The sequence below is a fragment of the Microvirga rosea genome (assembly GCF_020595095.1).
Taxonomy (GTDB): Bacteria; Pseudomonadota; Alphaproteobacteria; order Rhizobiales; family Beijerinckiaceae; genus Microvirga; species Microvirga rosea.
In genome coordinates, this window is the sequence record NZ_JAJDOP010000010.1 from 1 (window position 1) to 56,375 (window position 56,375).

A 56,375-nucleotide genomic window follows, 5' to 3' on the forward strand; every position below is an offset into this window, starting at 1 on the left:
TGTCCTTCCAGGTTTCCGAGGTCGCAATCCGCAGGTTCACCACAGGCTCGCCCGAGTTCAACCGCCGAACCTCAGGGTCACGCCCCAGGTTCCCTACCAATATCACCTTGTTCACACTGCCTGCCATGGCAACGTCTCCGTTCATCTCTCCTGACTATCGTCAGGTCGGGTTCTACACTCCTGCCCGGGACTGAGCATCCCCTTTGTTCTACATTTGTTCTTAAATGGATGCAAGGAGATAAACAGGTCGGAGAGAATGGTGGGAGGTTGAAGAAGGTCGGGATGGTGGCCAGCCGCGAAACCGCGGCAGGCACGATTATTCGGCGGCCTGAAGATAGACGACGTTGGACTGGGCGCTTCCCACGTCACGGAGGGTTTTCGCCATGTAGTTCAGCCGCTCGATCACCTTTTCAAGGTCAGCCTTAGTGCCGTCGCTCAGATCATAGGCGTTTCGGCCCCGATAGAGTCGGTTGATCTGGCTTTCCATTTCGACGGCGTTCTCACGAATCCGATGCACCAGGTTATCCGCGATCACGTCGGCATTGCTGTCGACAACGCAGAAACCCACATCGCTGGCACGTTCTTTGGACATCAGTGACACCTCTTCTTGTCGTTCTTCTTTCGGTTCAGGCGGCGGCTCGCTGGTTGATCAGAAGGCCGAGACGGCGAGCCAGATTTCTTTTCGTGACAGGTCCGATCCATGGCAGGCTTGCCAGATAACCGAGCTTGTCGTTGCTCTCCCGGTAAGTGCGGAAGAAGCGTTCGCGCTCCTGCCAGATCTGATCGATCGCCTCGGCCTTGCCGGGATGGCGGAAGCTCATCCTCGCGGTGGCGCCGAGCTCAAGAGCGCGGACGCAATGCTCATACGTGCGACGTCCGACGGAAGCCGTCACGCTGGCATGGCAGATGGCGAAGATCACGTGACGGGCGAGGTCCTCCGCGTTCTGGGGCGGTGCGAGACCTTTGTCGGCAAGCTCTGCCTGCGCAGCGGACCAGCCGTCGAAACCGTGAAAAGCCGAAGAGCTTGGCAATAAGTTCACCGTATGTTCCAGGCCGCTTGAATCATTCGGACAAGCTTCGTTCCTGTTCTGCGAATCCGGTTCGGAGCGCGCCAACCAAAAGCCGACGCTCCCGACATGTCGAAGCGAGAAGAACGAAACCGCGCGTGGGCCGAGAAGGAGCGGAGGCCTTCGGGTTCGCGCATACGCAAACTTGCGCCGGAGAGCGAAAAAGCCGCGTCGTTATTGGACTTTTCGGCATCTCTCCGCTCAACAAAGATGGGCTTTGGAACCCCGTTTTGCAAGACCGCCGACAGTGTCGGAATGTCCTCTGCGGCGGCGTTCGGGGCATGGGGCCATCCGGCGATCTCCCGTCGTGCGATGGTGAAGGTTCGTGCCAGATCGATGTCGGCCTCGACGTGGTGAACGGCCACCGCGCAGGAAAACGCCTCGGCAAACGGGGCCATGGCGCACCAGGTCTTTTCAGCCATATGCAACGGCCAAGCCCAGAGCCCGTCTCCGCGTCTGGCGCCGAGACTCTCGCGCTCGATGAAATAGCCGTTTTCCTTATGCTCAAGCCCGCTTGGCGTTACGAGCCATTCCTCATTCTCGAACAGGGATTGTTCTTCCGCCACGGCTGCCATCCCGACATCCTCCCGGCCACGGTGCCCGACATCTCAACGGTGCCATTACCGAAGCCCATCTCTTGTGATAAGAACAAAAAGAGAACATACCGCGAGAAGATTCGGTGTCAAGCAATTGCGCTCGCTCGGACTGTAATCTCGGAGTATCCGATACTATGTGGTGGCTCGGGTGATAGGATTAAAGAGATCCCCTCACTTGCCTCTGCAACAGAAGCAAAGCTGTCGCGAGATTTTACGGCTCAGCTTGACTTCGAAAGCTTGGGCTGCGGCAAAAGGAAAGACCTGTAATGACGACCCTGAAAACCCCCGGAAACGACAGCCTCAAGCGTCTCGAAGACCTGCGCACGACGTTCGAGCGGCTTCGGGCGGAGCGTATCCGGACCGAGGGTGAAGTCGAACGGCTGGTGAGGGAGCTCGATCAGGCCCGCACGCAGGCACGGGATGAATTCGGAACCGACGACGAGGCAGAACTCCAGCGGCTGATTGAAGCAGCGGCGCGTGAAAACACCAAAAGGGTCGCCGATTTCGACGCGATTCTGCGCGATGTGGAGAACCGTCTCCGTCAGCTCGGGAGCGAGATCTGATGGAGCATGGCGACAGCAACCATCAGGTAATCCGTGCGGCGGCCGCGCTGGCACGCCTCGAGGGACGTCGCGACGCCCTCAAGGTCCGTGCCGGAGAACTGACCCGAGACATCGAACTCGCCAAGGGACGTCTCGCCGTAAAGGACGAGGTGGAAGGATTCATCGAAGCCGTTCACGGCAGCGCCAGCCGCCGCAATGTCGCGGCCTTCGAAACCCTGCTGACGGCGCTCGTGCAGGAGGTTCTTCCCGGCGAGAAGCCTGTGGCTCTGGATCTGTCGACGGAGCGTGGCTTGGCGGCCCTCGACATTTGCGTGAAACGCCCCGACGGCAGCATGGAAGACGTGCTGGAGGACAACGGCGGCGCCCTGACCAATGTGATCGGCATGGCCCTGCGCTTGATCGCCGTGGTGAAGGCGGATGTTGCGCGTTTTCTGGCCCTTGATGAGGCCGATTGCTGGATCGCGCCGGAGCGGGTTGCGGCGTTTTATCGCGTGCTTGAAGACGGGGCTGCGCGCCTTGGCGTTCAATGCTTGGCCGTGTCGCATCACGACTTGGCGCAGTTCTCCGGACAGTTCCATATCGCCCGCATTGCCGGCGAGCCGAGTGCCGGCGTGACGATCCAGTCCGCGGATTGCAGCGCGGCGTGGGATGATGCTGCGCCGGGACTGCGTTTCATTCGACTTGTGAACGTTCAGGCCTATGAAGACGCCACGCTTCCTTTGGGGCCCGGAGTCAACGCGCTGATCGGTCCGAACAACCGCGGCAAGTCGACCTTCATCCGCGCGCTGCGCGCCGTGTTTTACGGTGAAGCGCGCGACAGTCTGGTGCGGGCCGGAGCCAGAGCCGCAACGGTCGAGATCGGCGTCGCCGGCAAGCGGACCTTACGCTTCACGCGCCAGCCGCGCCGCACCCCGGTCAACATTTGGTCGCTGCATGAGCCGGACGGGTCCATCGTCGAAACGGCGTCCATGCGCTACGAGACAGGCGGACGATCCGTCCCGGATTGGGTCGGCGAACTGTTCCGCATCACCAAGGTCGAGGATCTCGACGTCCACATCGCCCACCAGAAATTCCCGGTTTTTCTCTTAGGGGAACCTGCTTCGCGCCGTTCCGCCGTTCTGTCCATCGGGCAGGAGGCGAGCTACATTCGCGACATGCTCGTCATCCATCGGGAGCGCTGCGCGCGGGACAATGCGCTCGTGCGAAACGGCGAGCGGGAGCTGATCGCTCTTCGGGAGGAGCTTGACGGTTTCGGAGTTCTCGCGGCGTTGAAGGATGACCTCGGAAGAGCGCACGAACGGGCGGCCGAAATAGCGGCTACCGAACGCCGCCTTCGATCGCTTCAAAATACTCATGACCTGCTGCAAAGCCTCGCGTCCAGGGTGCGGCGGGCACAAGCGCGAGCCGATGCAACGGCGGACCTGCCTGAGCCGCAGAGCTTCGTGGCACTTGCCGGTGCGTTGCAGCGTGTCCGGGAGCGTGAGCGCATCGGGCGGGGGCTTCTGGAGACATCCGCGAGGCTTCGCGATGCGCAGGCGCGGCTGGCCTCGTTGCGGTTGCTTCCCGAAACGACTCCGGCCCTTGAAAACCCCATGCCCGCGCAAAACATTCTGAAACGCATGATCGACATTCGAAATGCCAAAGCTCAGGCGGAAGAGCGCATGATGAAGATGGATGCGCAGGCCCGCGCCCTCCGCGACGAGATGGCCGATCTCGTCGCCTCCCATGGCGGGCTTTGCCCCACCTGCGGTTCGCCGGTGACCGCCGATACCCTTCTGGACCATCAGGCTCATGGCGCCATGGAGCGACTGACCGCATGATACTCTTCGGTGAACGTCTCGACACTCGCTCATGCAGTGGGCTTCTGGTCATCGGGGATCCGCATGTGGGCTCCCGCCGCCCGGGTCGCCGCAAGGACGTCCTGTGGCCTCAGCCCGTCCTGTCGAAGCTCGAACACTGCGTGGGGCTCGCCAACGCCCGCGACCTTGCCGTCGTGATCCTGGGTGATCTGTTCGATCGTCCGGTGGAAACCGACGAAGCGCTGAAGAACCAGCTGATCCGCATTTTGAAGAGCTTCAAGCATCGCCCTGTGGTGAATGTCGGCAATCACGACATTCAGCATATGACGCTGACGGACGGTGACACCCTGGCGCTGCTGGGTCTTTGCGATGTCGTCGATGTGGTGGCGACATCGGCTCCCGTTGCCGCCTATGACATCGGCGGACGGCGGATCGGCGTCGGCATGACGCCGTTCGGGCAGACGATTCCCTCGGACATCAGGGGCTCGTTCACGGACGTGGACTGGCAGGCTTGGTTCACCCATCACGACATCGCCTTCGATGGCGGTTATCCAGGGGCGGTGCCGCCTTTCGCCATCGAGGCCTGTGACCTTCTCGTGAACGGTCACATCCATAAGACACAAAAGGGCATCACAGCCGGTCGGACACGCTGGCTCAACCCCGGCAACATCACGCGTCAATCCGTCGATCTGGTCGATCATGTGCCCCGCGCGTGGATCCTGGATGCCGGAGGCAACCTGAGCCCAGAGGCGTTGCCGTTCGAGGCGGACGTATTCGATCTGACGGGGCGGCTGATCGAAGCCGCCGAGGGCGCCGTGGTGGCCGAGGCGGTGGAGAGCGCCTTCGTGACGCTCCTTCAGGCGGAATCGCCGACGGAGCTGCGTCGAAGCGGCGACGGTTCGATCCTGCGCGACGAAATCGAAACCCGCTTCCACGCGGAAGAAACATCGGAGGTCGTCCGCGCCATCGTCCGCTCGCTCCTGGGTGAAGCGGTGGAGCGGCACGCCCGCTCCTGAGCGCTCAGAACCCGAAGGGATCCGAATAGGGGAGGCGGCGGCGGCGCACGGGCGTCTCGGGCAGAATCGGGCGACTGATGTCCACGGCGATCAAGCCTTCGCAGGCAAGCGACAACACCGCCGCGACCCCATCCGCCGCGTTGGTGGCGCCCCCCGCGCAATCGACGAGCCGCATCGTTCCGCACTCGTCGAGCTGGTGCAGGATCCTCACCCGGTCACCTGCGGTGACGAGGGTACGCCTGCAGGCCATGATCAGACGAACTGTCGTGAAGCGCGGCTCGGCGCGGATGGTGGCGACGGTCTCGAACGCGAATGCACGCCCATCCTCCGCGGATAGGCCGCCGAAAGTTGCCGCGCGCAACGGGTGATTGGCAAGGTCCTCGTCGGTCACGATGTCGACGAGGCAGGGATGTCCATCGCGAACGATCTCGAAATCGGCCGCATGCTCCACGATCTCGTCGCCCACGTTGAAGTGGGCCATGGGCGCCGGCGCCTGCAAAGCTTCAATCTCAGGATCCAGCTCGCAGATGGCGAGGAAGTCCGCAACCAGCGACGGCCTCGTCGTCGGCGTACCGGAGGGTCTGCGGGCACGTCTGGAGCCGGCACGCACGGAGCGCCGTGGGGCGATATCGAGCAGAGCTTGTGCGGACAATGATTCCTCCCGTGCAAGGCAAGCCCTAAAGTAAGGCTAAGCTGAGCACTTAAAATTCATCAGGAACAAATATAGAACACATGGATGATCGTCAATTATCGACAATGTCGAAGCCGGTCATAGGGCCAAGGTTATTTCAGCCTTTGCTGCGCCTGTTTGGGACAAAACGCCGCTATCGAAAAAACAGAGTAAAAACAACCACATGATACATGGTCGTTACTGCCCCCGAATTGGACGGTACGTCAGGAATTTGCTATAGAACAAAAATAGAACAAACGGCTTCGAGAAACCATCCGGTAGGGCTGCGGCACAGCTGCAGCTTCCTCTTCGCAACGAGGATCGACAATGAACAGTACTGACAAGAAAATCGCCGAGGTCCTGGCAAAATTCGGCGAGCCGATGGCCGGCAACGTTTGGCGCGTCCAGGGAACCGCCGTGATCTATCACAAGGCGCTGGAGCGCATCGCCGCGCAGGCTGCCATTCAGTTCGAGCCGCCGACCATCGTGCGTGCAGAGCGCGACGAAGCCGTCATCCTGGTGACGGGCCGTATGGGCGAGCGCCTTGAATGGTCGATCGGCGAAGCTCTGGTCGGCACCAATTATCGCGTCTCCGGCAAGCAGGCCGCCTACGTCTACGCCATGGCGGAAAAGCGCGCGAAGGACCGCGTCATCCTCAAGCTGATCGAGCTTCATGGTCTCGTTTATTCCGAAGAAGAGGCGGATGAGTTCAAGAACAGCCGGCCGCTTCCGCCGGAGCAGCAGGTCGAGGGTGAGAAAACCGTCGTCGAGATCGTCGCGCCCGACAATCAGGTGGAAGCGGAGCTGAAGCAGAAAATCAGCAAGGCCAAGACCATCAACGCCGTGACCGACTTGATGCTGAACCCGGACACGCAGCGCGTGCTGAACGATCTGCCCGAGGGCATCCGTGACGAGGTGCGCGACTTCGCCAAGGCGCGTCTCGTGGAGCTCGGCTGGCCTTCGAAGAAGGCTGCGTAATCTTCCAGAAAGGGGGGCAGACCGCCCCCCTTTTTTATGAGAGCTGCGCCATCTATGATAGGTCTGCGCAGCAGCGGGATATCACGGCATGAGTCTCGAAACTCACATTCCCAGGTCTGATCGACAGGAGCGGTGGGTCGGCCGTGCCTTGATCGTCGGAGCCGCTGTCTGCCTCATCGGCACGGGCGGCCTCTTGTGGTGGCGTCAAGGCGCCGATGTCTTCAGCAATGTGGTGTCCGCCGCGCTGGCATGGTGCTTCTGAAGCAGTCCGCTCCGGGACGTCTTGGCAAAGCCATGATGGGTCTTGTTCCAGCGGAATGGTTCGCGCATGGCCTCCCATATGCTTCTCCACGCCGCCATGCTGACGAGCCCGTAGTAAAGCGGGAGCAGAAGAACCCACGGAAGCAGCCGCCAGAGCCGTCGGCGCTTGAGAGCCGCGCAGGCCGGAAGAAACATGGCCGCCATTCCCATCACGAAAAGAGTGCCGCTCCATGCGTGAAGCAGGCTGCCATGCCTTGAGACGGGTGGCGTGCCTGCCCATACGTAGACGAACAAACCCGTGAAGATGGGAAAGGCAAGGGCGCTCATGACCGTGCCGTAGGTCAGCACCATGGCGGCGAGCCAGCGCCATGGACCGAGCTGCGACATCGTCTTCCATGGCGCACGTGAATGGCTGATGGAGGTTTGCATGAAGCCCTTCATCCATCGCGTGCGCTGGTTCATCCAGGCGCGAAGCGTCAGGGGAGCTTCCTCAAGCGTGGACGAGGGCAGGTCGCGGACGCGATACCCGAAGCGTGCCAAGCGGATCCCGATATCTGCGTCTTCGGTGACGTTCCAGGCATCCCAGCCATGGATCGTCCGAAGCACGTCGGTCCGGAAATGATTGGAGGTTCCTCCGAGTGCGACGGGACTGCCGATTTCGGCGAGGCCTGGATTGAACACGTCGAAAAGGGCGGCGTATTCGATGGTGAAAAGCCGCGTGAGCCACGTATCGTCGGTATTGTCGATGGTCAGCCGCGCCTGAAGGCATGCCGTGTCCGGCGGGGCCGCCGCAAACCCCGCCACGGCCATGCGCAGCTGATCCGCGTCGGGAACGTCCTCCGCGTCATAGATCACGGTGTAGGATCCTCTGGCCAGAGGCAGCGCGATGTTGAGAGCTCGCGGTTTGGTGCGTGGATGTCCGGGCGGCGCGACGATCACGTCGATGCAGCCGGGCATGGCGATGGCTGCGAGAGCCGCGGGCGTTTCCTCGTCGTCGGCCTCGAGAACGAATTTGATGTCGAGCTTGGCTGCCGGGTAATCGATTTGGGAAAGGGCGGCGACAAGGCGTGTCGCGATCCTCCGTTCACGATAGAGCGGGGCAATGATCGTATAGATCGGCAGTGCGCTATCGGCCTCGCGCCGGACTGCCCGTGCGGGAGCCACCGGATTGTCCAAGAGGATCGTCGCCAGCCGCAGGACAACGGCCGCGAAGAAGAGCGGGCTCAGAGCGGCGGCCAGAACTGCCAGGGTCGTGGCCGGTGCGGCAACGCTCCAAAAGGCAAACAGGCCTGAGAGAACCGCAAGGCCGGCCACGTGCCGCCGGCTCAGCCCGTCCCTGATCGAAAGGTCCGCAGACCTGTCGCACAGGGCGTTCGCCCCGTGATAAGCGATGCTGCGATGCTTGGTCCGCATGACCTCCTGGCGAAGCCTGGTCGGCGTTGTCACCACCACTTGACGGTGGATCATCGTGCGGGCTCGGAGGAGCCGTGTCAGAATCTCTCCGGAGGGAGCCATCAAGAAGCCGGTCGCCGATTGGAGAGGAGCCAAGCCCGCCAGAATGCTCTCGGGATAGCGGCTGTGGCGCGAAAGGCGCGGAAACAGCGTAAAGGGGACGCCAAGCTCCTGCGCCAGAGCGCGATAGAACAGCGTCTCCTCGACCATTCCGGTTTTCAGAAGATAGATATCCGGCGCCACCCCTGCCGCTGCGGCAAGGGTAGCGGCTTGCAGGAGGATCGACGGCGAAAGGCCGAGGGTTGCAAGAAAGCCGATTTCCGGAGGAAGGATTGCATCCGGAAGAGTTGACTGTCGGTCTTCCTCCGCTAGACCCTGGTTTGCCGGGACGAGCGGTCTTCTCTGCAGGGATGGTGGAGAAGTTTGCAAAAGGGTGACGATTGCCAAAACGATACAAAGTTATGTTATTCGTCACCCGTGTTACCCGTAAGATCAAGGCCGTCTCGCTACGGCAGGTCTGCCTATTTCTGGGTTTGGCCCTTTCCGGCCTCATGCCCGCTCAGGCGCAGGAAGTGGCAATTCCGAACTTCTGGGATCCGCGTGCTCAGTTGGAGCGCCCGGACCTCACCGGTCTTCGGCCTATCCGTTTCCTGATCGACGACGACTTTCCGCCGTTGCATTTCAGCGGCGTCGACGGCAATCCGACCGGGTTTTCCGTGGAACTGGCAAGGGCCACGTGCGAACGCCTGGCCATCACCTGCACCGTGCAGGTTCGCCGGTTCGACACCCTCTTGGATGCCCTTGCGGATCGCCAGGGCGATGTGGTCGCGGCGGCGATCCCCATTACGCCGTCCTTAAGGCAACGGTTCGCCGTCACGGCCCCGTATTTCAAGATCCCGGCGCGCTTCGCGGCAAAGAAGGACCGCAACCAGCCGGTTCCCGACGTCAAATCCCTTGCGGGCAAGACCATCGGCGTCGTCGCGAACACGGCTCACGAGGCTTACGCCAAGGCCTTCATGGCGGGCAGCGCCCTCAAGGCGTTCCCGGAACTCTCCGAGGCGCAGACGGCCCTCAAGGAAGGGAAGATCGATTACCTTTTCGCCGACGGGCTCGGGCTTGCTCTCTGGATTGGCGGCGAGGCCTCGGCCGGATGCTGCGATTTCATCGGCGGGGCCTATCTTGAAAGCCGGTTTTTCGGTGAGGGCATCGGCTTCATCGTTCGCCAGGACGAGGAAAATCTTCGAAGAGCCTTCGACTATGCGCTCCAGCAGCTCTGGAAGGAAGGCAAGTACGCAGAGCTTTATCTGCGGTTCTTCCCGGTCAGCCCCTTTTAAGCCGCATTGACCCTGAGCGATTGGCTGCCTAAGCACTTTGGGGAGAAGTGAGCCGGTTTTCGGTCCGAAAGCGCGGCGTTACCTCTTTCCTGAAGTGGGTTTCGATTCCATCGAAGCGAAAACCACATTAGGGTGCCGCGTTTTTTCCATCAGCTTTTGGTCACATGTCACAACCTCTTTCTCTCGACCCCGCTCTGATCGATGCCGCTCAAACCGCGACGGCCTGGCCCTTCGAGGAGGCCCGCAAGCTCGTGGAGCGGCTCAAACGGACGGGCAAGAAAGAGGTTCTGTTCGAGACCGGATACGGACCCTCGGGCCTGCCCCACATCGGAACGTTCGGAGAGGTCGCGCGCACCAGCATGGTGCGTCATGCCTTCCGGGTCCTGACAAATGACGCGATCCCGACCCGTCTCTTCGCTTTTTCCGATGACATGGACGGCCTGCGCAAGGTGCCGGACAATATCCCGAACAAGGAACTGGTGGCGGCCGCCCTCGGCAAGCCGTTGACCCAGGTCCCGGACCCGTTCGGGACGCACGAGAGCTTTGCCCATCACAACAATGCGCGCCTGCGCGAATTCCTCGACGCGTTCGGCTTCGACTACGAATTCCTGTCGGCGACCGAGTGCTACAGGTCCGGCCGTTTCGACCAGACGCTCCTGACGGTGCTCGAACGCTACGATGCCGTGATGGCGATCATGCTGCCGTCTCTCCGCGAGGAGCGTCGGCAATCCTATTCGCCCTTCCTTCCGGTTCACCCGAAAACCGGAATCGTGATGCAGGTTCCAATCGACGAGCGGAAGCTCGATGCGGGCACGATCGTCTGGCGCGATCCCGAAACCGGCGAGCGTTTCGAGACGCCTGTCACCGGAGGGCATGCCAAGCTGCAATGGAAGCCCGATTGGGCCATGCGCTGGGTTGCGCTCGGCGTCGATTACGAGATGGCCGGTAAGGACCTGATCGACAGCGTGAAGCTGTCGGGCGAGATCGCCAAGGCGCTCGGCGGCACCCCGCCGGAGGGCTTCAACTATGAGCTCTTCCTCGATGAGAAGGGCCAGAAGATCTCCAAGTCCAAGGGCAACGGCCTGACCATCGACGAGTGGTTGACCTACGGGACGCCGGATAGCCTCGGTCTTTTCATGTTCAGCAAGCCGCGGGAAGCCAAGAAGCTCTATTTCGACGTGATCCCGCGGCAGGTCGATGATTATCTCACGTTCCTCGAGAAATATCCGGCGCAGGACGCGAAAGCACGCCTGATGAACCCGGTGTGGCATCTTCATGCCGGTCACCCGCCCGAGCCGGAACTGGTGTCCTCCGGGGGAGGCAACCAGCCGGGCACGACGATCTCGTTCTCCATGCTTCTGAACCTCGTCGCGGTGGCGAATTCCGAGGATCCGGGCGTGATCTGGGGCTTCATTCGGCGCTATGCGCCGAACGTGTCGCCGGAGACCCATCCCCGCCTCGACAGCCTCGTGAAGCGCGCCGCGCGCTATTTCGAGGATTTCGTGAAGCCGCAGAAGGCCTATCGCATCGCCGACGAGGTGGAGGCCGCGTCCCTGCGCAAGCTCCAGAATGCGCTGGCGCCGTTCGAAAACGGCGAGCGGCCAGTCACGGCCGAGGCGATCCAGGAAGAGATCTACAATGTCGGCCGGGCGGAACCACGCTACCAGGACTTCAAGGCCAAAGGCGCGACGCCCGAACGGCCCGGGGTGTCCATCGAGTGGTTCAACACGATCTATCAGGTGCTGCTGGGAGAACCGCGCGGTCCGCGCTTCGGTTCGTTCGTGGCCCTGTTCGGCGTCAGGGAAACGCGGGCGCTGATTCAGAAGGCTCTCGACGGAGAACTCGTGAGCGAGCACGAGGCTTTCGTCAAATCCCGCGCGGCGGAGCGGGCGGCCTGACGCCCGTTTATTGCCGCGCCCACATGATGCGAGCGACCCAGGCGACGTCCTCGGCTGGGATCACGTGGTCTTCCTGGCCGGTTTCGAACGGGGCAAGGTCGAGGGTTTTCGCCGAGCGGCGCCGGAGTTCCTTCGCAATGAGTTCGCCGCTCGTGAGCCGAACCACGACCCGATCACCTTTGCGTGTGCTGGCGGTCGGAGACACGATAAGAATGTCTCCGTCGCGATAAAGCGGTGCCATGGAATCGCCCGTCACCTCGAGGGCGAAGACCTTCTCCTGGCCGAAATCGGGAAAGTCGATCTCATCCCAACCGGGCCCCCCCGTGGGCAGGCCTTCGTCCGTGAACAGCTTACCGCCGGACGCCGCCTGCGTCAGGCTGATCAGCGGGATCGTCGAGCGGCGCAAGGACCCGGAAGGCTCCACGAGGCGCAGGAAATCTTCCAGCGTCGCGCCGGTTGCCCGAAGAATCTTCGCGATCGACTCGGTCGAGGGCCAGCGATCCCGACCCTCGGGACTTGTACGCTTCGACTTGTTGAAGCTGGTGGCATCCAGTCCGGCTTTGCGGGCGAGGCCCGACGCCGTCATGCCGTGGCGGGAAGCCAATGCATCGATAGCGGCCCAAACGCGATCATGGGACAACATATGATGAACCTTCGAGAGGTGCCAAAAACGCTACTGGAAACCGAACCTATGATTAGGAATTAAGGTTGTTCTATGGCTCGCACAATGGAGAACAAGGTCTAACAACAACGAGTGCAGGTCCCGGTTGCTCTGCGACGGACCGGGCGCTACTCAAAAGCGCTATGGCCATCATCTATAAAATCTGTTCGCAACCGCTCTGGAAGGCTGCTGAAGAGGCAAAAGTCTTCCACGGCGCTCCCATCGACGCTCAGGATGGGTACATCCACTTTTCCACCGCGTCTCAGGTGCGGGAAACTGCCGAAAAACATTTTTCCGGCCAGGAGGGTCTGCTCTTGATTGCCGTCGAGGGCAGTCGGCTCGGCGATGCGCTACGCTATGAGACATCCCGCGGAGGCGCCCTGTTTCCCCATCTTTATGCGCCGCTATCGCTTTCCGCCGTGTTATGGGTCAAGTCTCTGCCGCTCGGGCCCGACGGCCTTCACGTTTTCCCGGAACTTGCCGAATGATCAGTTCAATCTTCCCTCTCGCGAAGAAAGTGCTGCACGCTCTCGATGCGGAAACGGCGCATCAACTGACGATCCGAAGCTTGTCCCTGATGCCGGTCCGGCACCTTGCAGGCGATGACGAGCGCCTTTCCGTCGACGTGTTCGGACGGGAGTTCCCCAATCCGATCGGCCTTGCGGCCGGCTTCGACAAGCAGTGCGAGGTTCCCGATCAACTCCTGTCCCTCGGCTTCGGCTTCGTCGAGCTTGGCGGTGTGGTGCCCAAGCCTCAGGAAGGAAACCCGCGGCCACGGGTTTTCCGCCTTGCGAGAGACGAGGCCGTCATCAATCGCTTCGGCCTCAACAGCGAGGGCCTGGCGACGGCGCGCCGCCGTCTCGTTGCACGGCGCGATCGTCCGGGCATCGTCGGCGTCAATATCGGAGCGAACAAGGACGCGACCGATCGCGTCGCCGATTACGTGCAATGCATTCGCGAGCTGTCCGGACTTGTCGATTTCCTGACCATCAATGTGTCGTCTCCGAACACGCCCGGCCTGCGCGATCTGCAGGGAGAAGCATTTCTCGATGACCTTCTCGCCCGTTGCATCGAGGCGCGGGAAAAGGCCGATCAGGAACGGCGGAAAACCACCATTCTGCTGAAAATCGCTCCCGATATTTCTCTTGGGACCCTGGACGCCATCGTTGCGACGGCTCAGCGGCGCGGAGTGGATGGACTCACGGTCTCGAACACGACGGTCGAGCGCCCTGAGAGCCTGAAGGAAAAGAGCCTCTCCAAGGAAACCGGCGGCCTTTCCGGACGGCCGCTTTTCGAGCCGTCCACGCGATTGCTGGCGCAAGCCTATCTGCGCGTCGAGGGCCAACTGCCCTTGATCGGCGTCGGCGGCGTCGGATCTCCCGAAACCGCCTGGGCGAAGATCCGCGCCGGAGCGAGCCTCATCCAGCTCTATTCCGCCCTTGTTTACAAAGGTCCCGGTCTCATCGGCGAGATCAAGCAGGGACTTTTGCGAACCCTGGAGCAGCAGGAGACAACGCTGGATCGAGCCATCGGCCGCGACGCAAGCGCCATTGCCGAGGGCCGCTTTTGACGGCCGCCGCGGCCGTATTCCATCACCCGACCTTCGCGAAGGTCTTGCGCGTCAGGCGGGAGCAGAGCAGGGCCTGTCCCAATCCACGGGTCGCAAGGAAAACCAGCAGCGCCGTCCACAGGCCGGCATTTCCGAACGATCCCGCTGCGAAGAGGATGGCCCCATAGGCCGCAAGTGCGACAAGCATCAGGTCGCGCATGGCCTTCGTCCAGGTCGCGCCCGTATAGATCCCGTCAAACGCAAAGGCGGCGGCGCCCATGAGCGGCGTCAGTGCCGCATAAACGAGATAGTCGCGGGCATAGAGCCGCACATCCGGGCTCGTCGTGACGAAGTCGATGAACAGACTGCCGCCGAGCAGGAAGATTGCGGTCACCGCGAGGCCGAATCCGAAGCTCCAACCGAGGCTCAGCGTAACGGCGCGGCTAAAGCTGCGCTCGTCCCGGGCGCCGATGCATTGCCCGCACAAGGTTTCCGCAGCGGTAGCAAAGCCGTCGAGGAAATATCCGCCGATCAGGAACATGTTGTAGAGCACGGCATTGGCCGCGAGGGTCACGTCCCCCGAGCGCGCGCCGAGGGCGCTGAACACTGCGAATACCAGCATCAGCGCCATGTTGCGGATCAGGATGTCGCGATTCATGCTCAAGGTCTGCAACATCGCGGCGCGGTTGAGGATCTCGTGCCGCGCAATGGCGAAGGGGTTCGAGCCCAGCCGTCGCAGAACCATGATGCCGAGACCGACGCCCAGGACCTCGGCCGCCGTTGTTCCGATCGCAGCGCCCGCCACCCCCCAGTGGAACACCAGAACCAGAACGGATGTCAGCAGGATGTTGGCGACGTTGATGGCCACCTGCAGGAGAAGGCCGAGATCCGTGCGCGCGCGTCCCAGCGTCGAGCCGAGGATCACGTAATTCGCGAGGGTAAAAGGTGCGGACCAGATGCGGATGAAGAAGTAGGTCGACAGCGCTTCCTGCACGGCATCGCTCGCTCCCGTCAGCGGAAAGGCCACGAGAGCGATGGGCCATTGCAGGAGGATCAGGCACAGTCCCGTGATCCCCGCCACGAGAAGCGCGCGCGCCAGGACCCGGTCGATCTCCCGCCGGTCTCCGGCACCCGTCGCCTGGGCCGTCATGCCGGCCGTGGCCATGCGCAGCGACCCGAAGGTCCAGAACACGAAATCGAAGACGACCGCGCCGAGCGCGACGGCTCCCAGGAGATGAGCCTCGCCGAGCCGCCCGATCACCGTCGCATCGACGAGACCGAGAAGCGGTGTGGTCACATGCGACAGAGTCATGGGCAATGCCAGCGCAAGCATGCGCTTGTGCGTGACGGCGATCCGGCGTGTTGAGACGGAACCTTCCATGAGAGCGCTCAGTGCCGCCCGAACAGGCGGGCAATCACCCACAGGGGAACGACGATGATGGCCCCGTAGAGAATCCAGCGGCCGATTTCCATCACCGTGTCCATGCTCAGCCCGAGGAGGGAGCGCAGCCAATGGTAGATTCCCTCGATCAGGCCGAAGGGCGTAATATCCAGGAACGCCATGAACGCGCCGACGAGCAGCGACAGGAAGATCAGTTTCACCAGCACCGAGCCGGGCGAGCCGCCGAGAAACCGGTTCACATTGGACATTGTCCCATCCTTATTCCTTTGCCGTGCTGGACCGCGGCATTTGCGTGTGCTTCATCGCAAGGGAAGGCGACGAACGCAACCTCACTCGGGCCTAGTATGATCGATCCCGCTCTTTTCGACCCCGCGAGCATCAGCGACGAGATCAAGGCGCAGAACGCCGACATCATTGCCCGCCTCGGCGCCCTGCCGGACCCCTGGTCCGTGCCGCCGGCGGTGGTCCGGGAGCGGCGGCGCCAGGGTCTGGGGCCTTTCCCGCCCTTGCCCAAGAGCCCTCGCGCGACGACGATCACCATCGACGGCCCTGCCGGCCCGTTGCCGCTCCGGATCATCGCGCCCGAAGAGCCCAAGGGCGTTTATTTCCATATTCATGGCGGTGGGTGGACCTGGGGAACCGCCGACGAGCAGGACCCTTACCTCGACCGGATGGCCGATCATTGCGGCTTGGCCGTCGTATCGGTGGAATACCGGCTCGCCCCGGAACATCCCTATCCGGCCGCCCACGACGATTGCGAGGCTGCGGCCCTGTGGGTGGTGCGCGAGGCGAAGGCGCGCTTCGGCTCGGACAGGCTGTTCATCGGCGGCGAGTCGGCCGGCGCTCACCTTTCGGCCGTGACTCTCCTGCGCCTGCGGGACCGCCATGGGCTGACCCCGTTTCGCGGCGCGAACCTGTTCGCGGGCTGCTATGACCTGAGTCTCACGCCGAGCGTGGTGAACTGGGGTGAGGATAAACTGGTTCTCAATACCCGCGACGTCCGGATCTTCGCCGACAATCTCTGCGGTCCGCAGGTCAACCGGCGTGATCCCGATCTTTCTCCCCTTTATGCCGATCTCGACGGCATGCCCCCGGCGCTGTTCTCCGTCGGAACACGGGATCTCCTGCTCGACGACAGCCTGTTTATGGCTGCCCGATGGGCATCCTTCCGCAACCGGACCGATCTCGCGGTCTGGCCCGGCGGCTGCCATGTGTTCATCCGCTACGAGAGCGCGATGGCGGAGCAGGCCCTGTCGCGGATCGACGCCTTCGTCAGCAGTCTTTGAAGGGGTGGTCAGTCGGCGCTGGCCGGGGAGGGCCTTTGGGTCACGCCGATCTTCGAGGCGGCGATGACGGCTTGGGTGCGGCTGTCGACGCCAAGCTTGTCGAGGATGGCCGAGACGTGCGCCTTCACGGTCGCCTCGGAAACGGAGAGCTCATAGGCGATCTGCTTGTTGAGAAGCCCCTCGGACAGCATGGTCAGAACCCGGACCTGCTGCGGCGTAAGGGTCGCGAGACGGCGCACCAGGTCGGCGGTTTCCTTGTCCTCGGTGGCGGAAAGATCTACATCCGGAGGCGTCCAGACATCCCCCGCCAGAACCGCCTCGATGGCGCCGCCGATGCTGTCGATATCGATGGATTTCGGGATGAAGCCGGAGGCGCCGAACTCCATGGCCCGGCGAATGACGGTAGGCTCCTCCGTGGCGGACACGATCACCACCGGCAGTTCCGGATATTGAGCCCTCAAGGACAGGAGGCCCGAAAAGCCCTGGACGCCCGGCATCGTCAGATCGAGAAGGATCAGGTCGATGTCCCGCTCCTGGCCGAGGGCGGTGTTCAGGTCATCCATCCCGTTGGCTTCAACCACACGAGCTTTCGGCATGACGGAGCCGATCGCCTGTCGCAGCGCACCCCGAAAGAGCGGGTGATCGTCGGCGATGATGATCGTGGTATTTTGACCCTGCACTACGTCGTCTCCCACGCAACTCCTTGAGCCTTATCCGCATCCCCGCTCAAATGGCAAGGCGGGAAGGGAAAGGACGGCACCATTCTACCTGAAACTCGTTGGATTGGCGCGGAAAACAAAGCTTAGCCATATCGGGACCCGCTCAGGCGCCGATCAGGTGGAGCAGGATGTCGCGCCGGTGCGGACGGTCCCGATGCTCTGCCAGGAAGACCCCCTGCCACGTCCCGAGCGCCATCTGCCCTTCCGTCACCGGGATGGTGAGGCAGGTTCCGGTCAGCGCCGTCCGGATATGCGCCGGCATATCGTCCGGCCCTTCGGTCGCATGGACATAGCTGGCGTTTCGAGGCGCCAGCCGGTCGAGCGCCGTGAGCAGGTCCCGGCGGACATCCGGGTCGGCGTTTTCCTGGATCATGAGAGAGGCGGACGTGTGGCGGCAAAAGACCGTGAGAATCCCATGGAGGATGCCGGTTCCCAGGACCCAGCGGGCGACAGGCTCCGTCATTTCCACAAAGCCCTGGCCCTGGGTGTCCACCATCAAACGTCCCATGGCCTGCTGGGTGACGCTGCCTTCGGTGAGGGTTTCGACGGCCGAAACGGTCATGGAGCTTCGCCTCCGGTGTCCTGTTCGATCATAGGCCCTTTGAGCGGATGAATCTCCTTCTCGCCGCGCTCGAGGATCTTCTCCAGGGTTTCGATCCGGTCGGCTTCCGCCGCAGGCTTGTCCCAGCGGATGCGGTTGATCCGCGGAAACCGCATGGCAACCCCGGATTTGTGCCGGGTCGATCGCTGCAACCCCTCGAAGGCGACTTCCAGCACCAATCCGCGATCCTTGCCGTATTCCACCTCCCTGACAGGGCCGAAGCGGTTGACCGTATGGTTGCGGACATAGCGGTCGAGCTTGAGCAGCTCCTCGTCGGTAAAGCCATGATAGGCCTTTCCCACGGGCACCAGTTCCTCGCCATCCGGCCCGTCGCGCCAAACGCCGAAGGTGTAATCCGAGTAATAGGACGATCGTTTCCCGTGTCCCCGTTGGCCGTACATCATCACCGCGTCGACCAGGTAGGGATCCCGTTTCCACTTGTACCAGTAGCCCTTGGGACGTCCCGGCAGATAGGGGCTGTCGGCCCGCTTGATCATGCAGCCTTCGATGGCATCGGCGTCGGGCCCCGCCCCAACCGAGGCGGGATCGGACCGGGCGGCGGCGAGGATCTCCCACGAGGAGAATTCCACCAGGGGCGATAGGTCTATCCGAGGATCGTCGAGCCGGGCCACCAGGAGTTCGAGCCGCCGCCGCCGTTCCGAAAAGGGCAGGTGGCGCAGATCCTCGTCGCCCTCGGTCAGGATGTCGTAGACCCGCAGGTGGGCCGGGAATTCGGCCATGAGCTTGGGCGTGACGGCTTTTCGGTTCAGCCGCTGCTGGAGAACGTTGAAGCTCTGAACCCGCCCCTCGCGGACGATCAGCAGCTCCCCATCGATGGCACCCTCGAAGTCGAGAGCTTCCACGAGGTCAGGAAAGGCACCCGATACGTCCTCTCCCGTCCGGGAATAGATGCGGCGGACCAGACGCCCGTCGCCGGAGCGGCCGGACACCGCCTGGAGGCGGATGCCGTCCCACTTCCATTCACCCAGGAAATCGGCGGCATCGAGCTTGGGGAAATCCTCCTCTTCGAGAGGATGCGACAGCATCGGCGGGCGGAATGGAGCCGGGTTGCTGGTTTCAGGCTTGGGAGCACGGCCCTCGACCCAGGCGAACAGCGCCTCGTAGGGCGGCTCGAGCCCGTGCCAGATCAGCTCCACCTCGTCCGGCTCGACACCGCCGAGCTGGGCAACCGCCGTCTTGGCCAGGCGGGCCGACACGCCGACCCGCAGTTCCCGGGTGATCAGTTTGAGCAGGGCCCACCGTCCCGTTTCATCGAGGGCATCGAGCCAGCCGGCGACCCTCGCGGGCAGTTCGCTCTTCCCGGTGGTCGCAAGGGTCTCGACGACTTCGGAAATCGTCGGGACGTGAGGCGGCGGGTTGTTGTGGCCCGGCCCCGGCGTCTTGTCCTCTCCAGAAACCGGATGGGGCCAGATCAGGGCGGTGGTCTCCGCAAGATCACCCACATAGTGGTAGGACATGCGGAACAGCACCGGATCCGTCCGCTCCTCCACCAGGCCACGGATCAGGCCGGGCTTGGCCTCCTTGAACATGAGGGAGTTGGTCAGGGCCGCGAGCGCATAGCCCCGGTCGGGATCGGGCGTATGGCGAAAATAGTCCACGAGCAATCGTAGCTTGGCATTGCGGCGGGGCTCATAGGCCAGCCGGTCGAGGAGGGCGGCAAAGCGGTTCATGCATCTCCTCCGCCGGCGGCCGCGGACGGGTGACCAGGGTCCTCCGCCTCACCCTCGTCTCCGTATCCGAGCATGTGGAGGGGGCGCGCCCTGATGCCCTGCATGGTGCACCAGTGGACAAGAGCGTCTTCCTGACCATGGGTCACCCACACTTCGCCCGCGCCGGTTTCCCGGATTGTGCGGCAAAGATCGTCCCAGTCGGAATGGTCGGAGATGACGAGGGGCAGCTCGACGCCTTTCTGTCGCGCGCGGGCCCTCACGCGCATCCAGCCGGACGCGAAACAGGTCACCGGATCGGGAAAACGCCGCGACCAGAGGTCCTGGATCGAAGAGGGCGGACAGATCACGATCGCGCCCGCGAGCTTCGATCTCTCGGCCGCCACGACCTTCGGGGTTTCTCCCAAGGGAACGCCTTCGCTTTTGTAAAGCTCCGTCAGCCGTTCCATGGCGCCGTGCAGGTAGAGCGGCTTGTCATAGCCCTCCTCCCGCAGCAGGGCCATGACCCGCTGCGCCTTGCCGAGGGCATAGGCGCCCACGATATGAGCGCGCTCGGGAAACAGGTTGACGGAATCGAGGAGCTTGCGCACTTCGCCGCGCGTGTCCGGATGGCGGAACACCGGCAGGCCGAAGGTTGCCTCGGTGATGAAGACGTCGCAGGGAACGACCTCGTAGGGCAGGCAGGTCGGATCCTCGGCGCGCTTGTAATCCCCGGACACGACGATCCGCGTGCCGCCCGCCTCGATGGCGATCTGTGCCGAACCGAGCACGTGCCCGGCCGGCGTGAACCGCACCGTCACGTCCTTGATGCGGATGTCCTTACCGAGGGGCGCTTCCTGGGTCGCCCCCGCGAAGTCCTCGCCGTAGCGCACGCCCATGATGCGCAAGGTCTCCCGCGTCGCCAGGACCGCGCGGTGGCCCGAACGAGCGTGATCCGAATGACCGTGGGTGATCAGAGCCTGTTTCACAGGCCTGATCGGGTCGATGTGGAAGTCACCGAGCGGGCAGTAGAGCCCTTGCGAAGTCTGGGTCAGGATATCGATGGAACGCAGCGCCATGGTGCAGGCAATATAGGACGCCGCAGCCAAATTTCAGGGCGAGGTTCTTCAAGTCGATCTCCGCATTGACAGGCGCCCCGCGCTCCCTCATGGCAAACCTCATGTCTCCCGCTTCGACCTACCGTTCCTCAGGCGATCTTCTGGCCGACCGCCGCTACGAATATGCCCGCGCCGCCTTCGAGGAGCAGGATTTCGAAGCGGCGGCCGATCTCGCGCGCCAGGTCCTGGACCTCGTTCCCCATTTTGCCGCCGCCCATGCGCTGCTCGGGCGCGCGGCCGCGGAGCTGAGCCAGGGCGATGTGGCGGTGGCGGCGCTTCAACGGGCTTTGTCCCTGGAGCCCGACGATGCTCTGGGAGTCCGGCTCGATCTCGCCCGGTTTGGAGCGGTGACGCCCGAGGAGGCGATCACGGATGGCTATGTGCGGGCGCTTTTCGATGATTATGCGCCTCGGTTCGAGCGTCATCTGACGCAAAGCCTTGCCTATCGTGGACCTGAGCTTCTGGCCGATGCGCTCCGCCGGGCCTGCTCCAAGCGTCTGCGGACGGATCGTTTCGGCCTGACCCTCGATCTCGGCTGTGGAACCGGTCTGATGGCGAAGGCGCTCGAAGGGTGCTGCGCCCGCATCGAAGGCGTCGATCTTTCCCCTCGCATGATCGAGAAGGCCGCCAAGGAAAAGCTCTATGACGCCCTCCATGAGGGCGAGCTCGTCGGTTTTCTGTCCGGCCGTGCGGCCTGTGAGGCCGATCTCGTCATCGCCGCCGACGTTTTCGTCTACATGGCGGATCTCGGGGCGGCTTTCCGGGAAATCCGGCGCGTTCTCAAAAAGGGCGGCCTCCTCGCCTTCACGGTTCAGGTGCATGAGGGCGACGGGTTCATCCTTGGCGAAGACGCCCGTTACGCCCACGGCGAAGCTTATCTGTCGGCGCTTGCCGCCGATGTCGGTTTCAATCCCGTTCTGTTCGAGCGCGTCTCGACCCGCGAAGACCGGGGACGGCCGGTCCCCGGCTTTCTTCTCGTGCTGGAGCGATAGGGCGCCTCAGGCCGCCGCTGGCTTCGAGGGGTGCGGCGCATCCTCGTAGCAGCCGACGACCGACTGGTCGAAATCGATGATCGAGCCGGTCATCATGCCGGACTCCGCGCTCACCAGGAACGCGACGCTGCGCGCGACTTCGAAGGGATCGAGAAGACGCCCGAAGGGCTGGGCCTGAGCGGCCTTTTCCAGCCAGCCGTCCTGAGCGCCGTGGTAGGTGCGCATGATCCGGTCTTCGCCGGGCGTGTTCATCCAGCCGATGTTGAGGCCGTTCACGCGGATCCGCCAGGGCATGAGGCTGAAGGCGGCGTTCTTCGTGAGCGTCGCCAGGGCTCCCTTCGAGCCGCAATAAGCCGAGATGAAGGGCTGGCCGCCGTGAGCCGACATGGACAGGATGTTGACCATGGCACCCTCGATCGTCTCGCGCCGCATGATCTTGGCGGCCTCCTGCATGAGGAAGAACGGGGCGCGGACATTGACCGCGAACATGCGGTCGAAAAGTTCAGGAGTGGTGTCGAAGATCGTTCCGCGATCGGTGATGCCGGCCGCGTTCACCAGAACATTGACCTTCCCGAAGGTCTTGTCCGCCCGTGCCGCCACCGCGCGGGCCTGCTCGACATCGGCCAGGTCGGCCTGAACGAATTCGGTCCGGCACCCTTGCGCCGAGATGTCCTTTGCCACGGCCTCGCCGCGTTCGGCGTTGCGGCCGCAGATCACGAGCCCGGCGGCGCCGCGCTCCGCAAGCGTTCGGGCAATCGCCTCTCCGACACCTTGAGTGCCTCCGGTGACGATGGCGACCGCATTCGTGAACTGGGATGATGAGGACATGGCGTTGCTTGTTATGATGTTGTGGGATCAGAGGGGTAAATTGAACCGGCTAAGGAATGAGGGCAAGCGGGGGGCCGGGCGCTTCCACACGAAGCGCATGGCTTGTCCATGGCTAAATCCGTCGCTTCGCCTATCTTGAGGGACTGATGCCGAAATCTGCCGCTTCTCATCTCCCCCAGGTCTTTCGCGACTGGTTCCAATCCCGAGGCTGGGAGCCCCGCGCCCACCAGCTCGCCTTGCTGGCCAAGGCACAGGAGGGACGTTCCGTCCTGCTCGTCGCGCCCACGGGCGCGGGCAAGACCCTGGCAGGATTTCTGCCGAGCCTCGTGGATTTGTCGGGCGGCAAGCCTCTGGGCCGGGAGAAGCGCACGCTCCACACTCTTTACATCTCGCCCCTCAAGGCCTTGGCCACGGACGTCGCCCGCAACCTGGAAACGCCGGTTCAGGAGATGGGCCTTCCGATCCGCGTCGAGACCCGGACCGGAGATACGCCGGCCCACAAGCGGGCGCGGCAGATCGAGCGGCCGCCGGACATCCTGCTGACCACGCCGGAGCAGCTCGCCCTGCTTCTCGCCCACCGCGAGGCGGGGGACCTGTTCAAGGATCTGCGCCGGGTGGTCCTCGACGAGCTGCACTCCCTCGTCACGTCGAAACGCGGGGATCTGCTTTCCTTGGGCCTCGCCCGGCTCTTCTCCCTCGCACCCGACATGACGGCCGTAGGGCTGTCCGCGACGGTGCGTGAGCCCGACGAGTTGCGCAAGTTCCTGATGCCCCAGCGCCATGGCGATGCGTCGCGAGCGAATGATCTTGCCGATCTCGTGGTGGTCGAAGGGGGCGCCAAGCCGGATATCCGGATGCTCGACCTGAAGGAGCGCCTGCCGCTGGCGGGCCACACGGCGGGTTTGTCCATGCCGGCGATCTACCGGATGATCCGGGATCACAAGACGACCCTCGTGTTCGTCAACACCCGCATGCAGGCGGAATACACGTTCCAGGAACTCTGGAACCTCAACGATGACGGTCTGGCGATCGCCCTTCACCACGGCTCCCTCGACGTGTCCCAGCGTCGCCGGGTCGAGGAGGCGATGATCGCCGGAAAACTGCGGGCGGTTGTCTGCACCGCGACCCTGGATCTGGGGATCGACTGGGGCGATGTGGACCTGGTGGTCAATGTGGGCGCGCCGAAAGGGGCGTCCCGGATCATGCAGCGCATCGGGCGCTCCAACCACCGCATGGACGAGCCCTCGAAGGCCTTTCTGGTGCCGGCCAATCGCTTCGAGATTCTCGAATGCCGGGCCGCGCTCGATGCGGTTCACGAGGCGGCTCAGGACACGCCCGACGCGCGGGTCGGGGGCCTCGACGTGCTGTGTCAGCATATTCTCGGAATGGCCTGTGCCGATCCGTTCCGGCCCGAGGAACTCTATGAGGAAATCCGCTCCGCCGCCCCTTACGCGAACCTGTCCTGGGAGGATTTCGAGGCGTGCATCGCCTTCGTGGCCACCGGCGGCTATGCCCTTCGGGCCTATGAGCGCTTCGCCAAGATCGTGAAGGGCCAGGACGGGTTCTGGCGCGTGCGGGACGCGCGGGTGGCCCAGCAATACCGGATGAATGTCGGGACGATCGTGGAATCGACCATGATCAAGGTGCGCCTCGGCAAGACGAGCCGCTCCCGGCCCGGCACCGTGCTGCCGCGCGGCAAGATCCTGGGCGAGATCGAGGAGTACTTTGCCGAAACCCTGACACCCGGAGACACCTTCCTGTTCGCCGGGGAGGTGCTGAAATTCGAAGGCCTGGGAGAGGACGCGGCCCTCGTAACCCGGGCAAACCCCGGAACGGACCCGAAGATCCCTTCCTACGAGGGCGGCAAGTTTCCCCTGTCCACATTCCTGGCCGCGAGGGTACGGGAGATCCTCGCTGACCCGTTCGAGTGGGATCGCCTCCCGGCCCAGTTGACCGAGTATCTCCTGCAGCAGCGTCGGCGCTCCATCGTCCCAGGTCCGAGGGACCTTCTGGTGGAGACCTTCCCCAGGGGCGGCCGGTTCTACATGACCTGCTTCCCCTTCGAGGGCCGATTGGCGCATCAGACCCTGGGAATGCTGCTCACCCGGCGGCTCGAGCGGGCGCGCCTTAAGCCCCTCGGCTTCGTGGCCAACGATTATGGGCTCGCCGTGTGGGGGAACGGGGACATCGCCGCGAGGGTCGGGCGGGAGCCGGGCTTCCTCGATGAACTCTTTTCCGAGGATATGCTCGGCGACGACCTGGAGGACTGGCTCGCCGAAGCGGCCCTGATGAAGCGTACCTTCCGCCACTGCGCCGTGATCGCAGGCCTGATCGAGCGGCGGTTCCCGGGCCAGGAAAAGACCCAGCGTCAGGTGACGATTTCGACCGATCTCGTCTACGACGTCCTGCGCAAGCACGAGCCGGATCATGTGCTTCTGCGCGCCGCCCGTGCCGATGCGGCAACGGGACTCCTCGACGTCAGGCGCCTCGGCATGCTGCTACAGCGTATCCGGGGGCGAATCATCCACAAGGCGCTCGACCGGGTTTCTCCCTTAAGCGTGTCCGTCATGCTGGAGATCGGCCGCGAGCGCGTTTATAGCGACGATGCGGACGAGATTCTGGCCGAGGCGGAAGCAGCGCTTCTCGATGAGGCTTTGGCGTGACGGCTTTGCTCAAGAACAAACAGACAACAAGCGAAATCGGCCTGAGTGGACGAACGGCGGTCCTGGACCTGACCGGCGGCCTCTACCTGCCGGAGGACGATGCGCTGCTGGTGGCCGATCTTCATTTCGAGAAGGGCTCGTCCTTTGCCCGTCGTGGCATGATGCTGCCGCCCTACGATACGCGCGAGACCCTGAATGCCCTCAAGGAGGCCGTATTCCGCTTCGATCCCCGGCTCGTGGTCGCCCTCGGCGACAGCTTCCATGATGTGGGCGGACCGGAGCGGCTGGGCGACGAGGAGCGGGCGGCCCTGGCCGAGGTTCAAAAGGGGCGGGACTGGGTCTGGGTCACGGGAAATCACGATCACACCCTTCCGGCGAGCATCGGCGGGCGCGTCATGTCCGAGATGACTTTGGGCCCGTTGACCCTTCGCCACGAACCTGCCGAGGGGGCGGCATCGGAGGTCGCCGGTCATCTGCATCCGGTCGGCAAGGTCGTCATGCGCGGCCGGGCGACCCGCCGCCGCTGCTTCCTGACGGATGGATCCCGTTGCGTCATGCCGGCGCTCGGAGCCTATGCGGGTGGGCTCAATGCCTGTGACGCGGCCTTCAGGCCCTTGTTCCCCAAAGGCTTCACCGCACATCTGATCGGCACGGAACGCATCTTCGCCATTGCCAAGGCGATGCTCTGCCGGGACTGAGCCTTAGTCCCTGCGGAACACCACGTTCGCGGTCCAGCCGAAAAAGAGCGCCAGAAGCGCGGTGGCAAAGCCGTAGAGGGAACTCCAGTCCCGCGCGACCTCGCCGACCTGCTGTTCGAAGCCAGTCTTGACGAGTTCGAAATGGGTCAGGGTTCTGGCCAGGATGACGGTGTCGGCCAGAAGGGTCACCTCCACGTCGTAGTTTCCGGGCGGAGCGGTGGCCGGCAAAGGAATGCTGGCGTTGAAGATGCTGGGCGTCAGAAAGGTGACGCCGCGCTCGTTCTCGCGGTAGAGGTTTTCACGGCTTTTGAGGCGGTACAATGCGTCCCGGAACGCCTCGTCGACGCCACCGCGATCATTGGTGAAGTCCGGCGCATGGATGATGGCCTGGATTCCGATCTTCTGGCGGCGGCGCAGCTGGTCGCTCGTGATTTCGGCAATCGGCCTTGATGTCAGAACCGTCAGGTAGGCCGGAGCGGTGGGGAACTTCTGCTGGTCCTGATTGAGCCAGAAAGGCCCGAGCCGCTCCTTTTCCCGGACGACCAGGAATTGCTGCGGTCCCCGAACCGTCACGACCGCGTCGTAGGCCGTGGCGCGCGCGATCGTCTGCGCGTCCCGCTCGATCGCTCCAAACACCGTGATCGACGTGCCGGTATAGTTGGAATTGATCAGGACGCGGTGGTTGGACAGGGACGTCACGAGGTTTTCGGCGGATGCGGATCCGATCCAGGCCACGACAATCAGCAGGGCGATGATGATCCTCACGTGCGCGATTCCTGCACGGTGATGGAGAACGGCTCCTCCGGTTTGACGACGAGTTCCAAGGCAAAGCGAAGTCCGACCGCCAAAAGCAGGATCGCAAGAAGAAAGCGGAACAGTTCGGCCCGAAGATTGCGTCCTGCGCGCGCCCCGAACTGGGCCCCGAACACGCCGCCCAGGATCAGCAGGATGGCCAGGACGATGTCGACCGCCTGGTTGGCGATCGCATGAAGGACCAAGGCCACGAGGGTCGTGCAGACGATCTGGAACTGGGACGTGCCCACGACTACCCCGGTCGGCACCCGGAAGACGTAGAGCAGCGCCGGAACCACGATGAAGCCGCCGCCGATTCCGAGAAGCGCGCCGGCGAAGCCGACGAACAGGGCCAGCCCCAGAATGGGGATGACGCTGGCATAGAGCTTCGAGCGGTAGAACCGCATGCGCAGGGGCCATCCCAGGAAGGGGGGATGATTGCCGGCATTGCGCCGCGCCCGCGCCATGCTTCCCTTCCGCTTCAGGAGAAACTCCCGCACGCTTTCCTTCATCATGAGGCTGCCGACGACCGTGAAGAGGGTCACGTAGGAGACCACGATGACGAGGTCGAGAAGGCCGGCGCGGCGAGCGGCCGCGAAGAACCAGACGCCTAAGGCCGAGCCGACAAAGCCGCCGATGACCAGAATGCCGCCGAGCCTGAAATCGAGGGCGCCCCGTCGAAGGGCATTCAGCACGCTGGTGGTGGACGAGGCGACGATCTGGGCCGATTGCGTGGCCACCGCCACCGCCGGCGGAATGCCGAGGAAGATCAGGAGCGGCGTCATCAGAAAGCCGCCGCCGATTCCGAACAGACCTGAAATGAAGCCGACCGCCGCACCCAATCCCAGGATCAGGAGAACGCTCACAGGCATTTCAGCGATAGGCAAATAAATTTGCACCCCGGTCCCCCTATGGCCGGTGCAGCCACATCTAGTTCATCACATTCCTCCGCCGACTTTAGACGCTGTCGTGTGAACGGAAACTGACAGGGCCGAAATGTCGTCAGCTTCTGCTTGCAGCCTCCGCGCCGCGATCCGCCGTGCGATCGCCAGCGCGGGCGGGAACATCGTTGGCGAGAGGATCGGTCATTCGCGGGCGCCAGCTCTCCACGGTGGCGCGCGCCGCCGCGAGGTCCGTCGCCGAAAGGCGCTGGGCCAGTTCATCCCGCTTCTTGACCGCTTCCATGTCACCCTGCAGCGCCGCTAGGGCAAACCAGTGAAAGGCCTTGAGGGAATCCTTGCGGGTTCCCACGCCACGCGCATAAAGAACCCCGACGTTGAACTGGCTGTCCCGGACACCGGCTTCCGCGGCTTCCGTGTACCATTGCAAAGCTGAAGGATAATCCGGCCGTCCGGCGATGCCTGCCGCCAGAAGGGTCGCAAGATTGTGCATGGCCCGCACATTTCCGCCCCGTGCCGCTCTTTCGTACCAGGCGGCGGCGAGCTTCACGTCTCGGCTTGTCCCCAAGGCCTTGTCGTACATGATGGCGAGGCGCTCTTGAGCCGGCGCCAGGCCTGCCTGGGCCGCCCGTTCAAACAGCCGAAGCGCCAGAGCAAGATCGCGGGGGATGCCGCGGCCCTCGAACACGCGAACGGCGATTTCATAAACGGCCGTCGCATCGCCCGACAACGCAGCCTGCCGCAGGCCGCCAGGGATGCCGGACGGGATTTCGCCCAGGGTTTCGGGATTTACCGTGAACTTTGCCGTGGTAAAGCCCTCGGCGTTGGGAGCGCCCGCCAGCCGCGAGGGATCGAAGAGACCCCCTTCATCCGTCGTGGCTGCCGCCGGGACGATGCTTCCTGAAGCCTCCTCGACGGCCATGACCGGAGGAGGCGTATCCGGCGTCACCTCTGCCGAGGCCGATCCGGATGCCGCTGTAACGGGAGCATTCGAGAGAACCTGCGCCGTGCCGGCCCCGAGGACCAGAAGGGCCAGTCCGAACAGCAAGGTGCGGCGGTGGGCGTCGAGCGTCTTGCGGAGCCGTTCGAAAAGAGACTTGGCCGGACGAGGGGCCTCTTCAACGACATTGTCCGGTTGCAGGGATTGCGCGGAAATATCGATGCTGTCCTCTTCCGCCTGAAGGATCGTCTCGAACGGGGTGGAGGCCGGAGTCCGCGAGGCTCTGCGTGCGGCGGCGATAAAGGTGGCCCGGACGTCTCCGAGGGGTTCCGCCTGCACCGAAGGGGAGGTGATCGAACCTGAGCTCTCGGTCGGCATGGACCGCTCGGAAGCCGAGACTTTGGGAATGGCAGCGGCGATATCTTCGATCTGCGACAGGGCGGAGGCATGAAGACGGCGCACGGCCGCTTCCATGCGGTCCGACGGCAGATCCGGTGCCGATCGCGAGGAGTCGGGCTGGGACGAGGAAGAGGGCGGTGCGGAGCGGGACACGAGCGTTTCCAGCGCCTCGTGAACGGCGGCAAGGGTTTCCTGCGTCTTCCGGTCAGCGCGAAGCTGCAGCGCCTTCAACTCCACAAAGCCTGCTTTTAAAGCCTCGATCTCCGTTGCGGCCGGGGCGCCAGATGCTTTCTGAAGAGCACTCGCGGCCGCCCGTTCGGCGATCTCCGCCGTCTCGGTCCGCAGGTTCTTGAGGTGGGAGAGAGCCTCCTCGAACGTCTGGCGATAGGTCTCGGGCATGCGCGAGAGCTGTTCGGAGAAGCCGGCGACGCGCTCCTCCAGTCCATGAAGGGAAGGCGAGGGAGATTGCTCGAGCTTCTCCTGCAGGGATGCGAGCATCTGGCCCAGGGCCGACGTGTCGGCTTGGCGGAGTTCCTGCTCCAGGCGCTCGAACCGTTCGAGAAGCGGCGTGCCGATGGATGAGGTGGTTTCAGCCACTGCCTTGATCTGGAGAGACAGGCGATCGAAGAGGCCGTTGATCGTTTCAGCCTGCTCCGCGCGCCCGTCCGCCATGCGGCCCATGCGCTCGGTCAGGACGGCGAGCTGCTCGGCGATGGGATCGAGATTGGCCGGTTCCGGAACGGGTTTGTTTGCCAGGATATCGAGCCTCCGGCTCATATCCTGGAGCTGCTGCGGCACATCGCTTTGCTCCTGTGCCACCACCGAAAGCTTGAGGGCGGCGCAGACATCCTCGAGGGAGCTTTTCAGGGCGGTGAGGTCGCTCTGTCCCACCTGTTCGGTCCGCATCTCGGTAATCTGGCGGCCGAGGCCGGCAATCGCTTCCGAGAGGGTGCCGATCTGCTGCGGCTCGGCACGGTCCGAGAGGTCCTGTCGGAGATCGACGATCTGGCTGCTGAGAAAGTCGATGACGGAGCGGTCGACGCTGGTCTGGGACAGCTCCTCGACTTTGCCCTTGATGAAATCGATTTCACCGCCCAGGCGCCGAAGCACATTGTCCGCGACGGAACCGGACAGGGCCTCCACCTTGCGGTTCAGGCCCGCGACGGAGCCCGCGAGCGTGAGCAGGTCCTTGCTCGAAGGGCCACGTTCGAGATCGCGGGCGAGAACCCGGAAAGTGTCGTTGAGCGAGGCGAGTTCCGTGCGTGTCGCGAGGTTCTCGAGGTTCGTGCGCAGGCGGCCGATGTCCTGGCGGATCTCCTCCGTCACCGGCGCGACGGCATCGATCACCGCCTCAGGCGAAAACGCTCCTTGGGCTTTCTCCGGAGTCGTGGCGACACGATTCTCGACCGCTTCGAGCCGACCCTTGAGGGCTGAGAGCGACCGGCTCAGGGTCGTCGCGAGGCGATCCTGCTGGGTGGCGGAAATTTGCGCCACCTCGTTCAAACGCTCGTCGGCCTGTTCGATCCACAGGGCCATTGCTTCCAGGGCGACCGCATTTCGGGATGCCTGGTCCGGCCGGCGCTCCCTCTGGGCCGCTTCGGCGGCTGCCAGGATGGCCTCGAAATCGGCTCCGATACCGTCATGGACCCCGTCATGGGCCGGAGACTCGGATCGGCCAGGAATCGAAGGCTGCTCCGGCGCGGGAAGATCCGGCGCCTGATCTCCGTGCCGGGCCACGATGGTCGCGACCCAGTCTTCGAGACTGAGGCCTGCCCGACGCGCGGCCTTTTCGGCAGCCGCGCGGGTTTCGGGATCCAGGGAATCGAGAGGTGTGAGATCGGGTCGTCTCATGGCCGCGCTCGTGGGGACTCAAACCAACTGATCCGGAGCCGGGCTATGACCCCACGTCATGTCCTGTGCCGGCGGCGTTGGGCTGTGGCGGCCGAATCATATCCCGCCGTCAGCCTGTTCGACCGAGAGGCAGCTTTTCGCGATCATAGTAAAAAACCCGTTAAGCTGAGGGATTTAACGGTTTCGTAACGGCCTCCAGCAGGGGCGGGAGCAGGGTTTTTGGCGGGACACTTGCGGAAGGCATAGTTAATGTTCTATCATTGCATTACAAAAGCTTCGGGCGGTTTCCATGAAGTCGGCTCGGACCAGCACAAGGCAGAAGACGGGGCAGAACATGAGCAACGGCGTCGCAGTGAACTTCGCTGTCCTCTCGGAAACGAGGGTCGAGATGGACGATTCCAAGTATTATACGATCGGTGATCTGGCACGGGAGTTCGGCGTCACGCTTCGGACCCTGCGCTTCTACGAGGATCGCGGTCTCCTCTCGCCCCGGCGCGACGGAACGGCCCGGATCTACGATGCCCGGGATCGGGATCGCCTGTCGGTCATCCTCAAGGGAAAGCAGCTTGGCTTCACCCTCACCGAGATCCGCGCCATGCTGGCTGAGGAAAGGGGCGGGAGCGGTATCGCGGCGAACCTGAACCTGTCCCTTGCGCAGATCGAAGACCAGATCACCCATCTCGAACAGCAGCGTACCGAAATCGACGAAGCGCTGGTCGAGCTTCGCGCTTGCCGCGCGCGCCTCACCAGCGCAGCGTAACCGAGCGTATCGGCTTCTGTCCTCTCCCGGCACCCATTGCCGGGGAGGGGTGTCAGAGCCCGGGCCGGGTTGTCTAAAGTCGCTTTGCCCGCGCCGACTGCGGTTTGCCGGCCTCTGCCGGTTGCTGTCAGAACCGCAGATGCAGCCGCAATGGTTGCTTTAGGCCAGCTGTCTGACATTTCGGCATTTTGAATACGGCCCTAGGTGCTGAAGCCGGAAGTCTGTCGCATCGTCGTTCGGCCGCGGCTTAGCCGAGAAACCGGTGAGCGCTCCGCTCCCGCTTTGACCTACGCCGGAAATTTCATCGGAAAATGCCGAGCTTCGGCGTTCCGTAGGACAATTCACGCCCTACCTCTTCCCCAGCGCAAGTAGATAGTTTATATGTGAACTATCTCATCAGCCGGTCCCCAGGTCAAAAAACGGTCGGGGCTGCCGGTATCCGATCTGGGAGGAGCCCCCATGCCGGTCTATAAGGCCCCCGTCGAAGACGTGATGTTCCTGCTGAACGACGTTTTCCCCATCGAGCGCTACAACAATCTTCCTGGCTTTGCCGATGCCACGCCCGACACCGTCGAGGCGATCCTGGCCGAGGGAGCCAAACTCTGCGAGGAAGTGTTCGCCCCTTTGAACCGCGTCGGCGACGAGGAGGGCTGCGTTCGCCATCCCGATGGAACGGTGACGACGCCGAAAGGCTTCAAGGCCGCTTATGAGGCTTTCACGTCCGGCGGATGGATGGGGCTGTCCGCCCCCGAGGAATATGGCGGTCAGGGACTGCCGACAACGTTGAACTCCGTCATGCAGGAGTTCCTGTCCTCGGCCAATCTGGCGCTCGGCATGTATCCCGGGCTGACCCAGGGCGCGATTGCCGCCCTGGTGGTCCATGGATCCGATGCGATCAAGAAGACCTATCTGCCGAAGATGGTCGAGGGCACGTGGACCGGCACCATGAACCTCACCGAGTCCCATTGCGGCACGGATCTGGGCCTGCTCAAGACCAAGGCTGTTCCCAACGGCGACGGCTCCTACGCGATCACCGGAACGAAGATCTTCATCTCTGCCGGTGAACACCACATGGCCGAGAACATCGTGCACCTTGTCCTCGCGCGCATCGAGGGCGCACCGGCCGGCACAAAGGGAATTTCCCTTTTCGTGGTGCCCAAGTTCATCGTGAAGGAAGACGGTTCGCCGGGCGAGCACAACGGCGTGTCCTGCGGCTCGATCGAGCACAAGATGGGCATCCACGGCAACGCAACCTGCGTGATGAACTACGATGGCGCCAAAGGCTGGCTGATCGGCCAGGAGAACCGTGGCCTCAATGCGATGTTCGTCATGATGAACGAAGCCCGCCTTGCCGTCGGGATCCAGGGGTTGGCGCAGTCGGAAGTCGCCTACCAGAACGCCGTCGCCTATGCCAAGGACCGGCTCCAGGGCCGCTCGCTCACCGGTGCCAAGTTCCCCGACAAGCCCGCCGACCCGATCATCGTTCATCCGGATGTCCGGCGCACGCTCCTGTCCGTCAAGGCGTTCAACGAGGCCGCGCGAGCGCTCGTGATCTGGACCGCTTTGAAGAGCGACGTCGCGCATCGTTCCTCCGACGAAGCGGAACGCCAGTCGGCGGACGATCACATGGGCCTGCTCACGCCCGTGGTGAAGGGCGTGCTCACCGATCTCGGCTTCGATAACGCCGTCAGGGCGCAGCAGATGTTCGGCGGCCACGGCTATATCGAGGAATGGGGCATGTCGCAGTTCGTGCGCGATGCCCGCATCACCATGATCTACGAGGGTGCCAACGGCATTCAGGCCATGGATCTCGTGGGACGCAAGCTGGGCAAGGACGGCGGCCGCGCCATCATGTCCTTCTTCAACGAGGTCGGTGCTTTCTGTCAGGAGAACGCCGCCGACGAGAGCATGAAGCCCTTCGTCGCCCCGCTCCAGCAGGGATTGGGCCATCTCCAGCAGGCGACCATGTGGTTCATGCAGAACGCCATGGCGAAACCCGATAACGCGGGTGCGGGCGCAACGGACTACATGCACCTCTTCGGTCTTGTGGCCATGGGCTATATGTGGGCCAAGATGGCGAAGGCGGCCAATGCCAGGAAGGCTCAGGGCAACGGAGTCGCGCAGAAGATGGACGCCAAGCTTCTGACGGGGCGCTTCTTCATGGAGCGCATGATGCCCGAAACCGCAACGCGCCTTGCCGCCATCTCCACCGGCGCCGATGCCACCATGGCGATGCCGATCGAGATGTTCTAATGCCCGAACCTGTTGAGCTGTCTCCTGAAATCAAAGGAATGAGAGAGATGACTCAACAGGAAACCCTGCAACCTTCCGTGTCTTCTTCCAGGTCCGATCTTGAGGCGGCTCCTCCAAATCTCCTTGGGAAGATAGGATACTATATACGCAAAGCGGCGAGAGTTTTGGCCGAGGTCTTCGCAGAAGCTATCTTCGAAGGAGTCGTGAGAGTCTCGCTCTTTATCGTCACGCGGATCGTGGCAATGATTATCAAGGTCTTTGCTCATTGAGCAACATTCAGGAGGCCCCGATGGCCGATGCATTCATCTACGACGCAGTCCGCACACCGCGTGGACGCGGCAAGGCGGATGGTTCATTGCACGAGGTCCCGGCCGTCGATCTGGCCGTGACCGCGCTGGATGCGATCCGCCGGCGCAACGACCTCGATCCGATTCTGGTGGAGGACGTGGTGCTCGGCTGCGTCGATCCGGTGGGCGAGGCCGGCGGCGACATCGCCCGTGCTTCTGCCCTGAAGGCGGGTTTCGGCAAGGAAGTGCCTGGAATCCAGATCAACCGTTTCTGCGCGTCGGGCCTCGATGCGGTGAATCTCGCGGCCGCACAGGTCATGACCGGGATGAAGGACATCGCCATCGGCGGCGGCGTGGAATCCATGAGCCGCATCGGCATGGGCGCATCAGGCGGCGCGTGGCCGGCGGATCCCGGGATTGCCGTTCCGTACTACTTCCTGCCCCAGGGCATCTCGGCGGACCTGATCGCGACCAAATACGGCTTTTCCCGTGACGATGTGGACGCCTACGCCGTCGAGTCTCAAAAGCGCGCCGCCCGCGCCTGGGAGGAAGGCCGCTTCAAGAAGTCCGTTATTCCCGTCAAGGACATCAACGGACTGACGATCCTCGATCGTGACGAGCACATGCGGCCGCAAACCGACATGCAGTCCCTCGGCCAGCTCAAGGCGGCCTTCGAGCAGATCGGCGATATGGGCGGTTTCGATGCGGTCGCCATCGCGGCGCATCCGGATGTGGAGTTCATCAACCACGTGCACCATGCCGGCAACTCCTCGGGCATCGTCGATGGAGCCTCGGCCGTTCTCGTGGGCTCGGAAGAGGGCGGACGCAAGGCGGGTCTGAAGCCCCGCGCCAGGATCCGCTCCTTCGCGTCCATCGGTTCTGACCTCGCCCTCATGCTGACGGGTCCGATCGACGTGTCGGAACTCGCCTTGAAAAAAGCCGGTATGACGAAGGACGACATCGACCTCTTCGAGATCAACGAGGCGTTCTCGGCTGTCGTGCTCCGCTACATCCAGGCCCTTGATCTCGACCCTGCAAAGGTCAACGTGAATGGCGGAGCCATCGCGATGGGACATCCGCTCGGCGCAACCGGCGGGATGATCATCGGCACCGTCCTTGACGAGTTGGAACGGACCGGCAAGCAGACGGCGCTCATCACGCTTTGCGTTGCCGCCGGTATGGGGACCGCCACGGTCATCGAGCGGGTTTGAGGCTGAGAGGACGACATGACGAACTTCAACAATTTTCGCTTCGAAGTCGACGGTGACGGGATCGCGGTCGCGACTTGGGACATGCCCGGCCGTTCCATGAACGTCATCACCACCGAGGTGATGGGAGAGCTCTCCGCGATCATCGAAACGGTCGCCAATGATGCGGCCATCAAAGGCTGCGTCGTCACATCCGGCAAAGACAGCTTTTCCGGCGGTGCCGACCTGGGGATGCTCCAGGAGTCCAAGACCCAGTTCGAAAAGCTCGCCAAGGAGAAGGGCCCCGAAGAGGCGATGAAAGCCTTTTTCGAGGAGTCCCGACGCCTGTCGTTGCTCTACCGTCGCCTGGAGACCAGCGGAAAGCCCTTCGTGGCCGCCATTCATGGCGTCTGCCTCGGCGGAGCCTTCGAGCTGGCGCTCGCCTGTCATCATCGCGTGCTGTCCGATGTGGATGCGACCCGCGTGGGACTTCCCGAGATCAAGGTCGGTCTTTTCCCCGGCGCGGGCGGCACCCAGCGCGTGGCTCGCCTGATGCAGACGGGCGATGCCTTGCAGATGCTGCTGAAGGGCGACCAGATCCGCCCCCTCATGGCGCGCAACATGGGCCTCGTTCATCAGGTCGTGCCGCGCGATCAGCTCGTTCAGGCCGGCAAGGACTGGATCAAAGGCGGAGGATCCGCCGAGGCGCCGTGGGATCAGAAGGGTTTCAAGCTTCCCTCCAATAAGGTTTATACGCCGGCAGGCATGCAGATCTGGCCACCCGCGAACGCCATCTACCGCCGCGAAACCCAGGACAACTATCCGGCCGCCCGGGCAATCCTCGAAGCGGTCTATCAGGGGCTCCAGCTCCCGATGGATCAGGCTCTGAGGGTTGAATCGCGCTTCTTTGCCAAGATCCTGCGCTCGAAGGAGGCGGCGGCGATGATCCGCACCTTCTTCCTGTCGATGCAGGAGCTGAACAAGGGAGCGCGCCGTCCGAAGAATGTACCGCCGACAAGCCTGAAGAAGGTCGGCGTCGTGGGAGCCGGCTTCATGGGCGCCAGCATCGCCTATGTGACGGCCAATGCCGGCATGGAGGTTGTGCTGATCGACCGGGACACCGAGGCGGCCGAGAAGGGCAAGGCCCACTCTCACAAGCTGATGACCGATCAGATCATGAAGGGGCGCGCCAAGACGGCGGACCGGGATGCGCTTCTCGCACGCATCAAGGCGTCAGCGGATTACAACGATCTGAAGGATTGCGACCTCGTCGTCGAGGCCGTGTTCGAGGATCCCAAGGTGAAGGCGGACGTGATCCAGAAGGTCGAGGCGGTCATCCCTGCGGATTGCATCTTCGCCTCGAACACGTCGACCCTGCCGATCAGCAGCCTGGCCAAGACCTCGAAGCGGCCCGACGAGTTCATCGGCATCCACTTCTTCTCGCCCGTCGAGAAGATGATGCTGGTCGAGGTGATCCTCGGCAAGCAGACGGGCGACAAGGCGCTCGCGGCGGCGCTCGACTTCGTGCGGGCCATCAAGAAGACGCCGATCGCGGTCAACGATTCTCGCGGCTTCTTCGCCAATCGCTGCGTGCTCGGTTACATCCTTGAAGGACACCTGATGTTCCTCGAGGGCGTGCCGCCCGCGATGATCGAGAATGCGGGAAAGCAGGCCGGGATGCCGGTGGGGCCCCTTTCGCTGAACGACGAGGTGGGTGTCGATCTCGGCCTGAAGATCCTGCGGGCCACCAAGGAGCAGCTCGGCGAGGCCGCCATCGTGCCGGCGCAGGAGCAACTCCTGACGGAGCTCGTGGACAAGGGCGGCCGCCTGGGGCGCAAGAACCGGAAAGGCTTCTACGATTATCCGGAGAATGGCCCGAAGCGACTCTGGCCCGGCCTCAAGGAGCTACAGCCGAAGCACCTCGACGCCGAGACCCTGGATATGCAGGAGCTGAAGAAGCGCTTGCTCGTGACCCAGGCGCTCGAAGCGGCCCGCACGGTGGAGGAGGGCGTCATCACCGATCCCCGCGAGGCGGATGTCGGCTCCATCCTCGGATTCGGCTTCGCCCCGTACACGGGCGGCGTTCTCTCCTATATCGACTTCATGGGAGCCAAAGCCTTCGTGGATCTATGCCGGGACCTGCAGGCGAAGTACGGCGACCGCTTCGCTCCGCCGAAGATCCTGCTCGATATGGCGGCGTCCGGGGAAACATTCTACGGACAGGCCGAGGCCAGGAAGGCAGCCTGAATTTCCTCGCCGTTTGGAGAGGTTCGGTAAGGAATGGACATGGTAGGCTCCCAATGCCCGTGCATGTCCATTCCTGATCCGTCTTCACATCGATTGCGAGAGAATGTGCGATGAAACCGTACTTTGCCATGCTGGCTGCCTATAACGCATGGTGCAACCAGCGCCTCTATGATGTCGTCGCCGGCCTTTCCAGCGAAGAATACAAGGCCGATCGCGGCGCGTTCTTCAAATCGATCCATGGCACGTTCAACCATCTTCTCGTGGCGGATCGCATCTGGATGAAGCGTTTCACCGGGAAGGGGGAGGCGCCCTCCCGCCTGGACGAGATCCTGTTCGAGGAGTTCGGCTCTCTCAGGGACGCGCGTTGGAAAGAGGATGAGCGTATCCTGAGCTATGTGGACGGCCTGTCGGACGCCGATCTCACGGCACGGCTCCAATACAGCGCTCTCAGCAACCCGAAACTCATTGAGCAGCCGCTGGCGTCGGTCCTGCTTCATTTCTTCAATCATCAGACGCACCATCGCGGCCAAGCGCATGCGCTCGTCACGAGCCTGGGCCACGAAGCGCCATCGCTGGACCTTGCCCTCTTCCAGCGTATCAGCGGCATGGGAATGCAATGAATCTCTGGCTGCGTGTCCTGCACCTCATCATCGCCTCGTTCTTCCGCCCGAAGCTCGATCCGGTGCATGACGTGTCGCGCCTTTCCTTTCGGGTCTGGCCGCATGACCTCGATACCTCGCTCCATATGAACAACGGGCGTTACTGGACCCTGATGGATCTCGGGCGCACCGACATCATGATCCGTTCGGATCTGTGGCGGACCATCGCAAGGAACCGCTGGGTCCCGGTGGTCAGCGCCGGGAAGATCCGCTTTCGACGGGAACTGAGGCTGTTCCAGCCCTTCGCCCTTGAAACCCGCATTGTCACCTGGGCGGAAACCTGGGTGGTGATGGAGCATCGTCTCATCTCGAAATCCCGGGACGGCAGCCCGGTCATCAATGCCATCGCGCTCGTTCGCGCCGGGATTTATGACAGGCGGGCGAGGAGCTTCGTCCCGGTTGACCGGCTGTTCGAGGCCGTGGGCTTGCGGGCCGAGCCTCCCGAGCCCTCGCCGGAGGTCGCAGCCTTCCTGGCTGCCGAAGAGGCGTTGAAGAACGCGGCTTGATCCTGACCGTCGCCGTTGTAGCTTGCATATTCTTGCCGCAACCGTGAAGACGATTCGATGCCCCGTACCATCGACTACTATTTCTCCCTGATGAGCCCATGGGCCTATATCGGCCACAAGCCCTTCATGGAAATCGCTCGCCGTCACGGGATCGAGGTCAATTACAAGCCCGTTTTCTTGGGGAGGGTCTTCTCCGAGACCGGGGGCCTCCCGCTGGCCAAGCGACATCCAGCGCGGCAGCGCTATCGCCTCGTCGAGCTCCAGCGCTGGCGTGAGAAGCGGGGGCTGACCTTCAACATCAAGCCGAAATTCTGGCCCTTCGAGGTCAATCTCGCGGACCGGTTCGTGATCGCCGTGACGGTTTCCGGCAAGGATGCGGATCCCTTCCTCCGGCGGGCCTTCGCGGCCCTGTGGGAGGAGGAGCGGGATTTGGGCGATCCTCTGGTTCTCGCCGAGATCGCGGAGGCAGCCGGTCTCGATTCATCGTCTCTCATGGATATCGCGACAGGGAGCACCACCGAGGCAATCTATGCCCTCAACCTCGAGAATGCCGTGGGCGGCGATGTTTTCGGATCTCCCGCCTATGTGCTGGACGGCGAGGTGTTCTGGGGACAGGACCGGCTCGACCTGCTCGATGATGCGCTCACGAGCGGCCGGTCTCCCTACCGGCCCGAAGTGACAGGGTAGGAATGCGGCTCCACAAACCGCTGGCCGTCTTCGACGCAGGGCTCGGCAGCTATGCCGCCGTTTGCCTGCTGCGGGAGGCGTATCCCGAGCAGGATCTTCTTTATCTCGCGGACCGGGCGAGCTTTCCCTATGGCGGCAAGAGCCGCGCCGACTTGGCGGCTACGGTCGGAAAAGCCATTGCCTATCTGGAGACCTTCGACCCTTGCGCCGTCGTCCTGGCGTCGAACGCACCGACCGTCGTCGCGTTCGACCTGCTGCAGGCCGGGGCGACGAGACCGCTCTTCGGAGTATATCCGCCGGTCGCGGAGGCGCTGCGTGTCTCCACCTCGAAGCACATTGCTGTTCTGGGCGTCCGGTCGATGGTGGAGAGTCCCGAAATCCGCCGGTTCATCAGCGAGAGCGGAAAAGGGCAGGGCACAGTTCATGCTGTCGATGCATCGGATCTTGTCGCCCTTGTGGAGAGCGCGGTTTTCCTCAACGACAGAATGGGGACGCAAGACAAGGTTTCGCGCTTCGTGGAGCGCTTGAGGCGCGACCATTCCGCCATCGATGTGATGACGCTCTCCTCGACCCATCTTCCCTGGCTGTCCGATTATTTTCATACGGCCGCGCCGGACGTAACCTTCCTCGATCCCGCTGCTTCCCTCGTGGACGTCCTGAAGCCTCATGTCACGCCCGGGACCGGACGGATCGAAGGGCAGGTGACGGAGAACGAGCGTTATCCGTTCGAGGCTTTCGTTCGCATGCTGGACACCCTCGACATCCGTATCCCTGTGCGCCGCGTCAGTTTCTGACGCGGGCTCGCGGATTTACTCCGCGGCCACGCGGGTGGCGCGCCACTGGGTGAGGAGCGCCCGAAGGGCCGCGGGCTTCACCGGCTTGTTGAGGACATGGACATGCATGGCCGCCGCCGCATCCCGGACGACGGGCGTGCGATCCGCCGTCACGAGAACGGCGGGAGTATCGACCTGGGTTTTCCAGCGAAGAGCTTTGATCAGGTCGAGGCCGTCGCCCTCGTCCAGGTGATAATCGGCGATGATCACATCCGGGTTGGCTCGGTGGGCTTTGATGACGCTCTGCGCCGTGTCGAGGTCGGACGCGGTCCAAACATCGCAGCCCCAATTGGTCAGGAGCAGGCGCATTCCTTCCAGAATGGCGGGCTCATTGTCGATCACGAGTACGCTTAGCTTCGACAAAGCCGTGACCGGTGTCGCCGGGGCTTCAGGTGCCGCATGGGATGCCGGGAGAGCTGCCACGACCGGTACTTCGACGCGAAACACGGACCCGCGGCCCGCCTCGGATTTCAGCGTAACGGGATGGGACAGAACGCGTCCGAGCCGCTCGACGATCGAGAGGCCGAGCCCGAGGCCTCGGGCGACCTTGGCGCCCTGGTCGAGCCGCTGGAACTCCCGGAAGACGATCCTCTGCTTCGAGGGCGGTATGCCGAGCCCCGTATCCCAGATTTCGAGGATCAGATGCGTTCCGCGCCTGCGCCCGCCGACCAGAACGCGTCCGCCGGGCGTATATTTGATGGCGTTCGAGATCAGGTTCTGCAGCAGGCGCCGCAGGAGACGGCGATCCGACCGGACCGTCAGGGCGGACGGGACGAACGTGAGGGTCAGGCCCTTCTCGCGGGCGATGGGGTCGAATTCCCGCTGCAACTGACGGAAGAGCTCGTCGACCCGGAAGCTCGACCATTGCGGCTTCATGGCGCCGGTATCGAGGCGGGAAATATCGAGGAGGGCTGTCAGGATCTCCTCGACCGCGTCGAGCGATGCGTCGATGTTCTCGGCAAGAGTCGCATCTCCTGCCTCCTTATCCCGCTCGACCAGGGACGTTGCGTAGAGCCGCGCCGCATTGAGCGGTTGAAGGATGTCGTGGGAGGCTGCAGCGAGGAAGCGTGTCTTGGAAACGTTCGCCTCGTCGGCCTCCGCCTTTGCTTGAGTGAGGGCTTCGTTGAGGAGGGTCAATTCCTCGGTGCGTTCCCGGACTCTCTGTTCGAGAGTCTCGTTGGCGCGACGGCTTTCTTCTTCCACCGCCACCGTCTCGGTGACATCCGTGTAGGTGGTCACGAGACCTCCGTCCGGCAGTGGATTGGAGCGGATCTCGATCACCTTGCCCGACGGATAAAGCTTCAGGCGCACCGGTTCGAGATCGTGCAGGAAGGAATGGATGCGCGCCTCGACGAGATCGTCGAAGGTGCCTGGGCCATAGGATCCCCGCTCCGCATTGAACCGGATGATGCTGTCCATGCCGACGCCGATCCGCACCAGATTGGGAGGCAAGTCGTAGAGATCCACAAAGGCCTGGTTCCAGGCCAGGAGCCTCAAGTCGCGATCAAGAACCGTAATCCCCTGTTTGGCGTAGTTGATCGCGTGTTGAAGCAGGTCACGGCTGTGTTGGATCGCCGCGGATGCATCGTCGAGCAGCTTCAAGGCCGCCTTGGTCGAAACCGTTCTCCGGCGCAGAACGAGGGAAAGGGCCAGTCGTGACGAAGCAGTGCCGATGGCCGAAGCCAGCAGATGCTCCGCGTAACGCAGCAGGTGGATATCCGCTTCCGCCCGCAGGTCGAGCCTTTGGCCTCGGCTATGGGCGAAACCTTCAAAGGAACGGCTCGTGCGTTCCTCGCCGAGATACCGTGCTACGGCCGCACGCAACTCCTCGATCGTGATGCTGGGGCGAAACAGCCGAAAGCTCGGGGCCGCGGAATGATCGGCCTCGCCTACGAAGACGATGGCCTGAATGCGCTCCAGGGCCGTGACCGGACGCCAGAGCGAAAAAGCCACGTAAGTGATGATGTTGAGCGTCAGGCTCCAGACGACCCCGTGGGTCAGCTGGGGCAGATCCACGCCGAACAAAGCCGTCGGTTTGAGCGCGACAATTCCGAAGGGACCCGTCACCACCACGTCCGACCAGAAGACCCCGTCCCAGACCAGGCTCGGCAACAGGAGCGTATAGGCCCAGGTGAGAAAGCCCACGGTGAGGCCGACCGTGGCACCGAGCGCCGTTCCGCGGGACCAGATCAGGCCGCCGAGAAAGGCAGGAGCGATCTGTGCGATCGCCGCGAAGGACAAGAGGCCGATCGCCGCCAGGGCCGCGTCGCCGGAGGCTCGATAATAAGCATAGGCAAGCAGGATCACGACGACGATGGAGATGCGGCGTATGCCGAGCACGAAGCTGCCGAGATCCATCCCCGCGAAGGCACGCCGGCGCAGGACGATGGGCATGATGAGGTGGTTCGAGATCATCACCGCAACCGCAACCGAATCGACGATCACCATGGCGGTTGCGGCGGAGAAGCCACCCAGAAACGCGATGATCGCCGTCTTTCCGGCCCCGTCGAAGAGCGGCAGCGCCAGGACCGTCATGTCCCGGTCGACCGTGCCTTCCGGAAACACCGCGAGTCCGCCGAGAGCGATGGGAATGACGAAGATGTTGATGGCGATCAGGTAGACGGGAAAAAGCCATGCGGCCCGCTTCACGTCCTCGATGGCGCGGTTCTCGACCACCGTCATGTGAAACTGGCGCGGCAACAGGAGGGCTGCGCAGCTCGAAAGCAGGATCAGGGTGATATAGCTGCCAAAGCCCGAGGTGCGCCCAAGCATGCTGGCGCTGATGTCTTGCGCATGAAGCCTGCTGACGATGGCGTCATAGCCACCGAACATGAAGAAGGTCACATAGGCGCCGACCAGCAGAAAAGCCGCGAGCTTCACCACCGACTCGACCGAGATCGCCATCATCAGCCCGTCCTGGTGTTCCGTCGCGTCCGTGTGGCGCGTCCCGAAGGCCACCGCAAATCCAGCCAGAACCAGCGCGACCCCGAGGGCCAGATCGCCGAAGATCGGGACACTTTGCGGCGTGAAACCGCTCGCGGCCTTGAGAAAGACGTCCAGCGAGGAGGAGACGGCCTTGAGCTGCAGGGCGATGTAGGGAATCGAGCCGACGAGGGCGATAAGGCTTACCAGAGCCGCCACCCGTTCACTCTTGCCGTACCGGGCCGCGACGAAGTCGGCGATCGAGGAAATATTCTGCGTCTTCGCAATGCGCACGACCCGCGAAACGAGGAGGTGCCCGAAGCCGATCACAAGGATGGGGCCGATATAGATGGTCAGGAAGTCGAAGCCCGAATGGCTCGCAAGTCCCACCGAGCCGAAGAACGTCCAGGAGGTGCAATAAACGCCGAGAGACAGGGCCGCGATGGTGGAGCGCGCCCTGCCTTGGACGATCTTGCGCCCACCGTTGTCGCCCCAATAGGCGACAGCGAAGAGGAGGCAGAGATAGACCAGGGCCGATAGGATTACCGCCCAACTGGCGACCATGTGCGAGGATCCTCGTGAGAGCAGGAGCTAGGTTTACCGCCTTGCTCCAGGGATTGCCACTGCTTCACAAGGCTCAGAGGTCGCGGTCCCAGCGAGGCTCCGGGGCGAAGCGGTCAGCCAGGAAATCCACGATGGCACGGACCTTGGCGGGGATTTGCCGGCCCGAGGGGAAAACGGCATAAACCGAGGGTTCGTAAGTCGGATGATCCGGGAGAAGGTGCACCAGATCCCCGTTGCGCAGGCTGTCGCCGACCAGGAACGTCGGCTGGTACACGATTCCTTGACCGGCGATGGCGGCTGCCACCAGCGCGTCGCCGTTATTGGCCCGGAGGTTGCCTTTGACGGGCACCACGATGTCGGCGTCCTTTCCAAACGACCAGCGGTCGGCGCTGACCGTGCTCGAGAGCGTATAGCCAAGGCAATTGTGACGAGAGAGATCGTCTAGGGACTTCGGCGCCCCATGCTCCGCAAGGTAAGCAGGAGAGGCGCACAGGATGACCCGGCAGGGTGCAAGCCTCCGAACGACGAGGCTCGAATCCTTGAGTTTGCCGATACGGATCGCAAGATCCCACCCTTCTTCGATGAGCTCCACATAACGGTCGGCCAAGCCGAGATCGACGCTGACGGATGGATAAAGGCGGCCGAACTCGGCAAGCGCCGGCGCGATTTCGCGGAAGCCGAACGTCACCGGGACGTTGAGGCGAAGGGTCCCCCTCGGCTCGATCCGATCGAGACCTGCGGAGGCCTCGGCCTCCTCGATCTCGGTCAGGATGCGCTCGACGGCAGCCAGATAGTTGCGCCCGCCCTCGGTAAGGGTCAGCTTGCGGGTCGAACGATGGAGCAGCTTGACGCCTAAGCGCATCTCCAGAGCGGCAACATGCTTCGTGACCATGGTTTGCGAGAGCCCGAGCGCACGGGCCGCCGCCGAAAAGCTCCCGAGAGCCGCCACCTTCTGAAAGACCTGCATGCTGGTGACGCGGTCGAGCATCCTGGTCTCACTCTCTGGGTTGGAGCTGATATTCCATAGCCGATATTATCGTAACGCAGGTTTGAGATCATATGGAAGGGACCATTTCAGGAGATCACCATGATCGATACCCGAACCGCCCCCTACGCGGCTCTCATCCTCCGCGTCACCCTCGGCATCCTGTTTCTGGCGCATGCCGGTCTCAAGGTCTTTGTCTTCACACCGGCGGGCACCGCGCAATTCTTCGGCAGCCTCGGTCTTCCGCCCGCGCTCGCCTACCTGACCATCCTGGTTGAGGTTGTCGGCGGGGTCGCATTGATCGTCGGTTTTTATGCCCGCATCGCCGCATTGGTGCTGATCCCCGTTCTTCTGGGCGCGATCTTCACCGTCCATGGACCTGCGGGCTTTTTCTTCACCAACCCGAAAGGCGGCTGGGAATACCTGGCTCTTTGGATCGTCGGACTTCTCGCGCAGGCGCTCCTCGGCGATGGTGCGCTCGCCCTTAAGGCCACGCCCGCCAAGGCTTCCGGTGTGTTGACCGCCCGTTCGGCATGAGGGTCTCCACATGACCGCTTCCACCACTCCTCTTAAGGCTGCGGAGCCTTCGGCGACGCGACCCGTCCACCCCGGGACGCGGATCGGGCACATCCACCTGAAGGTGGCTGATCTTGACCGCGCCATCGGGTTTTACCGGGACGTCCTCGGGTTCGAGCTGATGCAGCGTTATGGTACGCAAGCTGCCTTCCTGTCCGCGGGTGGGTATCACCACCATATCGGTCTCAATACCTGGGAAAGCGCAGGCGGTTCGCCACCGCCTCCCGGTACCACGGGGCTCTACCATGTGGCGATCCTCTATCCGACGCGCGCAAGCCTGGCCGACGCCCTCCGCCGTCTCGTCGAGGCAGGCATTGCCCTCGACGGGGCGAGCGATCATGGGGTCAGCGAGGCGCTCTACCTGCGCGATCCAGATGGCAACGGCGTGGAACTCTATTGGGACAGGCCCGAGGAGCAATGGCCCAGAACCGAGGACGGAAAGCTCCAGATGGTGACGCGCCGGCTCGATCTGCACGGCCTTCTCGCCCAAGCCGCGGCTTGACGAACACGCCTAAATCTCCAGCTTAAGCTTATCGTGATAGCTGGAGATCTGGGATCATGTGGCAGGAATTCAAGCAATTCGCCTTGCGCGGCAACGTGGTCGATCTGGCCATCGGTGTCATCATCGGTGCCGCCTTCGGGCGGATCGTCGAGTCTCTCGTCGGAGACATCTTCATGCCGATCATCGGGGCCATCTCCGGCGGCCTCGACTTTTCCAACTATTTCGTACCGCTCTCGAAAAACGTCACCGCATTGTCTCTTCCCGAGGCGAAGGCGCAAGGTGCCGTTCTGGCCTGGGGCAACTTCATCACGGTCGCGATCAACTTCGCCATCATCGCCTTTATCCTGTTTCTGGTCGTAAAGGCGATCAACCGGATGAAGCGGGCGGCGGATGCCAAGGCCGAGGCCGCCAAGAAAGCACCCGAGCTTCCCGCGGACGTGAAGCTGTTGGGTGAAATCCGCGACCTTCTCAGGGACCGGCGATCCGTCTGACCGTAAAGCGTTCAGCCGGATCTGCGGCTTCTTGGGAGCGGGCGGCATTCGTGCTTGCCTTCCCGGATCCGGCAAGCCATGCCTGATCCGTCCGCCAGGGAGCTCTTCATGGATGTGTCTGCCGCCGCTTCGTCGCCGTTTTCTCTCCGTCCCGAAGCCGAGCAGGCCCCGGCGAGCGGAATTGTCGATGTCTTCAACCATGGCAGGAACCGGGAAGGCCTTATTCCTCTCTGGGTCGGCGAGGGCGATCTGCCGACGCCCTCTTTCATTTGCGATGCCGCAACCCGATCGCTTGCGGCGGGCGAGACCTTTTATACCTATCAGCGCGGCATTCCGGAGCTGCGCCAAGCCCTGTCGCGCTATCATGAACGCATCTACGGAAAGCCCGTCGATCCTGAGCGCTTCTTCATCACCTCCGGGGGAATGCCGGCGATGCAGATCGCCATGCGCATGGTTTCTGGGCCGGGCGACGAGGTCCTGATCCCGACGCCGGCGTGGCCGAACTTCGTCGGCGCCATCACGGTCGCCGGCGCTCGTGCGGTCGGTGTTCCGATGGTGTTCGGGCAAAACGGCTGGAACCTGGATTTCGACCGCCTGCAAAAGGCCGTGACATCGCGGACGCGTGCGATCACGGTGAATTCTCCTGCCAATCCTACGGGCTGGACGGCGACGCTTTCCGATCTGCGCATGCTTCTGGAGTTCGCTCGCCGGCACAATCTCTGGATCATCGCGGATGAGATCTATGGCCGCTTCGTGCACGATCCCGCTCTTGCGATCGACGGCCGAGCCCCCTCGTTCCGGGATGTGATGGCGCCCGAGGACAGGATCCTGTTCATTCAGACTTTCTCGAAGAATTGGGCCATGACCGGTTGGCGTCTGGGATGGCTCGAAGCGCCTCCCGACCTGGGGCAAATCATCGAAAACCTGATTCAGTACCAGACTTCCGGAACCCCCGTTTTCGTTCAGCGGGGCGGGCTGGCGGCTCTGGAGCAGGGCGAGGAGTTCGTGGCGCACCAGATTGCCCGCGCGCGGACCGGGCATGCCATCGTCGGCCGCCTGACCGAAACCGGCTTGGTGGATCTGCCCTCACCGAGCGGCGCCTTCTATGCCTTTCTCAAGGTCAAAAGCGCGCAGTCTTCCAAGGACATCGCCATCCGGCTCATCGAGGAGGCGAATGTGGGCCTCGCGCCCGGATCCGCTTTCGGCGAAACGGGAGAGGGGTATCTGCGGCTCTGTTATGCCCGGAAGTCGTCCGATCTCGAGGAGGCGGTTCGTCGGGTCAATGAGGCATTGCCGCGGATTGCCGAAGGTTAATGAACCAGACTGCATGCCCAGGCTGCAGGTGAGGAATTTGACCGGAGCGCGTTCCGCGTCCAATGAAGCAGGGCTTTCCCAGTCCTGTCTTTCATCATGCGCCTTTTCCTTGCCCATCTTGTTCAGATCCTGATCGCCGGCCTTGGCGGATTGACGCTGGATGCCCTCGGTGTTCCGGCCGCTTGGCTATCGGGGTCCGCCCTTGCCACAATGGCCTGGGGCTGGGCGGGACGTGCCAAGCCGATGCCGCGCCCGCTGGTTGACGCGGCGATGCTGGTATCCGGCGCATCCATGGGCGCGGCGGTGACGCCTGCCGCCATCGCCGCGGTGGGCCGCTATCCCTCAAGCCTTATTCTCCTTGTGATCGCCGTCCTGGCCATCTCGGGCGCCTCGGCGCTCTGGCTGACGCGGGTCTCGGGGTGGCGGAAAGATGACGCGGTGCTGGCGTCGGTGCCGGGAGCGCTGTCGACCGTGCTGGCAATCGCCGTTGACCGAAACGCATCGGTTGCTTCGATCGCCATCGTTCAGAACCTGCGGCTGTTCGTGCTGATCGCGCTTTTGCCCAGTGCCGTGGTTTTCAGCGGCGGAGGAGCCGCGAACGTCCTCATCGGCCAGGGCCTCCCCGTTCAAACCGTAGGCGGAATGGCATTCATCTTCCTGGGAGGCCTCCTGCTCGGCCTGATTTTGGCACGCCTCAATGTGGCGGCCCCGATCCTCCTCGGGGCCATGCTCGTGAGTACCGTCAGTCATGGTTCCGGGTGGGTCGCGGGCGTCATTCCCCCCGTCATCACCACCATCGGCTTGGTTCTGATCGGCATGTTCATTGCGGAGCGGTTTCGCGACGTTCGCCGCTCCACGATCCGTACGACTCTAGTTGCGGCGCTCGGCTCTTTTGCCATCGGCATGGTGGTCGCGACGGCGTTTGCGTGTCTTGCCGCCTGGGTTGCGGGTGTCAGTTTCGCCAACGGCCTTGTTGCATTCGCGCCAGGCGGGCTCGAGGCGATGACGATCCTGGCACTGGTTCTCGGGCTTGATCCGCTCTATGTCGGCATCCACCATCTGGTCAGGTTTCTCGGGATCGGCCTCGTGGTGCCTTTCGTTGTCGCTTGGCTCCAAAGAAGCGATCCGCCGGAAACGACATAGAAAGCCGCCTATTCCCCGTTTCGAAGGCGCTCGACAGCTTCCATGCGGGGCTTCGCCGTATCCCACAAGCGCCTCGTGACGGCGCCGACCAGGGCCTCTGCGATCAGCATGAGGCCGATGGAGGAATCCCAATTCGACGGCGCCACGATGGGGGCGGGCAGGACATGGCGGGCGACCCGCGCGATGGGCGAGAGCCAAGGATCCGTCAGTAGCACCACGGTCGCTCCCTGCCGCGCAGCCGTCTCGCTCAAGGCGATCACATCTTCCTGGTAGCGCCGGATGTCGAAGACGACCAGAACGTCCTTTCGGCCGATCTCGATCATCCGGTCGCGCCAGAGAGACGGTTGGCCGTCGATGTAGTCCACTTGGCTGCGCACGATCCGAAAATGGCTTTCGGCATAGCGCGCCAGGGCCCCCGTGAACCGACCGCCGGTGAAATGAATCTGCCGGCGCTGATCGCTCAGCAGCGCGACGACGGCCTCGAATTCGGCGGGAGCAATGTTCTCCACGGTCGCGTTCAGGTTCCCGATTACCGCATCGGCAAAGGATGCCAAGGCAGGAGCGCCTTGGCTGTTCCCCGAGGGACCGGCCTTGGCGAGCGGAGAGAGGAGGCGGGCCTCCAGCTCCTCTCGGAGATGCTTTTGGAACTCTGGAAAGCCATTGAACCCCAGGCGCGTCACGAAGCGCAGGACCGAAGGAGCGGAGATGCCCGCGCGGGTCGCAAATTCCGCAACGGTTTCAAGGCCCGCGAAGGGATAATGGCTCAGGAGGACATGAGCCGCTCGTTTTTCACTGGTCGTGAAAGTGTCGATCTCGTGCCGGATCCGATCCGCAAGCGTTGATTGTGCTGACGCTTGTATTGTACTTTCGTTACACATGGCGGCTTGTCCACACTCTTGTTCTTGACGACTTCCGAAAGCTGTACCAAAAATTACAAAACGACAACACCGAGCGGGAACGTATCAATCGTTCAATCCAGAGCCTTTCGCGGAATGCGCAGACGGAGAGCCGTATAGTGATTGCGAGGCCGATGGCGACAGGAGTCGAGGAGCACGATCAGTCGATGGCGAATCCTGTCGTTCATCTGGAGAATCCGGACGGATCGTCCCCAATTCTTCTGATTTGTGAGCATGCCTCCAAGCACCTTCCAGGCCGTTATGGCACCCTTGGCCTTGGGGCAGAGGAGCGGGAGAGCCATATCGCGTGGGATCCTGGCGCGCTCGGTGTCGCAAAGCACTTGTCCCATGCTCTCGACGCTCCGCTGATTCACGCCGCGGTGTCGCGCCTTGTGCTGGACCTGAATCGCGACCCGTCCGCACCGGATTCCATCACGACCCTGAGCGAGAACACAGCCGTGCCGGGTAACCTGAACCTCTCGGCGGACGAGCGTTCTCGGCGCGTCCGTGAGGTTTATGAAGCGTTTCACGGAGCCGTCGACAGCTATGCGAATGCTCGGTTGTCCGCGGGGCGGGTGACGGCGGTCATTTCCATTCATTCGTTCACCCCTGTCTACCGGAATATCGCGCGTCCCTGGCAGATCGGTTTGATCTTCGACACGGATGAGCGCTTGGCAAAGCACGTCGCGGCGGGGCTTCGCCGTGAGCCCGATCTGAATGTTGGGATGAACCAGCCCTACAGCCCGGCCGACAGGGTGTTCCATACCCTTGAAAGACATGCGGAGCGGCGTGGTCTGGCTCCGCTCATGATCGAAATCCGCAACGACCTGATCCGCACGGAAGACGGGCAGGCGTCGTGGGCGAGCCGCCTTGCACCCTTATTGAGGGAGGGCGTGCAGCGGCTTTGACGACAGCCATGGCGCGAGGTGTGCCATGGCTCAGAGGCAGACTATTCTTGGAGGAAGAGTCTATGTCAGTCGGACAAGGAAGCGGTGGGGTACACGCACCGCCAGCTGGGGCGCAGAATTCTGCGGGCGTCACCTACACCACAGTGGATGAGAGCTATTTCGAAGCGCGGCGCCTGAAACGTCACGCGCGCGTCTGGTCGCTCTGGGCGCTCGGCGTCGGCGCCGTGATCTCGGGCCATTATTCGGGCTGGAACCTGGGCCTTGCCAATGGCTTCGGTTCGATGTTCTTCGCCACCATCATCATCGCCATCATGTATCTCGGCCTCACGTTTTCGATCGCCGAGATGTCGCCCGCGCTGCCGCATACCGGCGGCGCCTATTCCTTTGCACGCACATCGATGGGGCCATGGGCCGGCTATGTCACGGGGATCGCCGAGAATATCGAATTCGTTCTCACCCCGGCCGTGATCGTGTTCTTCATCGGCTCTTATCTGAGCGGGATTTTCGGAACCGATCCTGTCTACCAGCCGATCTACTGGATCGTCTGCTATGCCATTTTCGTCGGCCTCAACATCGTCGGGGTCGAGCTGTCCTTCAAAGTGACCGTCACGGTCACGCTGCTGGCGCTCGCCTGCCTGGTGGTGTTCTATCTATCCGTTCTCTTTTCGGGCAAGTTCGACTTCGCCCGCTGGGCTCTCAACATGGGACCGGATGGAGCGGAATTGCCAAACGGAAACGGACCATTCCTGCCCATGGGCATCGGCGGCATCTTTGCCACGATGCCGTTTGCCGTATGGCTCTTTCTGGCGATCGAGCAATTGCCGCTGGCTGCGGAGGAATCGCATGATCCGCAGCATGACATGCCTAAGGGGATCATCGCGGGAATCCTGACGCTGATCGCCTCCGCATTCTGTGTCATTTTCCTGAATACGGGAATTGCGCCGGGTGCTGTCGGATACGCCAAGTCGACGGAGCCGCTGCTGGATGGTTTCCGCACCCTGTTCGGATCCGATATCGCGAAGATCCTGGCCGCCATTGCGGTGATCGGCCTGATCGCATCCTTTCACACCATCATCTTCGCCTTCGGCCGCCAGATCTACTCGTTGTCGCGTGCAGGATACTTCCCGAGCTTCCTGTCGATCACGCACGGGCAGCGGAAAACACCGCACGTGGCCTTGATCACGGGGGCGCTGATCGGCTTGCTGGTGATGATGATCATCTGGTTCTCCTTGGGAGCGGATGCGGGCGGTTCGGTCATCGGCGGAACGCTGCTCAACATGGCCGTGGCGGGCGCTATGCTGGCTTACTTCATGCAGGGCATGTCCTATATCGTGCTGAAGAAGAAGTTCGTGCATCTCCACCGGCCCTATGTGAGTCCGCTCGGCATCGCAGGTGCCGTGACATGCATGGTGATCGCCGCGGTGACCCTCTACTTCCAGTTCACCGACCCGATCTTCCAGCGGGCAGTCATCGGCGTTGCGATCTATTATGCGGTCATGATGGCCTATTTCATGGTTCATGGGCGTCATAAGCTGATCCTCTCGCCGGAGGAGGAGTTCGCCGTGTCCAAGGGCGAGTCCGAGTACAGAACATATTGATCGTCATAGAGGGAGCGCATCCGTGCGCTCCCTTCGGTTCATTCTCTTTAGGGATCAGGCATGAACGCCCCCACACCTCGCATAGAAAATCCCGTGATCAGGACCGCCGCCGACGCCGCAGCCTATGTGCGCAGTCGAGATCTCCCGTTCATCAAGATTGGTCTCGTCGATGTCGATGGCGTCATGCGAGGCAAATACATGGCGCGGGACAAATTCGAGTCCGCGCTGGAGAAAGGCTTCGGTTTTTGTGACGTCGTCCTCGGCTGGGACTCGAACGACCAGCTCTACGACAATACGACACTGACCGGTTGGCATACCGCCTATCCGGATGCAACAGCCCGGATTCTGCCGGACACGATGCGGCTGATCCCGTTCGAGGACGATTTGCCCTTCTTCCTCGCCGAGTTCGACGGCTACGCGGAGGCGGCGTGTCCTCGCGGTGTTCTGCGTCGTGTCCTCGACCGGGCCAAGGACATGGGCTTCGCCGTCTCGGCGGCGGCCGAGTTCGAGTTCTTCTTGTTCGAGGAGACGCCCCATTCCGTTCGGGAGAAGAGCTATCGGGGCCTGAAGAACATCACTCCTGGTTTCTTCGGCTACTCAGTGCTGCGTTCCGGCGTTCACGCAGATTTCTATCATGACCTCCTCGACATGGCGGGCAAGATGGATTTCGAGATCGAAGGGCTGCATACGGAAACGGGACCCGGCGTCCTGGAAGCTGCGATCCGCGTCGATGACGCCCTCCGGGCTGCCGACAAGGCGGCTCTGTTCAAAACCTTCACGAAAATCCTGGCGCAGCGTCGTGGTTGGATGGCGACCTTCATGGCGAAGTGGTCACGGGATTGGCCAGGGCAGTCCGGCCATCTCCATACATCCCTGCGCGATCTGAAATCCGGCAAGGGCTCCTTCTATGATGCGGCGAAACCGCACAACATGTCGGATACCATGCGTTGGTTCGTGGGTGGTCAGCAGCAGCTGATGCCTGAGCTTCTGTCAATGGTCGCCTGTACGGTGAACAGCTATACGAGACTTATCCCCGGCTACTGGGCGCCGACGGACGCGGCCTGGGGCGTCGAAAATCGGACCACCGCCCTTCGCGTCATTCCCGGTTCCGAGAAGTCGCAGCGCGTGGAATACCGGGTCGCGGCGGCCGATATCAATCCTTATATCGCCCTTGCGGCCGCCATCGGTTCGGGACTCTGGGGGATCGAGAACAGAATCGAGCCGGGTGATCCCATTCAGGGCAACGCCTATGATGTGAAGCATCCGAAGAAGCGCGCCCTTCCTCGCTCGCTTGGAGAAGCGGCGGATCGCCTCAAGGGTTCGAGGCCCGCGCGGCAACTGTTCGGCGATACCTTTGTTGACCATTATGCGGCAACGCGCGAATGGGAAGAGCGGGAAGCCAGAAAGGCAATCACGGACTGGCAGCTCGCCCGATATTTCGAAATCATCTAAAAGTAAGATCATGGCCGACACCGATATCGTTTGTATTTCACCCATCGACGGGCGTGAGCTGGTTCGCCGGCCCATCATGTCCGAAGCTGCGATCGCCGCCGCCGTTTCCGCGGCGCGCGAGGCCCAGCGGTCATGGCGTCACGTACCTCTCGCGGAGCGCTCCGCCGCGGTTCTCGCGATGCTGGATGCGCTCGTCGCCATGAATCAGGAGGTGGTGCCGGAACTGGCTCAGCAGATGGGCCGCCCGGTGCGCTACGGCGGCGAGTTCCGCGGAGTCGAGGAACGGGCCCGCTATATGGTCAAGATTGCCGAGGATAGCCTTCGGACCATACCGGCGGATGATGAGAGGGCAGGGTTCCGTCGTATGATCAAGCGCGAGCCGGTGGGCCTCGTGCTGGTCATTGCTCCCTGGAATTATCCGTATCTTACGGCAATCAACACCATCGCGCCTGCTCTCATGGCCGGGAACGCGGTTCTGCTCAAGCACGCATCCCAGACCGTCCTGGCAGGGGAGCGTTTCCAGATGGCTGCGGAGCACGCCGGGCTGCCGCGCGGGTTGTTCCAGAATTTGCATCTCAGTCATGACCAGACGAGCCAGATTCTGCAGCAGGGCCTCGTCGATCACTGCAATTTTACGGGTTCCGTCTCGGGCGGCCGTTCCATCGAGCGTGCAGCCGCTGGAAGCTTTACATCGCTGGGTCTCGAGCTTGGGGGGAAAGATCCCGCTTATGTGCGGGAGGACGCCAATCTCGACCATGCTGTCGAAAATCTTGTCGATGGGGCCTTTTTCAACTCCGGACAGTGCTGCTGCGGCATCGAGCGAATCTATGTGCATGAAAAGCACTATGACCGCTTCGTCGAAGGCGCTGTCGATCTGGTGAACAAGTACGTGCTCGGAAATCCGCTGGACGAGGCGACGACTCTTGGGCCGATGGCCCACAGGCGCTTTGCCGATCTCGTGCGTCATCAGAATGCGGAAGCGGTCGCCAAAGGCGCAAAGGCGCATATCGACGCCGGCCGCTTTGCCGCGGATGCGGGCAACAGCGCTTATCTCGCGCCACAGGTTCTGACCGGTGTCGATCATTCCATGAGCGTCATGCGCGAAGAAAGCTTCGGACCGACCGTGGGCATCATGAAGGTGAGGGGGGATGAAGAAGCCATTCACCTCATGAATGACTCGCCTTACGGCCTCTCCGCTGCCATCTGGACCTCGGATGTCGAGGCGGCCGAAGCCATCGGTAACAAGCTTGAAACCGGCACGGTTTTCATGAACCGCTGCGACTATCTCGATCCGGCTCTCGCCTGGACCGGTGTGAAGGATACAGGCCGCGGCGCCAGCCTTTCCAGGCTCGCTTATGAGTCCCTCACCCGTCCCAAATCGTTCCATCTCCGTCACATCTGAGCATCACTGACATGACCGCTTCTCCCCGCTCCAACTGGAACTATCCGACGGCGATCCGCTTCGGCGCCGGTCGCATTGCCGAATTAGCGGAGGCCTGCGAATCAGTCGGAATGACGGCGCCTCTCATCGTTACGGATCCGTTCCTGGCAACGCAGCCGATGACGAAGGATGCGCTCGAAGCCCTGAAGGCCGCAGGCCTCAAGGCTGCGATCTTCTCCGAGATCAAGCCCAATCCGGTCGAGACCAACGTTTACAAAGGTCTCGAGGCTATGAAGGCAGGAGGTCACGATGGTGTCGTGGCCTTTGGTGGCGGCTCGGCCCTCGATGCCGGCAAGGTGATTGCCTTCATGAAGGGCCAAACGCGCCCCATGTGGGATTTCGAGGATATCGGCGATTGGTGGACCCGAGCCGATCCAAACGGAATTGCGCCCATCATTGCCGTTCCGACGACCGCGGGCACCGGCTCCGAAGTCGGACGTGCGGGCGTGATCACGCAGGAGGCGACGCATACCAAGAAGGTGATCTTCCACCCGTTGATGATGCCGAGGATCACGATTTGCGACCCGGAGCTGACGGTCGGCATGCCGCCTCACATCACCGCCGGAACAGGCCTTGATGCCTTGGCTCATTGCATCGAAGCCTATTGTGCTCCCGGCTACCATCCCATGGCGGACGGGATCGCCGTCGAGGGTATCCGCCTCGTGAAGGAATATCTCCCGCGCGCTTACAAGGATGGAAAGGACATCGAGGCACGCGCCAACATGATGTCCGCTGCCGCCATGGGGGCGACAGCTTTCCAAAAGGGCTTGGGCGCCATTCACGCCTTATCCCATCCGGCGGGAGCTCTTTACGATACGCATCACGGACTGACCAATGCGGTCTTCATGCCGTATGTGCTTGTCTATAATCGCGCGGCGATCGAGGAGAGAATTGCGCGCCTTGCCGCCTATATTGGGCTCGAGCCGAGTTTCCAGGCGTTCCTGGACTGGGTTATCCAGCTGCGAAAGGACCTTGGTGTGCCTCACACCCTCGACGGTCTGAAGATCGACAATGCGCGGTTCGACGAAATGGCCGCCATGGCGCCTGAAGATCCGACGGCAGGCGGGAACCCGGTTCCGATCACCAAAGAAAGCGCACGCAGGCTTTATGAGGATGCGTTGGCGGGTGTCATCTAAAGCACATGACAGCAGCTTGAAAGACCTCGTCAGCTTTCAAGCGTAGCGCTTGTTCTGTCATCAAGCATGCGCTCAAAGAAGAGATAGGAAAGGCGGGAGAGAGGATCTCTTCTTCCGCCTTGTAAGATCAAGAGCGCATTGACTTGAGTGCCTGTGCCCAACGGTGGAGTTCATCAAGCATCGGCTTTACCGACGCCTTGACCAGATCGTTGGGCTGGAAGTTCTTTTTGTCCGCATCCAGAAGCTGAGCCACGCTCGGAATTGGGACCCCTTCCGTCATAGGCATCACCTTTACCGTCGTGAGAATTTGCTTGGCAATCTGAGCCGCA

At 62.7% G+C, this 56,375-nt stretch carries 52 protein-coding genes (1 of these 52 running past the window's edge); 31 read left to right on the forward strand and 21 right to left on the reverse strand.

The genetic code is table 11. The features are described from left to right. The 4 genes from ssb to LJD17_RS19480 form a co-directional block, all read right to left on the reverse strand. The coding region (gene ssb, locus LJD17_RS19465; RefSeq protein WP_227385947.1) for a single-stranded DNA-binding protein at positions 1–127 on the reverse strand (127 nt) is incomplete at its 3' end. 189 nt (positions 128–316) lie between these two features. Further along, a complete protein-coding gene (locus LJD17_RS19470) occupies positions 317–592 on the reverse strand; it encodes a hypothetical protein (protein WP_227385869.1) in 276 nt (91 codons plus the stop codon). A gap of 34 nt (positions 593–626) precedes the next feature. Then, positions 627–1,040, reverse strand: coding sequence for a hypothetical protein (locus tag LJD17_RS19475; RefSeq protein ID WP_227385870.1), 414 nt, complete (start codon positions 1,038–1,040; stop codon positions 627–629). Beyond that, positions 1,037–1,642, reverse strand: a complete 606-nt coding sequence (locus LJD17_RS19480) for a hypothetical protein (RefSeq protein ID WP_227385871.1) — start codon at positions 1,640–1,642, stop codon at positions 1,037–1,039. Before LJD17_RS19480 ends, LJD17_RS19475 begins: the two co-directional genes overlap by 4 nt. Before the next feature lie 287 nt (positions 1,643–1,929). On the opposite strand from LJD17_RS19480, the gene LJD17_RS19485 reads away from it, so the two are divergent. From LJD17_RS19485 to LJD17_RS19495, 3 genes are read left to right on the forward strand one after another with little or no spacing between them, the layout of a single operon-like run. Continuing rightward, positions 1,930–2,226, forward strand: coding sequence for a hypothetical protein (locus tag LJD17_RS19485; protein WP_227385872.1), 297 nt, complete (start codon positions 1,930–1,932; stop codon positions 2,224–2,226). Continuing rightward, positions 2,226–4,046: an AAA family ATPase gene (locus tag LJD17_RS19490; protein ID WP_227385873.1), complete on the forward strand. Its 1,821-nt coding sequence runs from the start codon at positions 2,226–2,228 to the stop codon at positions 4,044–4,046. Before LJD17_RS19485 ends, LJD17_RS19490 begins: the two co-directional genes overlap by 1 nt. Continuing rightward, complete coding sequence (locus tag LJD17_RS19495; RefSeq protein ID WP_227385874.1) at positions 4,043–5,041, forward strand: metallophosphoesterase; 999 nt, start codon at positions 4,043–4,045, stop codon at positions 5,039–5,041. The genes LJD17_RS19490 and LJD17_RS19495 overlap by 4 nt, the downstream gene beginning before the upstream one ends. A 4-nt stretch (positions 5,042–5,045) precedes the next feature. Here LJD17_RS19495 and LJD17_RS19500 read toward each other — a convergent pair whose 3' ends face one another. Beyond that, positions 5,046–5,693, reverse strand: a complete 648-nt coding sequence (locus LJD17_RS19500; protein ID WP_227385875.1) for a hypothetical protein — start codon at positions 5,691–5,693, stop codon at positions 5,046–5,048. A gap of 345 nt (positions 5,694–6,038) precedes the next feature. On the opposite strand from LJD17_RS19500, the gene LJD17_RS19505 reads away from it, so the two are divergent. Then, entirely contained in the window at positions 6,039–6,689 is a 651-nt protein-coding gene (locus LJD17_RS19505; protein WP_227385876.1) for a trna delta -isopentenylpyrophosphate transferase, read from the forward strand. A 204-nt stretch (positions 6,690–6,893) separates the two neighbouring features. Here the strand turns inward: LJD17_RS19505 and LJD17_RS19510 are convergent, their stop codons facing one another. Next, complete coding sequence (locus tag LJD17_RS19510; protein WP_227385877.1) at positions 6,894–8,645, reverse strand: glycosyltransferase family 2 protein; 1,752 nt, start codon at positions 8,643–8,645, stop codon at positions 6,894–6,896. A 218-nt stretch (positions 8,646–8,863) separates the two neighbouring features. On the opposite strand from LJD17_RS19510, the gene LJD17_RS19515 reads away from it, so the two are divergent. Both LJD17_RS19515 and LJD17_RS19520 read left to right on the forward strand, forming a co-directional pair. Continuing rightward, positions 8,864–9,736 carry a transporter substrate-binding domain-containing protein gene (locus tag LJD17_RS19515; RefSeq protein ID WP_406600852.1) on the forward strand — a complete coding sequence of 291 codons (873 nt, stop codon included), beginning with the start codon at positions 8,864–8,866 and terminating at the stop codon, positions 9,734–9,736. 164 nt (positions 9,737–9,900) lie between these two features. Then, positions 9,901–11,634 (forward strand): lysine--tRNA ligase, encoded by a 1,734-nt coding sequence (locus LJD17_RS19520; RefSeq protein ID WP_227385878.1) that lies wholly within the window; start codon positions 9,901–9,903, stop codon positions 11,632–11,634. Positions 11,635–11,641: 7 nt separating this feature from the next. Here the strand turns inward: LJD17_RS19520 and LJD17_RS19525 are convergent, their stop codons facing one another. Then, positions 11,642–12,277, reverse strand: coding sequence for a helix-turn-helix transcriptional regulator (locus LJD17_RS19525; protein ID WP_227385879.1), 636 nt, complete (start codon positions 12,275–12,277; stop codon positions 11,642–11,644). Positions 12,278–12,438: 161 nt separating this feature from the next. On the opposite strand from LJD17_RS19525, the gene LJD17_RS19530 reads away from it, so the two are divergent. Together LJD17_RS19530 and LJD17_RS19535 are read left to right on the forward strand one after the other, a co-directional pair. Further along, complete coding sequence (locus LJD17_RS19530; protein WP_227385880.1) at positions 12,439–12,783, forward strand: DUF952 domain-containing protein; 345 nt, start codon at positions 12,439–12,441, stop codon at positions 12,781–12,783. Continuing rightward, complete coding sequence (locus LJD17_RS19535; protein ID WP_227385881.1) at positions 12,780–13,865, forward strand: quinone-dependent dihydroorotate dehydrogenase; 1,086 nt, start codon at positions 12,780–12,782, stop codon at positions 13,863–13,865. Before LJD17_RS19530 ends, LJD17_RS19535 begins: the two co-directional genes overlap by 4 nt. 22 nt (positions 13,866–13,887) lie before the next feature. On the opposite strand, the gene LJD17_RS19540 is transcribed toward LJD17_RS19535, so the two are convergent. Both LJD17_RS19540 and LJD17_RS19545 read right to left on the reverse strand, forming a co-directional pair. Then, entirely contained in the window at positions 13,888–15,225 is a 1,338-nt protein-coding gene (locus tag LJD17_RS19540; RefSeq protein ID WP_227385882.1) for an MATE family efflux transporter, read from the reverse strand. 8 nt (positions 15,226–15,233) lie between these two features. After that, a complete protein-coding gene (locus LJD17_RS19545) occupies positions 15,234–15,494 on the reverse strand; it encodes a DUF6460 domain-containing protein (protein ID WP_227385883.1) in 261 nt (86 codons plus the stop codon). Between the two features lie 96 nt (positions 15,495–15,590). Between LJD17_RS19545 and LJD17_RS19550 the strand changes: the two genes are divergently transcribed. After that, positions 15,591–16,532 carry an alpha/beta hydrolase gene (locus LJD17_RS19550; RefSeq protein WP_227385884.1) on the forward strand — a complete coding sequence of 314 codons (942 nt, stop codon included), beginning with the start codon at positions 15,591–15,593 and terminating at the stop codon, positions 16,530–16,532. Positions 16,533–16,540: 8 nt separating this feature from the next. Here LJD17_RS19550 and LJD17_RS19555 read toward each other — a convergent pair whose 3' ends face one another. The 4 genes from LJD17_RS19555 to LJD17_RS19570 form a co-directional block, all read right to left on the reverse strand. Beyond that, entirely contained in the window at positions 16,541–17,212 is a 672-nt protein-coding gene (locus LJD17_RS19555; protein ID WP_227385885.1) for a response regulator, read from the reverse strand. A 142-nt stretch (positions 17,213–17,354) separates the two neighbouring features. Beyond that, complete coding sequence (locus LJD17_RS19560) at positions 17,355–17,813, reverse strand: secondary thiamine-phosphate synthase enzyme YjbQ (protein WP_227385886.1); 459 nt, start codon at positions 17,811–17,813, stop codon at positions 17,355–17,357. Continuing rightward, on the reverse strand, positions 17,810–19,543 hold the full coding sequence (locus LJD17_RS19565; RefSeq protein ID WP_227385887.1) for a cisplatin damage response ATP-dependent DNA ligase: 1,734 nt from the start codon (positions 19,541–19,543) through the stop codon (positions 17,810–17,812). The genes LJD17_RS19560 and LJD17_RS19565 overlap by 4 nt, the downstream gene beginning before the upstream one ends. After that, the gene (locus LJD17_RS19570; protein WP_227385888.1) at positions 19,540–20,598 is read right to left on the reverse strand and encodes a ligase-associated DNA damage response exonuclease; all 1,059 of its coding nucleotides are present in this window, start codon (positions 20,596–20,598) and stop codon (positions 19,540–19,542) included. Before LJD17_RS19570 ends, LJD17_RS19565 begins: the two co-directional genes overlap by 4 nt. A gap of 101 nt (positions 20,599–20,699) precedes the next feature. Between LJD17_RS19570 and LJD17_RS19575 the strand changes: the two genes are divergently transcribed. Continuing rightward, on the forward strand, positions 20,700–21,629 hold the full coding sequence (locus LJD17_RS19575; RefSeq protein ID WP_227385889.1) for a class I SAM-dependent DNA methyltransferase: 930 nt from the start codon (positions 20,700–20,702) through the stop codon (positions 21,627–21,629). Positions 21,630–21,635: 6 nt separating this feature from the next. Here the strand turns inward: LJD17_RS19575 and LJD17_RS19580 are convergent, their stop codons facing one another. Continuing rightward, complete coding sequence (locus LJD17_RS19580; RefSeq protein ID WP_227385890.1) at positions 21,636–22,457, reverse strand: SDR family oxidoreductase; 822 nt, start codon at positions 22,455–22,457, stop codon at positions 21,636–21,638. Positions 22,458–22,603: 146 nt separating this feature from the next. Here LJD17_RS19580 and LJD17_RS19585 point away from each other — a divergent pair, with 146 nt between their 5' ends. Then, positions 22,604–25,120 carry a ligase-associated DNA damage response DEXH box helicase gene (locus LJD17_RS19585; RefSeq protein ID WP_227385891.1) on the forward strand — a complete coding sequence of 839 codons (2,517 nt, stop codon included), beginning with the start codon at positions 22,604–22,606 and terminating at the stop codon, positions 25,118–25,120. Further along, a complete protein-coding gene (pdeM, locus tag LJD17_RS19590) occupies positions 25,117–25,818 on the forward strand; it encodes a ligase-associated DNA damage response endonuclease PdeM (RefSeq protein ID WP_227385892.1) in 702 nt (233 codons plus the stop codon). The genes LJD17_RS19585 and pdeM overlap by 4 nt, the downstream gene beginning before the upstream one ends. A gap of 3 nt (positions 25,819–25,821) precedes the next feature. Here pdeM and LJD17_RS19595 read toward each other — a convergent pair whose 3' ends face one another. From LJD17_RS19595 to LJD17_RS19605, 3 genes are all read right to left on the reverse strand, one after another. Continuing rightward, a complete protein-coding gene (locus LJD17_RS19595) occupies positions 25,822–26,583 on the reverse strand; it encodes a TIGR02186 family protein (protein WP_227385893.1) in 762 nt (253 codons plus the stop codon). Then, positions 26,580–27,509 (reverse strand): sulfite exporter TauE/SafE family protein, encoded by a 930-nt coding sequence (locus LJD17_RS19600; protein WP_227385894.1) that lies wholly within the window; start codon positions 27,507–27,509, stop codon positions 26,580–26,582. Before LJD17_RS19600 ends, LJD17_RS19595 begins: the two co-directional genes overlap by 4 nt. A 103-nt stretch (positions 27,510–27,612) precedes the next feature. Further along, positions 27,613–30,699, reverse strand: a complete 3,087-nt coding sequence (locus tag LJD17_RS19605; protein WP_227385895.1) for a tetratricopeptide repeat protein — start codon at positions 30,697–30,699, stop codon at positions 27,613–27,615. Between the two features lie 334 nt (positions 30,700–31,033). Between LJD17_RS19605 and LJD17_RS19610 the strand changes: the two genes are divergently transcribed. The 9 genes from LJD17_RS19610 to LJD17_RS19650 all read left to right on the forward strand — a co-directional run bounded on the left by LJD17_RS19610 (position 31,034) and on the right by LJD17_RS19650 (position 40,079). After that, positions 31,034–31,459 carry a MerR family transcriptional regulator gene (locus tag LJD17_RS19610; RefSeq protein WP_227385896.1) on the forward strand — a complete coding sequence of 142 codons (426 nt, stop codon included), beginning with the start codon at positions 31,034–31,036 and terminating at the stop codon, positions 31,457–31,459. Between the two features lie 459 nt (positions 31,460–31,918). Continuing rightward, positions 31,919–33,712 (forward strand): acyl-CoA dehydrogenase C-terminal domain-containing protein, encoded by a 1,794-nt coding sequence (locus LJD17_RS19615; RefSeq protein ID WP_227385897.1) that lies wholly within the window; start codon positions 31,919–31,921, stop codon positions 33,710–33,712. Continuing rightward, positions 33,712–33,981 (forward strand): hypothetical protein, encoded by a 270-nt coding sequence (locus LJD17_RS19620; RefSeq protein ID WP_227385898.1) that lies wholly within the window; start codon positions 33,712–33,714, stop codon positions 33,979–33,981. Before LJD17_RS19615 ends, LJD17_RS19620 begins: the two co-directional genes overlap by 1 nt. A 20-nt stretch (positions 33,982–34,001) precedes the next feature. Further along, a complete protein-coding gene (locus LJD17_RS19625) occupies positions 34,002–35,210 on the forward strand; it encodes an acetyl-CoA C-acetyltransferase (RefSeq protein WP_227385899.1) in 1,209 nt (402 codons plus the stop codon). 15 nt (positions 35,211–35,225) lie between these two features. Further along, the gene (locus LJD17_RS19630) at positions 35,226–37,433 is read left to right on the forward strand and encodes an FAD-dependent oxidoreductase (RefSeq protein ID WP_227385900.1); all 2,208 of its coding nucleotides are present in this window, start codon (positions 35,226–35,228) and stop codon (positions 37,431–37,433) included. 110 nt (positions 37,434–37,543) lie between these two features. Next, the gene (locus LJD17_RS19635) at positions 37,544–38,053 is read left to right on the forward strand and encodes a DinB family protein (RefSeq protein ID WP_227385901.1); all 510 of its coding nucleotides are present in this window, start codon (positions 37,544–37,546) and stop codon (positions 38,051–38,053) included. After that, positions 38,050–38,598 (forward strand): thioesterase family protein, encoded by a 549-nt coding sequence (locus LJD17_RS19640; protein WP_227385902.1) that lies wholly within the window; start codon positions 38,050–38,052, stop codon positions 38,596–38,598. Before LJD17_RS19635 ends, LJD17_RS19640 begins: the two co-directional genes overlap by 4 nt. 57 nt (positions 38,599–38,655) lie before the next feature. Then, on the forward strand, positions 38,656–39,285 hold the full coding sequence (locus LJD17_RS19645) for a 2-hydroxychromene-2-carboxylate isomerase (protein WP_227385903.1): 630 nt from the start codon (positions 38,656–38,658) through the stop codon (positions 39,283–39,285). 2 nt (positions 39,286–39,287) lie between these two features. Further along, a complete protein-coding gene (locus LJD17_RS19650; protein ID WP_227385904.1) occupies positions 39,288–40,079 on the forward strand; it encodes a glutamate racemase in 792 nt (263 codons plus the stop codon). Positions 40,080–40,094: 15 nt separating this feature from the next. On the opposite strand, the gene LJD17_RS19655 is transcribed toward LJD17_RS19650, so the two are convergent. Together LJD17_RS19655 and LJD17_RS19660 are read right to left on the reverse strand one after the other, a co-directional pair. Next, positions 40,095–43,604 carry a PAS domain-containing hybrid sensor histidine kinase/response regulator gene (locus LJD17_RS19655; protein ID WP_227385905.1) on the reverse strand — a complete coding sequence of 1,170 codons (3,510 nt, stop codon included), beginning with the start codon at positions 43,602–43,604 and terminating at the stop codon, positions 40,095–40,097. A gap of 73 nt (positions 43,605–43,677) precedes the next feature. Next, positions 43,678–44,592, reverse strand: coding sequence for a LysR family transcriptional regulator (locus LJD17_RS19660; RefSeq protein WP_227385906.1), 915 nt, complete (start codon positions 44,590–44,592; stop codon positions 43,678–43,680). A 99-nt stretch (positions 44,593–44,691) separates the two neighbouring features. On the opposite strand from LJD17_RS19660, the gene LJD17_RS19665 reads away from it, so the two are divergent. The 5 genes from LJD17_RS19665 to LJD17_RS19685 all read left to right on the forward strand — a co-directional run bounded on the left by LJD17_RS19665 (position 44,692) and on the right by LJD17_RS19685 (position 48,615). After that, entirely contained in the window at positions 44,692–45,126 is a 435-nt protein-coding gene (locus tag LJD17_RS19665) for a DoxX family protein (protein WP_227385907.1), read from the forward strand. 10 nt (positions 45,127–45,136) lie between these two features. Then, complete coding sequence (locus LJD17_RS19670; protein WP_227385908.1) at positions 45,137–45,667, forward strand: VOC family protein; 531 nt, start codon at positions 45,137–45,139, stop codon at positions 45,665–45,667. Between the two features lie 56 nt (positions 45,668–45,723). Beyond that, entirely contained in the window at positions 45,724–46,158 is a 435-nt protein-coding gene (gene mscL / locus LJD17_RS19675) for a large conductance mechanosensitive channel protein MscL (protein ID WP_227385909.1), read from the forward strand. Positions 46,159–46,266: 108 nt separating this feature from the next. After that, positions 46,267–47,472 carry a pyridoxal phosphate-dependent aminotransferase gene (locus LJD17_RS19680; RefSeq protein ID WP_227385910.1) on the forward strand — a complete coding sequence of 402 codons (1,206 nt, stop codon included), beginning with the start codon at positions 46,267–46,269 and terminating at the stop codon, positions 47,470–47,472. 96 nt (positions 47,473–47,568) lie between these two features. Further along, the gene (locus LJD17_RS19685; protein ID WP_227385911.1) at positions 47,569–48,615 is read left to right on the forward strand and encodes an AbrB family transcriptional regulator; all 1,047 of its coding nucleotides are present in this window, start codon (positions 47,569–47,571) and stop codon (positions 48,613–48,615) included. An 8-nt stretch (positions 48,616–48,623) separates the two neighbouring features. On the opposite strand, the gene LJD17_RS19690 is transcribed toward LJD17_RS19685, so the two are convergent. Beyond that, positions 48,624–49,493, reverse strand: coding sequence for a MurR/RpiR family transcriptional regulator (locus LJD17_RS19690; protein ID WP_227385912.1), 870 nt, complete (start codon positions 49,491–49,493; stop codon positions 48,624–48,626). Between the two features lie 152 nt (positions 49,494–49,645). On the opposite strand from LJD17_RS19690, the gene LJD17_RS19695 reads away from it, so the two are divergent. The 5 genes from LJD17_RS19695 (at position 49,646) to LJD17_RS19715 (ending at position 56,046) form a co-directional block, all read left to right on the forward strand. Then, complete coding sequence (locus LJD17_RS19695) at positions 49,646–50,419, forward strand: N-formylglutamate amidohydrolase (RefSeq protein ID WP_227385913.1); 774 nt, start codon at positions 49,646–49,648, stop codon at positions 50,417–50,419. Between the two features lie 62 nt (positions 50,420–50,481). After that, positions 50,482–52,017, forward strand: a complete 1,536-nt coding sequence (locus tag LJD17_RS19700; RefSeq protein ID WP_227385914.1) for an amino acid permease — start codon at positions 50,482–50,484, stop codon at positions 52,015–52,017. A gap of 60 nt (positions 52,018–52,077) precedes the next feature. Continuing rightward, entirely contained in the window at positions 52,078–53,469 is a 1,392-nt protein-coding gene (locus LJD17_RS19705; RefSeq protein ID WP_227385915.1) for a glutamine synthetase family protein, read from the forward strand. A 10-nt stretch (positions 53,470–53,479) separates the two neighbouring features. Further along, positions 53,480–54,871: an aldehyde dehydrogenase family protein gene (locus LJD17_RS19710; RefSeq protein WP_227385916.1), complete on the forward strand. Its 1,392-nt coding sequence runs from the start codon at positions 53,480–53,482 to the stop codon at positions 54,869–54,871. A 2-nt stretch (positions 54,872–54,873) separates the two neighbouring features. Further along, positions 54,874–56,046: an iron-containing alcohol dehydrogenase gene (locus tag LJD17_RS19715; RefSeq protein WP_406600853.1), complete on the forward strand. Its 1,173-nt coding sequence runs from the start codon at positions 54,874–54,876 to the stop codon at positions 56,044–56,046. A gap of 127 nt (positions 56,047–56,173) precedes the next feature. Here LJD17_RS19715 and LJD17_RS19720 read toward each other — a convergent pair whose 3' ends face one another. Next, on the reverse strand, positions 56,174–56,375 hold the 3' end of the coding sequence (locus tag LJD17_RS19720) for an NADPH-dependent FMN reductase (RefSeq protein ID WP_227385918.1). The gene runs 368 nt beyond the window's last position; only the last 202 of its 570 coding nucleotides appear in the window; the start codon falls outside the window, past its right edge; it ends in the stop codon at positions 56,174–56,176.

What these genes read in the sequence shown, in the direction of transcription:
- LJD17_RS19505 (WP_227385876.1), top strand. Translation starts at nt 6,039, where the DNA reads ATGAACAGTACTGACAAGAAAATCGCCGAGGTCCTGGCAAAATTCGGC.
- LJD17_RS19705 (WP_227385915.1), top strand. Translation starts at nt 52,078, where the DNA reads ATGAACGCCCCCACACCTCGCATAGAAAATCCCGTGATCAGGACCGCC.
- LJD17_RS19535 (WP_227385881.1), top strand. Translation starts at nt 12,780, where the DNA reads ATGATCAGTTCAATCTTCCCTCTCGCGAAGAAAGTGCTGCACGCTCTC.
- LJD17_RS19570 (WP_227385888.1), bottom strand. Translation starts at nt 20,598, where the DNA reads ATGGCGCTGCGTTCCATCGATATCCTGACCCAGACTTCGCAAGGGCTC.
- LJD17_RS19540 (WP_227385882.1), bottom strand. Translation starts at nt 15,225, where the DNA reads ATGGAAGGTTCCGTCTCAACACGCCGGATCGCCGTCACGCACAAGCGC.
- LJD17_RS19660 (WP_227385906.1), bottom strand. Translation starts at nt 44,592, where the DNA reads ATGCTCGACCGCGTCACCAGCATGCAGGTCTTTCAGAAGGTGGCGGCT.
- LJD17_RS19635 (WP_227385901.1), top strand. Translation starts at nt 37,544, where the DNA reads ATGAAACCGTACTTTGCCATGCTGGCTGCCTATAACGCATGGTGCAAC.
- LJD17_RS19625 (WP_227385899.1), top strand. Translation starts at nt 34,002, where the DNA reads ATGGCCGATGCATTCATCTACGACGCAGTCCGCACACCGCGTGGACGC.
- LJD17_RS19650 (WP_227385904.1), top strand. Translation starts at nt 39,288, where the DNA reads ATGCGGCTCCACAAACCGCTGGCCGTCTTCGACGCAGGGCTCGGCAGC.
- LJD17_RS19530 (WP_227385880.1), top strand. Translation starts at nt 12,439, where the DNA reads ATGGCCATCATCTATAAAATCTGTTCGCAACCGCTCTGGAAGGCTGCT.
- LJD17_RS19700 (WP_227385914.1), top strand. Translation starts at nt 50,482, where the DNA reads ATGTCAGTCGGACAAGGAAGCGGTGGGGTACACGCACCGCCAGCTGGG.
- LJD17_RS19690 (WP_227385912.1), bottom strand. Translation starts at nt 49,493, where the DNA reads ATGTGTAACGAAAGTACAATACAAGCGTCAGCACAATCAACGCTTGCG.
- LJD17_RS19495 (WP_227385874.1), top strand. Translation starts at nt 4,043, where the DNA reads ATGATACTCTTCGGTGAACGTCTCGACACTCGCTCATGCAGTGGGCTT.
- LJD17_RS19485 (WP_227385872.1), top strand. Translation starts at nt 1,930, where the DNA reads ATGACGACCCTGAAAACCCCCGGAAACGACAGCCTCAAGCGTCTCGAA.
- LJD17_RS19550 (WP_227385884.1), top strand. Translation starts at nt 15,591, where the DNA reads ATGATCGATCCCGCTCTTTTCGACCCCGCGAGCATCAGCGACGAGATC.
- LJD17_RS19710 (WP_227385916.1), top strand. Translation starts at nt 53,480, where the DNA reads ATGGCCGACACCGATATCGTTTGTATTTCACCCATCGACGGGCGTGAG.
- LJD17_RS19665 (WP_227385907.1), top strand. Translation starts at nt 44,692, where the DNA reads ATGATCGATACCCGAACCGCCCCCTACGCGGCTCTCATCCTCCGCGTC.
- LJD17_RS19585 (WP_227385891.1), top strand. Translation starts at nt 22,604, where the DNA reads ATGCCGAAATCTGCCGCTTCTCATCTCCCCCAGGTCTTTCGCGACTGG.
- LJD17_RS19480 (WP_227385871.1), bottom strand. Translation starts at nt 1,642, where the DNA reads ATGGCAGCCGTGGCGGAAGAACAATCCCTGTTCGAGAATGAGGAATGG.
- mscL (WP_227385909.1), top strand. Translation starts at nt 45,724, where the DNA reads ATGTGGCAGGAATTCAAGCAATTCGCCTTGCGCGGCAACGTGGTCGAT.
- LJD17_RS19515 (WP_406600852.1), top strand. Translation starts at nt 8,864, where the DNA reads ATGTTATTCGTCACCCGTGTTACCCGTAAGATCAAGGCCGTCTCGCTA.
- LJD17_RS19610 (WP_227385896.1), top strand. Translation starts at nt 31,034, where the DNA reads ATGAGCAACGGCGTCGCAGTGAACTTCGCTGTCCTCTCGGAAACGAGG.
- LJD17_RS19630 (WP_227385900.1), top strand. Translation starts at nt 35,226, where the DNA reads ATGACGAACTTCAACAATTTTCGCTTCGAAGTCGACGGTGACGGGATC.
- LJD17_RS19695 (WP_227385913.1), top strand. Translation starts at nt 49,646, where the DNA reads ATGGCGACAGGAGTCGAGGAGCACGATCAGTCGATGGCGAATCCTGTC.
- LJD17_RS19565 (WP_227385887.1), bottom strand. Translation starts at nt 19,543, where the DNA reads ATGAACCGCTTTGCCGCCCTCCTCGACCGGCTGGCCTATGAGCCCCGC.
- LJD17_RS19615 (WP_227385897.1), top strand. Translation starts at nt 31,919, where the DNA reads ATGCCGGTCTATAAGGCCCCCGTCGAAGACGTGATGTTCCTGCTGAAC.
- LJD17_RS19680 (WP_227385910.1), top strand. Translation starts at nt 46,267, where the DNA reads ATGGATGTGTCTGCCGCCGCTTCGTCGCCGTTTTCTCTCCGTCCCGAA.
- LJD17_RS19620 (WP_227385898.1), top strand. Translation starts at nt 33,712, where the DNA reads ATGCCCGAACCTGTTGAGCTGTCTCCTGAAATCAAAGGAATGAGAGAG.
- LJD17_RS19490 (WP_227385873.1), top strand. Translation starts at nt 2,226, where the DNA reads ATGGAGCATGGCGACAGCAACCATCAGGTAATCCGTGCGGCGGCCGCG.
- LJD17_RS19575 (WP_227385889.1), top strand. Translation starts at nt 20,700, where the DNA reads ATGTCTCCCGCTTCGACCTACCGTTCCTCAGGCGATCTTCTGGCCGAC.
- LJD17_RS19580 (WP_227385890.1), bottom strand. Translation starts at nt 22,457, where the DNA reads ATGTCCTCATCATCCCAGTTCACGAATGCGGTCGCCATCGTCACCGGA.
- LJD17_RS19520 (WP_227385878.1), top strand. Translation starts at nt 9,901, where the DNA reads ATGTCACAACCTCTTTCTCTCGACCCCGCTCTGATCGATGCCGCTCAA.
- LJD17_RS19645 (WP_227385903.1), top strand. Translation starts at nt 38,656, where the DNA reads ATGCCCCGTACCATCGACTACTATTTCTCCCTGATGAGCCCATGGGCC.
- LJD17_RS19670 (WP_227385908.1), top strand. Translation starts at nt 45,137, where the DNA reads ATGACCGCTTCCACCACTCCTCTTAAGGCTGCGGAGCCTTCGGCGACG.
- LJD17_RS19640 (WP_227385902.1), top strand. Translation starts at nt 38,050, where the DNA reads ATGAATCTCTGGCTGCGTGTCCTGCACCTCATCATCGCCTCGTTCTTC.
- LJD17_RS19470 (WP_227385869.1), bottom strand. Translation starts at nt 592, where the DNA reads ATGTCCAAAGAACGTGCCAGCGATGTGGGTTTCTGCGTTGTCGACAGC.
- LJD17_RS19525 (WP_227385879.1), bottom strand. Translation starts at nt 12,277, where the DNA reads ATGTTGTCCCATGATCGCGTTTGGGCCGCTATCGATGCATTGGCTTCC.
- LJD17_RS19685 (WP_227385911.1), top strand. Translation starts at nt 47,569, where the DNA reads ATGCGCCTTTTCCTTGCCCATCTTGTTCAGATCCTGATCGCCGGCCTT.
- LJD17_RS19545 (WP_227385883.1), bottom strand. Translation starts at nt 15,494, where the DNA reads ATGTCCAATGTGAACCGGTTTCTCGGCGGCTCGCCCGGCTCGGTGCTG.
- LJD17_RS19560 (WP_227385886.1), bottom strand. Translation starts at nt 17,813, where the DNA reads ATGACCGTTTCGGCCGTCGAAACCCTCACCGAAGGCAGCGTCACCCAG.
- LJD17_RS19655 (WP_227385905.1), bottom strand. Translation starts at nt 43,604, where the DNA reads ATGGTCGCCAGTTGGGCGGTAATCCTATCGGCCCTGGTCTATCTCTGC.
- LJD17_RS19605 (WP_227385895.1), bottom strand. Translation starts at nt 30,699, where the DNA reads ATGAGACGACCCGATCTCACACCTCTCGATTCCCTGGATCCCGAAACC.